Annotated in this window: 46 protein-coding genes and 7 pseudogenes (2 of these 53 running past the window's edge); 32 read left to right on the top strand and 21 right to left on the bottom strand. The window is 59.8% G+C overall.

Annotated features, from left to right (window positions below; all coding sequences use genetic code 11):
* The 5 genes from nikB to AV929_RS01810 form a co-directional block, all read left to right on the top strand.
* On the top strand, positions 1-932 hold the 3' portion of the coding sequence (gene nikB / locus AV929_RS01830; RefSeq protein WP_064287216.1) for a nickel ABC transporter permease. 19 nt of this gene lie to the left of the window's left edge; 932 of the gene's 951 nt are visible here — the last part of the coding sequence; its start codon lies off the left edge, out of view; its stop codon occupies positions 930-932.
* Positions 929-1,822: a nickel transporter permease gene (gene nikC / locus AV929_RS01825; protein WP_064287215.1), complete on the top strand. Its 894-nt coding sequence runs from the start codon at positions 929-931 to the stop codon at positions 1,820-1,822. The genes nikB and nikC overlap by 4 nt, the downstream gene beginning before the upstream one ends.
* A gap of 2 nt (positions 1,823-1,824) precedes the next feature.
* Positions 1,825-2,916, top strand: coding sequence for an ABC transporter ATP-binding protein (locus tag AV929_RS01820; protein ID WP_064287214.1), 1,092 nt, complete (start codon positions 1,825-1,827; stop codon positions 2,914-2,916).
* Positions 2,903-3,976: an ABC transporter ATP-binding protein gene (locus tag AV929_RS21170; protein WP_080510014.1), complete on the top strand. Its 1,074-nt coding sequence runs from the start codon at positions 2,903-2,905 to the stop codon at positions 3,974-3,976. The genes AV929_RS01820 and AV929_RS21170 overlap by 14 nt, the downstream gene beginning before the upstream one ends.
* 284 nt (positions 3,977-4,260) lie before the next feature.
* Positions 4,261-5,280: a hypothetical protein gene (locus tag AV929_RS01810; protein ID WP_064287212.1), complete on the top strand. Its 1,020-nt coding sequence runs from the start codon at positions 4,261-4,263 to the stop codon at positions 5,278-5,280.
* Here the strand turns inward: AV929_RS01810 and AV929_RS01805 are convergent, their stop codons facing one another.
* Positions 5,281-5,772 carry a DUF3368 domain-containing protein gene (locus AV929_RS01805; RefSeq protein WP_064287211.1) on the bottom strand — a complete coding sequence of 164 codons (492 nt, stop codon included), beginning with the start codon at positions 5,770-5,772 and terminating at the stop codon, positions 5,281-5,283. It abuts the gene before it with no gap.
* The gene (locus tag AV929_RS01800) at positions 5,762-6,007 is read right to left on the bottom strand and encodes a UPF0175 family protein (protein ID WP_014030987.1); all 246 of its coding nucleotides are present in this window, start codon (positions 6,005-6,007) and stop codon (positions 5,762-5,764) included. The genes AV929_RS01805 and AV929_RS01800 overlap by 11 nt, the downstream gene beginning before the upstream one ends.
* Before the next feature lie 201 nt (positions 6,008-6,208).
* Between AV929_RS01800 and AV929_RS01795 the strand changes: the two genes are divergently transcribed.
* Entirely contained in the window at positions 6,209-6,445 is a 237-nt protein-coding gene (locus AV929_RS01795) for a hypothetical protein (RefSeq protein WP_064287210.1), read from the top strand.
* Positions 6,446-6,510: 65 nt separating this feature from the next.
* Here AV929_RS01795 and AV929_RS22530 read toward each other — a convergent pair.
* Positions 6,511-6,992, bottom strand: a pseudogene (locus AV929_RS22530) (hypothetical protein).
* 55 nt (positions 6,993-7,047) lie between these two features.
* On the opposite strand from AV929_RS22530, the pseudogene AV929_RS01785 reads away from it, so the two are divergent.
* Positions 7,048-7,952 (top strand): annotated as a pseudogene (locus AV929_RS01785) (HAD-IC family P-type ATPase); the annotation flags it as partial.
* Between the two features lie 67 nt (positions 7,953-8,019).
* Here the strand turns inward: AV929_RS01785 and AV929_RS01780 are convergent.
* Entirely contained in the window at positions 8,020-8,256 is a 237-nt protein-coding gene (locus tag AV929_RS01780; RefSeq protein WP_023842948.1) for a helix-turn-helix transcriptional regulator, read from the bottom strand.
* A gap of 3 nt (positions 8,257-8,259) precedes the next feature.
* On the opposite strand from AV929_RS01780, the gene AV929_RS01775 reads away from it, so the two are divergent.
* The 5 genes from AV929_RS01775 (at position 8,260) to AV929_RS01750 (ending at position 14,402) form a co-directional block, all read left to right on the top strand.
* On the top strand, positions 8,260-8,781 hold the full coding sequence (locus AV929_RS01775) for an Lrp/AsnC family transcriptional regulator (RefSeq protein ID WP_023842947.1): 522 nt from the start codon (positions 8,260-8,262) through the stop codon (positions 8,779-8,781).
* Between the two features lie 262 nt (positions 8,782-9,043).
* Positions 9,044-9,862, top strand: coding sequence for a TrmB family transcriptional regulator (locus AV929_RS01770; protein ID WP_064287209.1), 819 nt, complete (start codon positions 9,044-9,046; stop codon positions 9,860-9,862).
* Between the two features lie 916 nt (positions 9,863-10,778).
* Positions 10,779-12,245: a HEAT repeat domain-containing protein gene (locus AV929_RS21615; RefSeq protein WP_050036506.1), complete on the top strand. Its 1,467-nt coding sequence runs from the start codon at positions 10,779-10,781 to the stop codon at positions 12,243-12,245.
* 583 nt (positions 12,246-12,828) lie between these two features.
* Positions 12,829-13,758 carry a CBS domain-containing protein gene (locus tag AV929_RS01755; RefSeq protein WP_014030980.1) on the top strand — a complete coding sequence of 310 codons (930 nt, stop codon included), beginning with the start codon at positions 12,829-12,831 and terminating at the stop codon, positions 13,756-13,758.
* Between the two features lie 176 nt (positions 13,759-13,934).
* A complete protein-coding gene (locus AV929_RS01750) occupies positions 13,935-14,402 on the top strand; it encodes a pyridoxamine 5'-phosphate oxidase family protein (RefSeq protein WP_014030979.1) in 468 nt (155 codons plus the stop codon).
* Between the two features lie 155 nt (positions 14,403-14,557).
* On the opposite strand, the gene AV929_RS01745 is transcribed toward AV929_RS01750, so the two are convergent.
* Positions 14,558-17,302 carry an HAD-IC family P-type ATPase gene (locus AV929_RS01745; protein ID WP_064287208.1) on the bottom strand — a complete coding sequence of 915 codons (2,745 nt, stop codon included), beginning with the start codon at positions 17,300-17,302 and terminating at the stop codon, positions 14,558-14,560.
* A 97-nt stretch (positions 17,303-17,399) separates the two neighbouring features.
* Between AV929_RS01745 and AV929_RS22895 the strand changes: the two genes are divergently transcribed.
* Positions 17,400-17,726: a CPBP family intramembrane glutamic endopeptidase gene (locus AV929_RS22895; RefSeq protein WP_080510013.1), complete on the top strand. Its 327-nt coding sequence runs from the start codon at positions 17,400-17,402 to the stop codon at positions 17,724-17,726.
* 307 nt (positions 17,727-18,033) lie between these two features.
* On the opposite strand, the pseudogene AV929_RS22525 reads toward AV929_RS22895, so the two are convergent.
* A pseudogene (locus tag AV929_RS22525) lies at positions 18,034-18,502 on the bottom strand (hypothetical protein); the annotation flags it as partial.
* Positions 18,503-18,612: 110 nt separating this feature from the next.
* Here AV929_RS22525 and AV929_RS22890 point away from each other — a divergent pair.
* Positions 18,613-19,144, top strand: a pseudogene (locus AV929_RS22890) (hypothetical protein).
* A gap of 156 nt (positions 19,145-19,300) precedes the next feature.
* A pseudogene (locus tag AV929_RS01740) lies at positions 19,301-19,979 on the top strand (IS6 family transposase).
* Positions 19,980-20,074: 95 nt separating this feature from the next.
* Here AV929_RS01740 and AV929_RS21145 read toward each other — a convergent pair.
* A pseudogene (locus AV929_RS21145) lies at positions 20,075-20,260 on the bottom strand (hypothetical protein); the annotation flags it as partial.
* Between the two features lie 171 nt (positions 20,261-20,431).
* On the opposite strand from AV929_RS21145, the gene AV929_RS01735 reads away from it, so the two are divergent.
* Positions 20,432-21,259 (top strand): sulfite exporter TauE/SafE family protein, encoded by an 828-nt coding sequence (locus tag AV929_RS01735; protein ID WP_044952693.1) that lies wholly within the window; start codon positions 20,432-20,434, stop codon positions 21,257-21,259.
* Position 21,260: 1 nt separating this feature from the next.
* Positions 21,261-23,696: a heavy metal translocating P-type ATPase gene (locus tag AV929_RS01730; RefSeq protein ID WP_064287207.1), complete on the top strand. Its 2,436-nt coding sequence runs from the start codon at positions 21,261-21,263 to the stop codon at positions 23,694-23,696.
* 129 nt (positions 23,697-23,825) lie between these two features.
* On the opposite strand, the gene AV929_RS01725 is transcribed toward AV929_RS01730, so the two are convergent.
* Both AV929_RS01725 and AV929_RS01720 read right to left on the bottom strand, forming a co-directional pair.
* Positions 23,826-24,824, bottom strand: a complete 999-nt coding sequence (locus tag AV929_RS01725) for a cytochrome d ubiquinol oxidase subunit II (protein ID WP_064287206.1) — start codon at positions 24,822-24,824, stop codon at positions 23,826-23,828.
* Positions 24,817-26,265, bottom strand: coding sequence for a cytochrome ubiquinol oxidase subunit I (locus AV929_RS01720; protein WP_064287205.1), 1,449 nt, complete (start codon positions 26,263-26,265; stop codon positions 24,817-24,819). The genes AV929_RS01725 and AV929_RS01720 overlap by 8 nt, the downstream gene beginning before the upstream one ends.
* 381 nt (positions 26,266-26,646) lie before the next feature.
* Here AV929_RS01720 and AV929_RS01715 point away from each other — a divergent pair.
* The 5 genes and pseudogenes from AV929_RS01715 to AV929_RS01695 all read left to right on the top strand — a co-directional run.
* Positions 26,647-26,841, top strand: a pseudogene (locus AV929_RS01715) (IS6 family transposase); the annotation flags it as partial.
* A gap of 103 nt (positions 26,842-26,944) precedes the next feature.
* Positions 26,945-27,787 carry a phosphoenolpyruvate hydrolase family protein gene (locus tag AV929_RS01710; RefSeq protein ID WP_064287204.1) on the top strand — a complete coding sequence of 281 codons (843 nt, stop codon included), beginning with the start codon at positions 26,945-26,947 and terminating at the stop codon, positions 27,785-27,787.
* Positions 27,780-28,205, top strand: coding sequence for a cupin domain-containing protein (locus AV929_RS01705; protein WP_014030968.1), 426 nt, complete (start codon positions 27,780-27,782; stop codon positions 28,203-28,205). The genes AV929_RS01710 and AV929_RS01705 overlap by 8 nt, the downstream gene beginning before the upstream one ends.
* A gap of 2 nt (positions 28,206-28,207) precedes the next feature.
* Entirely contained in the window at positions 28,208-29,434 is a 1,227-nt protein-coding gene (locus tag AV929_RS01700; protein WP_064287203.1) for a Tm-1-like ATP-binding domain-containing protein, read from the top strand.
* 201 nt (positions 29,435-29,635) lie between these two features.
* On the top strand, positions 29,636-29,890 hold the full coding sequence (locus AV929_RS01695; RefSeq protein WP_014030966.1) for a hypothetical protein: 255 nt from the start codon (positions 29,636-29,638) through the stop codon (positions 29,888-29,890).
* A 23-nt stretch (positions 29,891-29,913) separates the two neighbouring features.
* Here the strand turns inward: AV929_RS01695 and AV929_RS01690 are convergent, their stop codons facing one another.
* The 12 genes from AV929_RS01690 to AV929_RS01635 form a co-directional block, all read right to left on the bottom strand.
* Positions 29,914-30,231 carry a hypothetical protein gene (locus AV929_RS01690; protein WP_064287202.1) on the bottom strand — a complete coding sequence of 106 codons (318 nt, stop codon included), beginning with the start codon at positions 30,229-30,231 and terminating at the stop codon, positions 29,914-29,916.
* Between the two features lie 21 nt (positions 30,232-30,252).
* Positions 30,253-34,434, bottom strand: coding sequence for a hypothetical protein (locus AV929_RS01685; RefSeq protein ID WP_064287201.1), 4,182 nt, complete (start codon positions 34,432-34,434; stop codon positions 30,253-30,255).
* 686 nt (positions 34,435-35,120) lie between these two features.
* Complete coding sequence (locus AV929_RS01680) at positions 35,121-36,173, bottom strand: hypothetical protein (protein WP_080510012.1); 1,053 nt, start codon at positions 36,171-36,173, stop codon at positions 35,121-35,123.
* Between the two features lie 132 nt (positions 36,174-36,305).
* Positions 36,306-36,800, bottom strand: a complete 495-nt coding sequence (locus AV929_RS01675; protein ID WP_064287200.1) for a DUF3592 domain-containing protein — start codon at positions 36,798-36,800, stop codon at positions 36,306-36,308.
* 361 nt (positions 36,801-37,161) lie between these two features.
* The gene (locus AV929_RS01670; protein ID WP_064287199.1) at positions 37,162-37,950 is read right to left on the bottom strand and encodes a histidinol-phosphatase HisJ family protein; all 789 of its coding nucleotides are present in this window, start codon (positions 37,948-37,950) and stop codon (positions 37,162-37,164) included.
* The gene (locus tag AV929_RS01665) at positions 37,950-38,696 is read right to left on the bottom strand and encodes a 2-phosphosulfolactate phosphatase (RefSeq protein ID WP_044952617.1); all 747 of its coding nucleotides are present in this window, start codon (positions 38,694-38,696) and stop codon (positions 37,950-37,952) included. The genes AV929_RS01670 and AV929_RS01665 overlap by 1 nt, the downstream gene beginning before the upstream one ends.
* A 186-nt stretch (positions 38,697-38,882) precedes the next feature.
* Complete coding sequence (locus AV929_RS01660; RefSeq protein ID WP_008308251.1) at positions 38,883-39,692, bottom strand: energy-coupling factor transporter transmembrane protein EcfT; 810 nt, start codon at positions 39,690-39,692, stop codon at positions 38,883-38,885.
* Positions 39,692-41,437 carry an ABC transporter ATP-binding protein gene (locus AV929_RS01655; protein ID WP_064287198.1) on the bottom strand — a complete coding sequence of 582 codons (1,746 nt, stop codon included), beginning with the start codon at positions 41,435-41,437 and terminating at the stop codon, positions 39,692-39,694. The genes AV929_RS01660 and AV929_RS01655 overlap by 1 nt, the downstream gene beginning before the upstream one ends.
* Before the next feature lies 1 nt (position 41,438).
* Complete coding sequence (locus AV929_RS01650) at positions 41,439-42,179, bottom strand: hypothetical protein (RefSeq protein ID WP_225306815.1); 741 nt, start codon at positions 42,177-42,179, stop codon at positions 41,439-41,441.
* 450 nt (positions 42,180-42,629) lie between these two features.
* Positions 42,630-43,985 (bottom strand): bifunctional UDP-sugar hydrolase/5'-nucleotidase, encoded by a 1,356-nt coding sequence (locus AV929_RS01645; RefSeq protein ID WP_064287197.1) that lies wholly within the window; start codon positions 43,983-43,985, stop codon positions 42,630-42,632.
* A gap of 249 nt (positions 43,986-44,234) precedes the next feature.
* Entirely contained in the window at positions 44,235-45,146 is a 912-nt protein-coding gene (locus tag AV929_RS01640) for an acetamidase/formamidase family protein (RefSeq protein WP_064287196.1), read from the bottom strand.
* Positions 45,147-45,265: 119 nt separating this feature from the next.
* Positions 45,266-46,372 carry a tubulin/FtsZ family protein gene (locus tag AV929_RS01635; RefSeq protein ID WP_064287195.1) on the bottom strand — a complete coding sequence of 369 codons (1,107 nt, stop codon included), beginning with the start codon at positions 46,370-46,372 and terminating at the stop codon, positions 45,266-45,268.
* A 231-nt stretch (positions 46,373-46,603) separates the two neighbouring features.
* Here AV929_RS01635 and AV929_RS01630 point away from each other — a divergent pair, with 231 nt between their 5' ends.
* From AV929_RS01630 to AV929_RS01585, 10 genes are all read left to right on the top strand, one after another.
* On the top strand, positions 46,604-47,716 hold the full coding sequence (locus AV929_RS01630; protein WP_279294621.1) for an FAD binding domain-containing protein: 1,113 nt from the start codon (positions 46,604-46,606) through the stop codon (positions 47,714-47,716).
* 121 nt (positions 47,717-47,837) lie between these two features.
* Complete coding sequence (locus AV929_RS01625) at positions 47,838-48,347, top strand: universal stress protein (protein WP_064287194.1); 510 nt, start codon at positions 47,838-47,840, stop codon at positions 48,345-48,347.
* Positions 48,348-48,602: 255 nt separating this feature from the next.
* Complete coding sequence (locus AV929_RS01620) at positions 48,603-51,797, top strand: molybdopterin-dependent oxidoreductase (RefSeq protein ID WP_064287193.1); 3,195 nt, start codon at positions 48,603-48,605, stop codon at positions 51,795-51,797.
* Positions 51,797-52,978, top strand: coding sequence for a 4Fe-4S dicluster domain-containing protein (locus AV929_RS01615; protein WP_064287192.1), 1,182 nt, complete (start codon positions 51,797-51,799; stop codon positions 52,976-52,978). Before AV929_RS01620 ends, AV929_RS01615 begins: the two co-directional genes overlap by 1 nt.
* Before the next feature lie 10 nt (positions 52,979-52,988).
* Positions 52,989-53,708: a molecular chaperone gene (locus AV929_RS01610; RefSeq protein WP_064287191.1), complete on the top strand. Its 720-nt coding sequence runs from the start codon at positions 52,989-52,991 to the stop codon at positions 53,706-53,708.
* Positions 53,701-54,741 carry an ethylbenzene dehydrogenase-related protein gene (locus tag AV929_RS01605; RefSeq protein WP_064287190.1) on the top strand — a complete coding sequence of 347 codons (1,041 nt, stop codon included), beginning with the start codon at positions 53,701-53,703 and terminating at the stop codon, positions 54,739-54,741. Before AV929_RS01610 ends, AV929_RS01605 begins: the two co-directional genes overlap by 8 nt.
* On the top strand, positions 54,738-55,652 hold the full coding sequence (locus tag AV929_RS01600; protein ID WP_064287189.1) for a HEAT repeat domain-containing protein: 915 nt from the start codon (positions 54,738-54,740) through the stop codon (positions 55,650-55,652). Before AV929_RS01605 ends, AV929_RS01600 begins: the two co-directional genes overlap by 4 nt.
* A gap of 2 nt (positions 55,653-55,654) precedes the next feature.
* The gene (locus tag AV929_RS01595; protein ID WP_064287188.1) at positions 55,655-56,266 is read left to right on the top strand and encodes a hypothetical protein; all 612 of its coding nucleotides are present in this window, start codon (positions 55,655-55,657) and stop codon (positions 56,264-56,266) included.
* A gap of 1 nt (position 56,267) precedes the next feature.
* Positions 56,268-57,515 carry a P-loop NTPase gene (locus AV929_RS01590; RefSeq protein ID WP_064287187.1) on the top strand — a complete coding sequence of 416 codons (1,248 nt, stop codon included), beginning with the start codon at positions 56,268-56,270 and terminating at the stop codon, positions 57,513-57,515.
* A gap of 85 nt (positions 57,516-57,600) precedes the next feature.
* Positions 57,601-57,671 carry the start of a hypothetical protein gene (locus AV929_RS01585; protein WP_064287186.1) on the top strand. The gene runs 772 nt beyond the window's last position, so the window shows 71 of its 843 coding nt (coding positions 1-71); its start codon is at positions 57,601-57,603; the stop codon falls past the right edge of the window.

The following is a 57,671-nucleotide window of genomic DNA, read 5'->3' as shown; positions in this document are numbered from 1 at the left end:
GCAAACGACTGCTGACGATGGCAATCGTTCTGCTGGGCGTGTCGCTGCTTACGTACGGGCTGGTCTTCGTCACACCGGGGGATCCGGCGCGAACGATTCTGACCCAACAGATGGGTGGACAGGCCCCATCTCAGGATGCAGTCGATCAGTTTCGAGCTGAAAATGGGCTTGACGACCCATTCATAGTCCAGTATGCCCGCTGGATGGGGAACGCACTGCAAGGCGACCTCGGTCAATCGTACTACAGCGACCGGTCTGTCTCTGATATGATTGTCCAACGGTTGCCGAATACAATCGCACTCGCTGTTGCATCGATGCTCGTCGCGCTTGTAATAGCTCTCCCGGCCGGAATTGCCAGCGCGAGTAATCCGGGGAGCCGGACTGACTACGCCGCACAGATCGGCTCGCTAATAGGGGTCTCAATGCCGAACTTCTGGCTTGGCTACCTGCTTATTATCGTCTGTGCGCTCCGTCTCAACCTCCTTCCGGTGGCCGGCGCGGCTGGACCGAAACATCTGGTTCTCCCCTCACTGACGCTTGGCTCTGGAATGGCTGCGGTTATCGCGCGACTGGTTCGAACAGCGATGCTTGATGTTCTGGATGACGCGTACATCCAAGCCGCCAGATCGAAAGGGTTGCGCGAACGGATTCTCGTCTATAAACACGCGCTCCGGAACGCGCTTGTGCCCGTCGTGACGATTATAGGTTTGCAGTTGAGTTACGTCCTTAACGGCGCAGTTGTTATCGAAGTAGTGTTTCAACGGCCGGGCTTGGGGACGTTACTCGTTGATTCAATCTTTGCTCGTGACTACCCGGTCGTACAGGGCGTAACACTGCTAATCGGCGTCATCTTTGTCTTGGTGAACTTTGCAGTCGACCTGACGTATAGCCGACTTGACCCACGAATCGACCTCGGAGGTGAGCACACATGAGCGACCGAACCGCCGATAGAAGAAAGCAGCAGGAAGCCACCAAGCAACAGAGGGGAACTGACGGACTCGCAACGGACCGCCTCGGACAATTCGGAATCGGAGTTGTGCTCACGTTGCTCGTCCTTGCGGCACTTGGACCAGTTGTTTCGCCCTACGATCCAGTCGAACAGGACCTTTCGAACAGGCTTGAATCTCCGTCACTGTCTCATCCGTTCGGGACCGACCAGCTGGGTAGAGACGTACTGACAAGACTCCTTCATGGTGCGCGATTCTCGCTCGGTATCGCCGTCGCTGTAACCACTGTACGACTTATTATGGGGACGGCAGTCGGCCTCCTCGCCGGCTACGCCGGTGGCTGGATTGATGAGACGCTGATGCGACTTGTCGATACACTGCTTGCGTTCCCTGGAATCGTCCTCGCACTTGTCATCGCCGGGATTCTGGGGCCGAGTCTGGTGAACGTGATGCTTGCACTGGCGGTCGTTGGTTGGGCATCGTACGCACGGTTAGTTCGGAGTAGCGTACTCTCGCTTCGAGAGCGTGAGTTTGTAAGCGCCGCACGATTGCTCGGCCGGTCACGAACGCACATCGCAACTCGCCACCTACTCCCGCACGCCGTTGCACCAGTTGTCGTTCTGGCAACGCTTGACATCGGCAGCGTCATTCTCGGCACAGCGGGACTTTCATTCCTTGGGCTGGGCGCACAGCCACCCACACCTGAATGGGGGACAATGCTTGCATCCGGACGCAGCTATCTCAGACAGGCGTGGTGGCTTGTCAACGCTCCGGGCCTCTGTATCATGCTCACCGTGCTCGGCTTCAATCTTCTCGGAGACAGCCTTCGAGATATGCTTTCACCTACGCAGACAGCCCAGATGGAGGAACTGTAGCAATGAGTGAACCACTGCTTCGCGTCGAGAACTTACAGACTCGTTTCGACACTGATCACGGGACTGTCGACGCGGTCAACGGGGTGTCGTTCACCGTCGACCGGGGCGAAATTGTCGGTATACTCGGTGAAAGTGGGAGCGGCAAGTCTGTTACTGCCAGATCAATTTGCCGACTTGAAGACCCGGGAAACATCGTTGGCGGATCCATTACCTTTGCTGAAAGAGAGCTAACAACTGCCACTGAAGCGACACTGCGTCGACTACGTGGAAATAAGCTCTCGATGGTCTTTCAGGACCCGACGGAAAGCTTGAACCCTGTGTTTTCGGTCGGCGAGCAGATCGCAGAATCGGTTCGGATACACGAATCGAGCGGGACACAACGTCTGCTAGATTTCCTCGGTGTGCCACCGTTCCGAGATCGGTCAGCGTGGGAGAACGCACGGGAGCGCGCTATCGAGTTGCTGGACCAAGTAGGCATCCCGAACCCGGAAGCAAATGTGTCGTCATTTCCACACGAGTTTTCTGGTGGTCTCCGGCAACGAGCAGTCCTCGCCATTGCACTGGCAAGTGAACCCGCGTTGCTGGTTGCCGACGAGCCAACAACAGCACTTGACACGACCACACAGGCAGATATTCTCAGTCGATTGCGCTCGTTACGTGACGAGCAGAATATCGGCATACTGCTTATCTCCCATGATATCGGTGTGATTGCACAGACATGTGACCGTGTCGTGGTACTCCATGACGGACAGGTAATGGAGGCCGGTCCCGTTGAGCGAATACTGACCACACCGGAACATCCGTACACGAGAGCACTCCTTTCGTGTTCGGTCCGAAACAGCGACGCTGACAAGCAAGTCCAGTCCGCCATGGTACGTCCACGAGACCCCAGCAGCAGCCATGAGGGCTGTCCGTTTGCCGACCGCTGCCAGTATGTGACCGAAACGTGTCGCTCTGGGCCGATTCCGACGACTGAGGCCGCGTCGGACCACCGACTCGCCTGCGTCCAAGCACCGTTCTCTGAAGCCAAGTTCGTGTCCGAACAACAGGAGATTCCGGCAGCTAACGGAGGACAACAGAATGACACAGCGTAACCAAACTCCAGATGATGTGCAGTCTAGTACTCCTGTGGTCGAAGTACAAAACGTCTCGAAAGCGTTTTCATTGACACGATCCGTCCTCAGTCGGTTGCGTAGCAGCGACTCACCGGCGAAAGCGGTCTGTGATGTATCCTTAGCCGTCCAACGTGGCGAAACGCTGGGACTTGTTGGTGAGAGTGGCTGCGGGAAATCAACACTCGCGAAACTCATCACCGGACAGCTCACCCCGGACGATGGGCAAGTTCGTCTCGATGGAACGCGCGTCGGTGACCTCTCAGAGCGTTCGACCGCGCAACGGCGGCGAGTCGGCGTCGTGTTTCAACACGCCCGGGGAAGCTTTGACCCCCGGTGGCCCATCGGTCGGTCAATTGCTGAAGCCAGTAGCGACGCCACCTCGGCTTCCCTACATGACACCGGCCCAGACGAGGTCGCTGAGCTGTTGTGCAGTGTTGATCTTGCGCCAGAAATCGCTGATCGGTATCCCCGGGAACTCTCCGGCGGCCAAATACAGCGCGTCGCTCTCGCCCGAGCTATTGCACACGACCCCGATATAATCGTACTCGATGAACCAGTCTCCGGACTCGACATGGCCACACAGGCGAGAGTTCTTTCGCTTCTCGCAGACATACAACAGCAGTTCGGTGTCGGCTACGTGTTTATTTCCCATGACCTCAATGTCGTCAGGTTCCTCGCTGATAGGGTCGCAGTAATGTATGCTGGCGAGCTCGTCGAAGTCGGGCAAGCAAACGAACTGTTCCAGTCCCCGAACCATCCCTATACTGAAGCGTTAATCCGTGCGATTCCGAGTGATGACCCACGAGATCCCCCGCCAGTGCCGCTTCAGGGTGCTCCTCCTGACCCAGCAGATAGACCGGAAGGCTGCCCATTCCATCCACGTTGTCCGGCCGTGACACAATCCTGTCAGGAACACCATCCATCACTCGAAGAGGTTCGAGAGACACACGTTCGGTGTCTTCATGCTCCGGAAGCGACAGGCGAAACAGACATAAATGAGTCCCATACTGAAGATGGCTCTGAAATGAGTAGATTCTGAGCCCATGAAAACCGATTATTCTACTCAAAGTCAACGTTTTTGTGGGTGCTTTCACCAGTCATCACTGACTTCACTCTCGTCACAGAAGATGTCCTCATCAAGATAATCAACGAGTTACCGGGCAGGTCATGCTCACAACCTCTTCCGTGTCGTCTGTATAAATATTGCCGCCGATCAGCGTGATGACGCCACACAGTGACGGACAGCACAGGGACGGATAGCCAACTCGTCCAGTTTCGCTCTCTGTCGGTTTGTGCTTCCCTCGGGGCCGGGGTTTAAATGCGATGACGACCGCAACCAAGCGTGTGACTGACCGGAATCCTGAGTACGACCCCGCGGATATCCCCGGTGCCGCGAGTTCCGATCCTGAAACGAGGGGGAACGGACGGGAACGAGTCCTCGAATCCACCGGCTATCCCGACCGTACAGAGGATGAGACTCGTACCTGTACGACCTGTGGACAGGATATCCCACGGGATGAACGCCAGTGTCCGTTCTGCGCTCACACCGGCGTCTCAGAGACTTCGCTCGACGATCAGGATAGCAGCCCACTTGGGGAGTGGACGTTCGGGCGGGTAGTACTCGCACTCGTCGAAGCGAACACTGACTTCCATGCACGAGCGCTCGGCGCTGCGGCCTTCTCCGTGTCTGATAGCATCGCGAGCGGCGAGGACGTCTCCCATGGAACGGTGAAGTGCCGAGCAGCCTTCGGAACCGAGCCAGCCACCACTCTTACGAAGGGCTGGCCCGACCTGCCGACCGAAACCACGATCGACGAGGAATCCGGACAGGCGCTCTTGGAGACAGCCGACGAACAGACCAACTGGGACGGGGATGGGGGCGACGTCCAGCCACGAGTCTATCTCGAGGACGGGTCGCCGGTCACCGACCGCTCGGAGTTCCAGCAGTTCACGGATGAGTTCCGGGAGGACGACGGCACGTACTGGCTTGTGCCCGGCGTTGTGAAGCGCCATCAGGCAAGAGCCGAACCGGAGATAGTCGGAATCGGGTTCTACTGTCGCCAGTGTGGCGCCGTGACGGGACACGAATCGTACGGACTCGATGGCTTCGAGTGCCACCCACACCTTGACCGGCTGATCTGGACCTGCAGGGAGTGTGGGCAGCACCGACACGAACCCGACCAAGAGGATGACACGGAGGACGTCACGGACTACGAGCATCTTCCCGACGGCGTCTCACCCGAAGACATCCACGGCGACGAGCCAGACTTCCAGGAGCAAGAATTTCAGGACCAGATCAGTGCCTATCGCGAGCGGAATGGCTTTTTCCCGTGGGAACGGTAACTATTCCGTTGCTTCAGAAAGAATTTTTGAGGACAGCTCATCAGAGATCCAGAAGCCAGCGTCACGAAGGGCGTCAAGTTCGTGTTTTAATTCAATGTCTCCAGCATTGGCTCCGCGGAGTAGTATCCCGATGACTCCCGTTACCGTCAGGCTGTGTCTCCGAGCGACCTGTCGACCGTCTTTTTCATCCAAAAGGATGAGGTCAGCATCGTGCTCGATGGCATGACAAATAGCAGCTGTTTCCCCGAGATCCAGCTCGTGGAAGATTTCAGTGAAGAGGTGCGACTGTTCGACCTCGGTGATCGTCAGGAACTCATCGTCACGCAACGAGCGAAGCGCGTCTACACCTGCCTCTCCATCAGTGAGTTCGTCCCACACCTGACGCGGAATGGTGATGCTCGAAAACTGCGATTTGAGAAGGGTGAGTTGGTCGATAAGTGCAAGATTCAGCAGCGGTGACGTGTCCGAGACTACAAGCTCGTTATTCGGCATAGTCGAGGTCTTCGGCAAGTTCAGTGTCGGTGTAATGGCGTGGGATTTCGCGGTCTCCGAGTAACGCTTGGAACTCTCGGTGGGACAGTTCTGCCAATGCACGCGCTTTCCCGAACGAAAGGACATCACGCGCGTAAAGCGAGACAGCTAATTCTTGTTTCATTGCCTGCGGCCGCTCTCCCTCCGGAATCTGGAGCGCCTCATACACCTCTTCGTCAATTTCGATAGTAGCCATACTCGTCTGTTGGATAACCCGATTATTGAGTGTTTGGCTGCGCTATCCGAATGTGACGTCGTGTAGTCTCACCTGTGTGGTCGAAAACCTCTGTTTTCGTAGATGGGAGTGCAATTTGGTACGATACGATTCGTGTTCGACGTGCATGACCGACCGGTGAACGGCTGAGGTTTTGTGTCTCCCCCGAAGCCGGAGGAGATCATGAGTACCACAGCGCCTTCCTTCGAGGAGTATGACTTCGACCGCGGTGACCACGTCAGAACTGACTGGACCGACGGAAACGGCCCACTCGATGCAGTCGTCAGAACCGTTGCAGAAATTTCGTGTTCCGGCGGCAACGTGATCGTCGCTGTCGAGGCTGCCGACGACCAGTATCCCGAGCGCTCGATCTACGGCGGCACACACGATTGCGCTCCCGAGTGGATCGAATTGCTGTGAGTGACTCCCCCTCTCGTGAGAGCAATACCTCCGCTCGCTCGCTGAGAGTGGGGCCTCCACCTCGATTACGGTGGATTACTCGCAGCATTCAGCGGGTCGTAGGAGTCTGCATGATAGGCAACACGCCAGAGTTTGAGAACAGCACGAGTGACGAGTGCTTCGACAGACTGCTTGATGCAGGACTCTTCGATATCGTCTGGATCGGAATGGCGTCAGGGGGCGGATGATAGTATTCAAGACCTGGAACGGAGATGTAATCACCGCCATGTGGATGACTGTCCCAGCGGAAATTCACACCGTCAGTGTCCGTATAGTGAAATTTGTAGTCCGCTCGAGTCGTCCACTGAACATCAATTCGGGCGGAGTCAGCACTACGGCGGCCGTCACCGAGTGAGACTTCCAGAACCGTCGGGTTGAGATAGCCGTCTAGCGTTGGCGCTGCGAGCGGCTCTTCTCTCTCGATGATGTCACGAACCGTGAGGAGCGCTGATCGGTCGATCGATCCTCGTAAGGAGTGGAGTTTGTCTGTTCCGTTTCTCTCCACCATCTGCTAGGCGAGAATACTATCGTCAGTTGATCGTGAGTCCCCGTCGACAAACTGTTTGGCATTCGCAATCGAGAGTGATTCCGAACACATGATTGCACGAGCCATCCGCGAGGCAGCTGACGAGCGTGATCTTAGCGCACCTGACGCGACCGACTTCGAGGCGATCAAAGGCGAGGGGTTCGCGCGAGCGTCGAAGGAAACGAGGTGTACGTCGGCGGGCCGAACTTGTTGACTCAACTCGATAGCGATGTCTCCGATCACCTCCAGCGTTTCGCTGATGAGGCCGGCGAGAACGCACAGACAGTGGTGTATCTCGTTCTCGAAGGAGAGTTGATCGCTGCCTTCGCGATGGCCGACGTGATCCGCGAGGAAAGCTACGCTGTCGTCGACGCACTCCACGATCTGGGCATCGAGGTGGCGATGCTGACCGGCGACTCCCAGGACGTCGCCGGAGCGGTCGCCGATGAACTGGGCATCGATACGGTGTTCGCAGAAGTCCTCCCCGAGGACAAGGACGAGAAAGTCCAAGAACTCCAAGACCAGGGCAAGCTTGTGGGGATGGTCGTCGACGGCGTCAACGACGCGTCGGCGCTGACGCGAGCGGACGTCGGCATTGCGATCGGGAGCGGTACCGACGTTGCGGTCCAGTCGGCCGACGTCATCCTCGTCCAGAACAACCCGATGGACGTGGTGCGACTCGTGAAGCTAAGCAAGGCGAGCTACCGGAAGATGCAGGAGAGCATCGTCTGGGCGGCCGGCTACAACGTCTTCGCTATTCCGCTTGCAGCAGGCGTATTGGCACCGATCGGAACTCTGCTGTCCCCCGCTGTAGGTACGCTTCTGCTGTCTTTGAGTACAGTAATCGTCGCGATCAACGCACAGCTACTCCGCCGCGTGGACCTGTCCATTCCCGAGCTTCCAAGCGGGACACCAGCTACGGAGGCACAGCCCGCGGACTGAGGCCCTTTTGGCTACTACAGGAGGGATTCCTTCGGGATGACCATCGCTTCCGACAGACCGGTGGGTGCTACGCAGGAACCGATTCTTTGCTCTCCAAATACTGGCTTTCCCACTCCTGTCGTGCCTCTATTTCACGCTTACCACGCTGTGTGACTGTGTATACGCTCGTCCGCTTGTCGAGTTCACCCTTCTCGAGCAGTCCTTTGTTGACGAGATCGTCGTGATTCGGATAGAGACGGCCGTGGTTGCTCTCTTGCTCGTGATGGGCCCATGCGGACTTTTCAGTCGCCCCGTCCAAGGACATCGCATGGACGACTCCCCACTCGACGACGTGGACCGGAGCATCTTGCACCAACTTCAGCTCAATGCCCGCCAGACCGATACGGAGATCGGTGAGAGGGTGGATGTGACCTCCACGACGGTCCGAAATCGCCTCGACAAGCTCGAAGGGAAGGGCGTAATCCGGGGCTACCACCCCGAGATCAACTACGAGGAAGCGGGCTACCCCCTCCACGTCATGTTCGTCTGTACAGTCAATCCGAATAAGCTTGACTCGTTGGCCGATCAGATCCTCGATATTCGCGGTGTGGTAACCACCCGCGAGTTGCTTGGGGGCGAACGGAATGTCCACGTCGAGGTCGTCGCCGGCACGGTTAGGGAAATCGAAGAGATCCGCAACGAACTGGCGGACGTGGGCATGACAATCACCAGCTCCGAAATCATCTCCGAGACACAAGTCCAGTCATGGGACCACTTCTATCCACAGTCGGGGCCCGGCGCGCGGCAGGATGACGGCACCGACGACGGGTCGGTCACCGATCAAGGATAACCGGGAGACCGATTGAAATTTTCAAATATCTCCGCGTCTACCGGCACTGAAATCACATTCTAATTTCAAAATATCCACCGATAGCCAGTTTGAGTTGGAATTTCCAAATGTGACAACTGTGTGGGTAACCGACTTTATTCGTGTCGGCGTCCTTACTACGGTATGTCCGAATCGACCGAAACGGTGACCAATCCCGTCACTATATTGACAGGTTCTGTCGTTGGTACCTCTCTCAGTCAGTCAAACTTGACAGGACCACCTAATGACAGCTGAACAACTCAAAGCCGAGACGGTAACTCTGCTCCAGGATCTCGGGCTAAAGGAGTACGAGGCGCGGAGTTTCTTGACATTGACCCAACTCTCGACGGGGACGGCCAAGCAAATCAGTGAGGCTTCGGAGGTTCCGCGGACCCGGGTGTACGACGCTGTCCGAGTGCTGGAGTCAAAGGGGCTGGTCGAAGTGCAGCACTCCAGCCCTCAACAGTTTCGCTCGGTCAGCATCGCAGAGGCGACCGCGATCCTGCGTCAACAGTACGACACGCGGATCGACAGCCTCCAGTCACACCTCGAAGCGCTCGACCCCCAGCCGGAGGGCGAGAACAACGACCGAATGCAGGAGGTATGGGCGCTGTCCGGCCACGATGGCATCGAGTCCCGGACACACACGCTGCTTGAGGACGCCAACTCGGAGATCGTCCTGCTGGTCGTCGAGGAGGAACTTCTGACGGAGGCGCTGTACGACCGACTCCACGATGCAGTCGACCGCGGCGTCGACGTGATCATCGGTGGCCAGACGGACGCAATCATTGCCAAACTCGGTACCGAGCTGCCATCCGTGAAGGTGTTCGAAACCGAATTGGACTGGCTCCTGGGTCCCACGAGTAACGACGAGATTGCCATCAGCCGCCTGCTGTTGGTCGACCGCACGACGTTGCTGGTCAGTTCCTTCTACCCGGACGCCGACCCCGACGAATCACACGAACAGGCGGTCTTCGCCAACGGCCTGGAGAACGGTATCGTCGTCCTCCTTCGCCGGATAATCTCCTCGGGTCGGCTCCCCGTGGTGAACCCGGTGAGGTAGCCAGTCAGCGCTGCTCTGGCCAGACTGCGCGAACAGAGTGAGTATTACAGACACTGTACTGAGGGATTGCATTGTCAACGCCTTGGAAAAATCACATGCTGTACTCGCATCCTGTATTCAACACGGCCGGTGAAACCTATCACCGGCAGAGACTTTCAAAAGTCCGTTGCTGAGTAGAAATCATTCCTTCTGAATCCCCGTCGAGCAATTTCTGAAACTACAGCATTATCACGGGATTTCTCGGGATGCCTTCTACGCGCTCAAATCGGTACGACACGGCTCATCTGCTATTTGAGGGTGTCATTTCGGCTTGCAGATCGCGGTTTTCGTCCAAAGAGAGAGGCGATATGCTGTGTGCGAAGGCCGCCGGTTCTCTTCGGCTGAGGGGATGTCACAGGGTGAGTGGACTCGCGAACCGATCAGTTTTAGTGTATGAGATGGACGGGTGCGTTTCGGTGTGTCTGTTTCCCCCGCGAGATGGTGGCGGGGCGCATCACATGCCCCCGATTGACAATGGCTTCGGAACGACGCAGCGAAACACGAGCAGCGCATCAAGCGGACAGAACTCCTGACGGTGAGCCGACGATCTCGACCGATCGACCGGGATCACACGCCGGTCGTCACCCTCGTGGAGTGTACTCTCGGCGAGCTCACGCACGAGGCCGTGGGCGCCGTCAACTCGCACAAGACCGAGATAATCACCGAGTACAGACAGTCGCCTTCTTCTCGAATGTCCCGAACCGCTCGTCCTCGTAGGTTTCGGGGTTTTAGGCGTGTGCGGCTTCGACCGACTCGTCATCCATTTCGTTTTGGTACGGTAGCTGTGAATATAATCACACTGGTCGTAGGTGGTATCGGGTCGTCGTGTGGAATCCAGAGATCTATTACCGTGAGTGGCCTGTTTCAATCAAGAAGCATGGGGAACGATTTTCGCGAGACCACTGGAACGACGGAGAGAGTGACGGAATTGGTCGCCGCTTTCGAGGACGGGCGGGCGGGCGATGCCGAATTCGAGGCGTTGCGGGAGTTGCTCGCGACCGAAGACGCCAGGGACCGAGACGTCGCCATGTCTGGCATTCGTTCGGTCGGCATCGTCGACGAGGAACGAACCGAGGCGGCCGTCGACGTGTTGCTGGGGCACTGTTTCGACCAGCCCAGGCGAGTCCGCGAACCCGCCGCCGAGAACCTCTCGGACGTCGGTCGCGAGCAGAACCCGGCAGTGCTCCGCCCCGCCGTCGACACCCTTCGGGAGCGGCTCCACGACGCCCACGAGTCGACCCGGAGAGAGGCACTGTTCGCCCTCAGGGAACTGTGCAAGCACCACGCCGAACTGTTCGTGCCGCTCGTCGACGATCTCCGGGTCCGTCTCGACGACGGCGAGGCGTGGGTCCGGGAACACACACTGGCCGTTCTGGGGGAGATCGCCGCAGAGCGACCCGAAGCTATCACCCCGCCGTTCGACGATTTCGAGGCGTGCCTGGACGACGACGTCCCGAAAGTACGGTCCAAAGCGGTCCTGCGGCTCGGCTCTCTCGCGGAAACGCATCCGGATGCGGACCGTCCTTCCATCGATGACTTCCGGGCGTGTCTGGGCGACGACAGCTGGACGGTCCGTTCCAGCGCGGCCAGTGCGCTCGCTTCGCTCGCGGAGACGCGCCCGGATGCGGTTCGACCCGTCATCGACGGCATCCTCGCATTGCTGTCGCCACCCGCTGCGTTCGTCGGACCCGGTCCCAGGGGTGAACAGACATCCATCACACTGGCGCTCGGGCGGCTGGGTGTGACCTTCCCACGCGAGGCACCCCGTATCGCCTCGACACTCCAGAGCATCTTCGACGAAGAAGGTGCTGGAAACACCACGTTCGAACCCATATACGAATCGATCACCCGTGAGCTAGAGACGATTGCACAAGCCCACCCGGAGGCGGTCGTGCCCGCCATCGATGACCTTACCGCCAGCCTCGACGCGTCGAGGATCGAACGCCGTCGTTCTGCGGCCAGGGCACTCACGGCGGTCGGACGGACCCACCCCGACGAGGTTCGCCCCGCCGTCGAGAACTTAGAGGCCCGTCTCGAAGACGAGGATCCGTGGGTGCGTATGGAGGCGACCGAGGCACTGCTGGCGCTGGACGTGGTGGACTCCGAAACGGAATCGGCGGCTGAGGAGATCTGCGCGCTCTTTCTCGCCGCCGCGGACTCCCAGGAGGCGATCGACCGGTTCGTCGCCGCAGAGCCTACCGTGGGGGCGCTGGTGGTCACCGAACTACGATCCCGTGTCGGCGACATGGATTCGGTCGACGAGAAGCCCTCCGTGGCAGCGGCATTCCGGACGATCAGTACCATCGACGACGCCTATCGCTATCTGAGTCCTATCTCGATCTGAGCTTCGGTCTTCGTCACTGCACTGGCTCACTCGGATATCGTATTGCGGGCTGCCGTCTCGTGGATGTCGTCCACTTTCCAAGACTTAATCCTCTATTCAGTCAGATTGGTATCTTTATCTTGTATTTGCAACCCTTTAGTTCATAAAATTGAGGTTGTATTTCCAAACTCGGGTTTTTATTGTTAATATCTCTCGTTTTCACTCTAACTTATGCACTCTAGTTCCATTACCGATGATGTCGATAAGGCACATTATAACCTCCCAAAGGTCGTCACCACGGGCGACAGATTGGTGCCCTCGTTGGTTTCGAGAAGAACAAATTGAAGCTCTTGGATACCAGAATCCAGCACGAAGAATAACACTGATCAATTAAATCTTTAAACAAAGCACCAGTATTCAATCTGAAGGGCGTTATTTTGTATATAATATATGCGTAATTATAACTATTTGATCTCGGTTAGATACACCTTTTATTCCATTTCTTTACTTTTCTATTCCTTTTAGTAATAACATACGTACAGCTGTTATCGGTTGGTATCTCTTCGTCAGATAACCTCTTGTCACGTCGAACCGACGTGCAACCATGGCGTTCCCAATTCGCGTCAACGACGTGATGAGCAGTCCGGTCGAGACGGCGTCGCCTGAAACAACTGCCAGTACTGCCGCCGGCCGGTGTCACGCGGGCTCAATCGGGTCACTAGTCGTCGTCGAGGACGGAGAGGTCCTCGGCATCGTCACCAGCGACGACTTCGTGCGACTCCTCAGCGAGGAGTCGAGCCCGGAAGAGCGCTCGCTTTCGGAGTTTATGTCAACCCACGTTGTTTCGGTCGATGCGAGCGCCACCCTCGGCGCCGCGGTCGAAACAATGTTTGAGCATGATATCGCCCGGTTGGTCGTCTTCGATGGAGACGAGCTAGTTGGGCTGGTCAGCACTGACGATATCGTCCGTCACGTCCCGCAAATCCTCCAGCGGCGGGAAATCGAAGGCCACGAACAACAGACTGCCAACTACTACCGACATCAGGAGACTGCTTACGAAAAAAACGACTGGGACGTTGAGGGTACGGGACTCGACGACCACCACGTCAACGTCGGTGACAGAGTCGAGTTTTCGAAGACGATCAGCGAACAAGACGTGAGGACCTTCGCTGCCGCCAGTGGCGACACAAACCGGCTTCATCTCGACGAGGAGTACGCCAGCCAGACGCGGTTCGGCCGGCGAATCGTCCACGGGACGCTTGTCGGTGGATTGATCAGTGCTGCGTTGGCTCGTTTCCCCGGTGTAACTATATACATCTCACAGGACCTCTCGTTCCTAAAACCGGCCGACATCGATGTTCGCCTTACCGCAGTCTGTGAGGTTGTCGAGGACCTCGGCAGGAACAAATACCAGCTCACGACGGACGTGCTCAACGAGGACGGCGAACCGATAATTGAGGGCCAGGCCGCCGTCCTGATCGACGAGACGCCGGAGACAGGTCAGGTCACCGTCGAGGCCCTCGCCAGCGGGTGACCGAGCAGTTATAGTAACAGTTAAACGATTTACACACTGATCGCACTGCTGCCATGCGATCAAGTGTGCATTGATTTCCAATGGCTACTATAGCAGACGCCTCCATCTGTTGTCTATCGGGAAACTATGAGACAGCACACGGAATTATGTCACTCGATAGCATACTCTGATATGGAATGACTATCGACGAACTCACCGACTTCGGGTTGCACAAGATGACCGACGAGGAGGTAGAGGGGTTTCTCTCTAGCCAGAGTATGGGAACGCTGGGACTCCCAACAGACGTCGAACCCTACCTGATTCCGATGACCTACGGGTATAATGGAGGGGGGCGTCTCTACTTCTACTTCATCGGAGACAACGGAAGTCGGAAAATGGAGTTGGCCAACCAGGCAGAGTCGGCGGCATTCCTCGTGTACAGTGCGGAGACAGCGTTTAACTGGGAGAGCGTCGGACTCATCGGGACGATTCAGAAACTCCCGGAAGACAGACGTGGTGAACTCGACGAGACGACGACGCCAACGTGGCGCCCGGAACTGTTCGAGACCGCGAGTGACTCGCTTGAAACACAGATATACGAGTTCCAGATCGAGGAATGGACCGGCGTTCGACACACTGGTCTCCCGCCGGGATTTTATAACTGAATGCGTCCCCTCCTCGGAATGAATCGGGCTGCTCGGAGATAACGTCCTCCCCGGCGTGAACGCTGGGATGCTGTCGCTTAATTAAGCGAGAATTCACAGGAGAAAGCCCGCTTCGTGGCGGAGAGCGCGACTGAGGGTCTGCCAGATTTCCCGCTCTACGCCTCCTTCTCGCGAGTTTGCGAAGAGGTCTGTGACGCTCTCTCCGAGCGCTTAGGGTACCGCATCTTCCAGCTCAGTTTGTGCAGCTCGATAGCGACGGCGATGGTCAGGGCAATCCCACCGAGAACGAGCCACTGTTCCAGACTGACAGGTGCGGTTCCAAGGACTGCCTGAGCGGGCGGAAAGTACATCGCTCCGAGGTGGATCAAGAACGCAGTAATCGTCCCGGTAAGCAAGATGGGGCTCTGCAACGGTGATAGACGGAACAGAGAGGCCGTCTCGGAGCGGGCATTGCCGATATTGACCATTTGGAACAGGACGACCAGCAGGAGCAGGTGATTGCGGACAGCCGCCTCCGAAAGCCCCTGCTCCAGTAACCAAATGAACGTCCCGAACCCGATCACACCGATCACCATCGCGGCGACGAGTGTCCGTTCGATCATGATTTGATTGAAGATTCGCTCGTCAGGAGAGCGTGGTGGCCGATTCAACACGTCTCCTTCCTTGGGTTCGAATGCCAGGGCGACGTCCTGAATCCCGTTCGTGACGAGGTTCAACCAGAGAATCTGGACGGGCACCAGCGGGAGTGGTAGTCCGGCCGCTAAGCTCAACAGGACGAGTGTAACTTCTCCAGCGCCGGTGGAGATGAGCAGGAAAATGATCTTGCGGATGTTGTCGAACGCGATCCGGCCCTGTTCGATGCCCGCGACTATCGTCGCAAAGTTGTCGTCGCTGATCACGAGTTCGGCCGCATCCCGGGCCACGTCGGTCCCCATCTGTCCCATAGCGAGACCGATATTCGCCTGCCGAAGCGCCGGTGCGTCGTTGACACCGTCACCCGTGACGGCGACGTAGTGTCCCATACCCCGGGCAGCTTCGACGATTCTGAGTTTTTGATCGGGCGAGACGCGTGCAAACACCCGCGTCGTTTCTATGATTTCCACAAGCTGTTCTTGGGAGGCGTCCATGAGCTCGGTTCCGGTGGTGACCTCCTCCGGAGACTCGGCCAGTCCGAGGGCACGGGCGATAGCAAGGGCCGTCTCTCGATGATCTCCCGTAATCATTGTGACAGTGATGCCAGCCTGCTGTGCTGACGTAATCGCCTCCTCGACACCGGATCGGAGCGGGTCGATCATCCCGATAAACCCGAGAAACGTCAACCCGGTCGGTTCTGACGGGGGCTGGCCGAGATCCTCGGTAGTCTCCAGCGTTCCTTCGGCGACGGCAAGCACGCGATATCCCTCGTGAGCCATCTCGGTCGCCTGCTGTTGCAGTTCTTGCCGCGAAAAGTCGCCCTCGCTTGCATCCGAACACATCTCCAGAACGCGCTCGGGCGCACCCTTGACGAATACCTGTTCCTGGTCACGGGTTTCATGAAATGTCGCCGCATAGCGCTGTTCGGGTTCGAAAGGGATCTCGTCAATCTGTGGGTTCGCGTCGAGCGCCGCCTCGCGGGACCACCCCAGCTTGTGACCGAACGCGAGAAGCGCGATGTCGGTCGGGTCACCGCGCCACGTCCACTCGTCGTCGCGTCGGGACAGGTGCCCTTCGTTACAGAGCACAGATGCGCGGGCGAGACGAGACAACTCGTTTGCGAGATGAGGCTCCGGAGGGTGCCCGTCTCTGAGGACACTCCCTTCCGGGGCATACCCCTCGCCTGTCACCTCAAACGTCCTTCCATCGGGGAGTTGAGCCTGTTTGACCGTCAATTCGTTTGCAGTCAGCGTTCCCGTCTTATCCGACGCAATCATCGTACAACTTCCCAGTCCTTCCACAGCCACTAGACGACGGACGATGACGCCTACCTTTGCCATTCTCCGGCTGGCGACGCCTAGCGCGACAGTGATTCCCACGGGGAGCCCTTCAGGGATCGCCGACACGGCTAACGCAACGGCGAACAGGAACATTTCGACGGCGTCGTACTGCTGGACGAAGATTCCGAGGAGGGCGGTGATTGCCGCGGCGGCGAGTACGACGAGGCCGACAATGCGGGTAAATCGCTCCATACGCGTCACGAGGGGAGGCTGTCCGCCCTCAACGGCCGTGACGTCCTCGGCCAATCGGCCGACAACCGTATCGGCACCGGTTTCGACGACGACACCGCGCCCCCGCCCACGGTTGACCACCGTTCCCGCGTAGGCCATATTGCGCCGATCTCCGAGTGAGGCCCGGTCGTCGCCTGCCCACTCTTCGTCTTTCAGGACGGGGGCTGATTCGCCGGTGAGTGGCGACTCGTCGATCTCTAGACCATGTGTAGAAACGAGTCGAATGTCCGCAGGAACACGGTACCCAGATTCTAGAAGCACGATATCACCAGGGACGACCTCTTCTCCATCGATGTCGCGTGTCTCACCATCTCGAATGACCGTCGCCCGGGTCCTGATGAGTTGCTGCAGTGCCTGACTGCTGCGTTCTGCACGCCATTCTTGGATACCGCCGACGAGCGCGTTGATCAACAGCACCAGGGCGATGAATCCAGCGTCAGTCTCCTCACCGATGGCAAACGAGACAATTGCCGCGGTGGCGAGAATGTAGATAAGTGGGTTTTTGAACTGACGGAGGAAGATTTGCCACACGGTGACCGGCTTTGTCTTCGGCAGGCGATTTGAGCCGTGTTCAGAGCGCCGGCTTTCAGCGTCCTCGGTTGAGAGACCATCTGAATCGGCGTCAAGGGCGTCGTATATCTGACTTAGCCCCCGTGAATACCAGGATTCGGTGTTCGTCGAAGCGGAGACAACCATTAGTTACGGGGTGTACACCGGGGGACGACTTAGTGGTCAGTGTCGAGTACAGAAGCAGGGTGTCGTTTAACCAGAGGGGCGATTCAGGGCGGGATCCGTGTTGAGAACGATAGGCTGCTACATCTGGTACCACAGGCGATTCGTCACGTTCGTCGCCGTGGGCGTCTACGAGGAGCTCCTATTTCGGGGATATCTCATCACCAACATCACAGAGGAACGTACGTGGTTCGAGCGGGTTCGGGGTACGGCTGCGGTCGGACTTGCCACGCTGTTTACGTCGGTCGTCTTCGGGGTGGCACATGCCGGGAACCCGAACGCAACGCTGGCAAGAAGCGTTCCCCCTCGTGGAAAGGAAAGAGGACGACATTATCAAACCGCTCATCAACTTCAAATAGTCCGCTGCCTCGTTTCTGACGTACTCTGAGGAAATACTATCTTTTTCCATAACGAAATAGAGTGAGGGCACCGTCGGGCAAGTATAAGTCTTTCAGGAGTGATAACTCAATAACGATGCCCGATCCGCCGACTATAGTAACAATTGAAACGATGTACACACTGATCGCACTGCCGTCGTGCGATCAGGTGTGCATTGATTTTCAATGGCTACTATAGCATGTTGGTAGTGTTCGGGCTGATAACCGTCCTGTGGTGCTGTTCGTAACCGAGCCGATACCACCGACATCACCGCAATCGGGATCGTGGCTGCACCTGTCACGTTCAGTGGAGATATGAATCTGTTCGTATTCGCAGCGACCAGCGCGTTCGGTCGCGTACCACACGGACACACCTGAGGGTTACTAACCAGTGCAGTTGCTCAAAGCTATCAGCAATCTTCCGGAAAGAGCGGCGGTGATCGTTCCGATAAAGTGCTGCTTGGGAGAGTACGCTCACCGCGAACTACCACTCATTTGGGGCAGTCAGGGTGTGTCGCAACGGTTTCTGTCCCACAAGAGTTGCACTGGTAGCAGTGGCGGTTGTCCTGGGTGACTTCTGGGGGCTCCAGATCAGGGATCACCTTGACGAATCGGTGAGCATCAGCCCCCGACTGTTGCTTACTGGACGATGTATTCGGGTTCTCGTATTTCCAAAGGCGTGTTTCTATTTCTTCTATCCGCTCGTATTTCTGGTTAAATTGGTCTTGTAATTGCCGATATTCTTGTACTTTTGCTTGCTTTCCTTCTCAAATCTTTCGATTTGCAGCTCAAACTGAAGCAACCGAGAGTACAAGCCGATTCGTGAGCGATACAATGGCGCTTTCTCTGTCCTGTGGACACTGCTCGCGAGCAGTCAACACTTGCACGGAGGTCTCAGTGACCGAAATCCAGCCCAAGGCAACGGCTGAGTACTGTCGGTTCTGTGGAGACAGGACAGCCGATATCTCCGGCGAGGCGTACACGTATGTCCGGTTGCCCGACGAAGTGGGGCGAGAAGACGGCGTGTTCTGGTTCACGATTTGCCGGGAGTGTACGCTTCAGGACCGCGACAACGTCGAGCAGGCCGCCTTCGCTCTTCCACGAGGCAGATCGAGACCATCTCGTCACCTGCGATGTCTGCGGGGCTGTTGGCTGCCAGTCTGCCAGTACTCGCCAGCCAGCAGCGGAGACGTATCGGCTCGCGAGCGTTATTTCTTAGTCGGTCACAATCAACGGCTTCGACGGGGCAACGCACTCTTGTAGTGAGTGCAGTCCTATCATCACGCTCGACTGTGTGAAACGCCCTGACCGGACATACGACGATGAAGTGCCGCGTCTCGTCGAGCCCCCTTTTGATGCAGTTGCGAAGACAGCAGGCGCTGCTCCGGCAGACAGTACACAGGTCGAGATCGGCGGGTGGATTGGGTAGCCGGCGGTAGTTCCACGAAACTGGTGGGTCTGCTCCGCTACTGAGCAGTACAGGGGAGCTACGAATCGTTTGATAGAGAAATCCAAATAACACCCCCAAAGGCACTGTCTAGTTGAGCGAGTTTGAGAAGCGAGGAGGTCGTAGCGAGAAGTGTCCATGCAACTCGCAGACCTCCTCAGAGGAACGTTAGATGAGGACAGCCAAGACGTTTGGGAGAATGAGCGCACCCCGCACCCGTCCGCCGGTTTGGGGTGCGTCTCCATACTGCGGGGCTGTCGATCAGGAAGACGGTCGCTATCTGGGACTTGCTGGGTGTCGATCGCTCTCACGGGGCGGTCTGGAATTGGGTGCATACACTGGCTGAAGCACAGAGCGACCCCCGACGGCGGAGCCGTCGCGGGTCGCGGTCGATGAGAAACAAATCGAGATCGATGGGGAGAAAAAGTGGTTGTACGCCGCTGTCGACACTGAACCAAAGTTACTTCTCGAAGTTGACGTGTTCAGCCGCTGCGGGACTGACCCCGCGGCGGCGTTCCTGCACCGGCTCACTCAGAAACACGATGTTGCCGAGACAGTGTTTCTCGTTGATGCTGGCGGCTATCTGACTGCCCTCTCGCGTCACGATTTGAGCGGTCGGCTCGACTATCGAATCCGGAACCACTTCGAAAAGTGGTTCCAGACTGTGACCGTGCGAATCGACCGCTTTCACTCCTTCTGGAGGGACAGTCAATCCAGCGCGAAACAGTGGCTACGACGCTTCAGACACCACTACAACCACGAACGACCCAACCAAGAACTCGACGGACGAACGCCAGCTGAGGTCGTCCAGAACTAGACAGTGCCCTTCTGGGTAGTTCGCATCCAGATTGAACAGTTATTCCAGCCAAGATTCCCTTGAATCTCATTTCGTATGCATTGAGACTGCAAGTCTCAACTACTGACAAACTTCCGTGGTTGAGACGGTCCGTTGCGTGACGACTCACCTGCTTGGGCGTCGATATACTCCTCGATGAACTCGCTGGACACGTCGCCCGCAATTGAGGCGAGGTGCGAGCGCGTCTACAGCGACGGCAATCCGAAGTCGAACTCATCACGGAGGTGGCGGGAGGAGTGGCCAAGTTGTCGGCTTCATCCCACGACTGAAGTCGTGGGTTTTCGCCTCACAATCACTGTAATTCCACGTTCTTGGATGTAGTTCTTAACGATCGAAGCCACGGCCTGAACCGAAACCCACTACACACGACGATTGGTACACCCTAATCTATGCTGGCCTTGCCAGCCTTGGATATGATATCAGCAGTTCTAGTACAGCTGAGTGAGATCAGCATCACAAGTGGCTACGGACTGGTCGTGTTTTTCATGATTGGCCTTTTCGGAGGTGCACACTGTCTTGGAATGTGCGGCCCGCTCGTTGCAACCTATGCCGAGCGTATGGAAACCCAGGACCGGTGGGCGAGCGCACTCACACTCTATGAGGTGCGTCAGCACACACTGTTCAACCTCGGCCGGACGGTGAGCTACGCCATCATCGGATGCGTCTTCGGAGCTGCCGGCGCGCTACTGTACGGAACCATCGGGCTCGCTGGATTTCTCCGGCCAGCTCAGGGTGTCGTCGGAATCTGCATTGGCGTAGCAATTATGGTTATGGGACTCACCCGGTTAGCCGGCTACCAACAAGGAGCCGTTGAAGGAGTTGTTGCCGGTACTGGGTTCGGCTCACTATTCGCGCGAACCTACACAGTCATTTCAAGACGGGTCGACCGCTGGGTCAACGGTATCGGCATTATCGGCCTCGGCGCGCTTCATGGGTTGTTGCCGTGTATGCTTCTCTATCCGGCATTCCTGTACGCGTTTGCCCAGGGCTCACCCGTATATGGCCTCCTCTCGCTCGGTGCGCTCGGGGTCGGGACGATCCCCAGTGTGTTTCTCTACGGAACGGTTATCCAATCAGTGAGCACCCGCCAGCGGCAGGTAGTCCATTACGGACTCGGTGTATTGTTCGTTGGGCTCGGATACATACTGGTAGCGATGGGACTTATGCGGTTTGGCGTCATGCTTCCGTTACCAGATATCCCGTACTATCAACCGATCGCCGAATCGGAGGCGGTTGCGTAATATGTCCACCTGTACACTCTGTGACCTCCCCGTCAAAGACCCGATTACCAACGATGACATTGACGGCGAGTTCTGCTGTCGAGGCTGTTTAGAGGTCGCACAGTTAGTTGACGACGGTGAGGATGTCGACCTTTCGATTGCGGCCGTCCGTGACCGTGTCGAGGCCGAGGAGACCAGGCCCGATGGCCCCGAGGGTGCCGAAACAGCCTACCTCTCGATTGACGGGATGCACTGTCAGACTTGCGAGGGATTCATTGAACTCCTTGCCGAAGAGGAGGAAGGCGTTCACGAGGCGCGTGCGAGTTACGCGACTGAAATGGCACAGGTGGTGTACGATCCTGACTGCATCGATCGAAACGCGATCGCTGCGGCACTCAGTCGACTGGGCTACCAAGCTCACGGTCCTGACGAAGAGAACGACTCACTACGTTCACGCGTCGAGTTCGGCAAATACCGTGCGGTGCTCGCGGCAGTTCTGATGATGCCTGTGTTGGTTCTCTACGTCCTGTTCATATACCCAGTGTATCTCGGCATCTATCCCGAGAGTTTCCTCTATGGGAGCACTGTCGAGGCGATGGTGTTCTGGCCACTAATTGTCTGGAGCACACTCATACTCGTCGGACTTGGATACCCGGTCTTCCGTGGGGCCTACGTGAGCCTGAGAGTCGGTCGCCCGAACATGGACGTGTTGATAGCTATCGCGGTACTTGCAGCGTATCTCTACTCGCTGGCAACCTACCTCACGGGCGGGCGTGACCCGTACTTCGACGTCGCAGTGATGGTGCTCGCGATCGTCACTATCGGCAATCATCTGGAGTCACAGGTCAAACACGCTGCACTCGGTAACCGTGCCGACCTCACGGATTCACGCGTCGATGAGGCCCGCCGACTCGACGACGACAGTGAGACCAGTGAAACCATCGAAATTGCGAAGTGTGAGCCTGGCGACCGGCTGTTAGTCAAACCCGGCGAGCGGATCCCGGTCGACGGCCAGATCGTCGACGGGACTGCCGCGATTGATGAGGCACTTATCACGGGTGAATCTCTCCCGCAACGAAAATCGGTCGGGGACAGTGTCCTCGGCGGGTCGATCCTTACTGACAATGCGATTATCGTTGAAGTTGGTCCCGAAAAAACTAGCACGATGGAGCGCCTCGTCGAACTCCTCTGGAACGTCAAGAGTTCTGCCACGGGTGTGCAACATATTGTCAACCGCTTTGCGGTACTGTTCGTTCCATTCGTACTCGGACTTGCCGCGCTGACCGCCACCGGCTGGTTCGTCCTTGGTAACGACCCGAACACAGCTATAATGGCCGGGGTCGCCGTGCTAGTAGTCTCGTGCCCATGCTCGCTCGGCATCGCTACTCCGCTCGCTCTCGCAGCGGCCACCCGCGATGCCACCGACAATCGCATGCTCATTCTCAACGAGACAGTGCTTGAACGGATCGACGACTCTTCGGTCGTCGTATTCGACAAGACTGGGACGCTCACCACTGGGGAGATGGAGCTTGTGGACGTCGTTGGCGACGATCCCGACGAAGTGCTCGCGATGGCGGCCGCCGTCGAACGTCGGTCAAGCCACCCAATCGCCGCTGCCATTGACGAGGCTGCCCCGCCGACCACGCGATCGGTGTCGAGTTTCGAGAGCGCCGACCGTACCGTGTCAGCACTTGTCGACGATACTCGCGTCGTTTTGGGCCACCCGGGCTCATTCGATACTGACGAGTGGACAATCCCCACGGAAATCGAGGCAGCTGTCACGGACGCTTACGAGTCGGGTACTCATCCAACGGCGGTTGCTTGGGAGGGGGCCGTCAAAGGAGTCGTTACAGTCCAAGATACGCCCCGTGAGAGTTGGGAACGCGTGGTTTCCGAGACCGCGGCCGCGGATCGGGATATCGTCGTGCTGACTGGCGACGACGAGCGGATGACTGAGACGTTTGCAAACCATCCCGCAGTTGATCACGTCTTCGCAGGCGTGCGCCCCGAGTCGAAGGAAGTGATCGTCCAGGGACTCCGCGAGCGCGGGACGACGACAATGATCGGCGACGGAACGAACGACGCGCCCGCACTCGCTAGCGCCGACCTCGGGATCGCAGTCTCGAGCGGCACCGATCTGGCGATCGAGGCGGCCGATGCGGTAGTGCTTGACGACCGTCTCGACGCCGTTCCAGAGGTCTTCGAGTTGGCGAGTGAAACTCGAGGCCGGATCAAACAGAACCTCGTCTGGGCGGCCGGCTACAACGCGATTGCACTCCCATTGGCGATAACCGGTGTGATCACACCGTTGATCGCCGCCGTTATGATGGCGATCAGTAGCCTCATTGTCGTCTTTAACTCGAAACGTCGACTCCTTCCGGCGGACGGAGATTATTTGGCTGAGCCCGACTCTGGCGAACGCACCGAACAACTCGACGCTCCAGTCCAGTCGGACTGAGCGCTCGAACGCCAGGTATTGCCCCTGACACTCCGGCTGAAACTATTGCCGAATCTAGAAGCGGCGTGAGGTCAGAAGCAAGCCCAGAGGAGACTCACCTTGCTTACTGTAGCGGCGGTCTCGGCTTGGTCAAGGACCATAGGATTCGTCGACAACGGGTCCGCTGAAGACGCCATAGAGGAACTTGAAATACCAGAGCACGAGCAGTAGCACCGGCAGCCCCATCACGGTGACAAGGTTGAGCGCGAGTGGTGAGACGACGGCCTCTCGGACGGTCAGTCCGGTCGCAGGGTAGATAACTGGGTACAGCAGAAGCGCAACGAGGAGGCTCAACAGCGCGGGAAGAGTTAGCGCACTCACGAGCCATCGCCGATACTGCTCGCGGCGAGCGAAGCCTATCCCAGCCAGGCCTGAGAGGGCAGAGAGAGCGACTACCACAGCAATCGGGACAGAGAGAACGGCGTCAGCTGTGCCGCCGGCGTCTGTCACGACGACAGTCGTCAGAAGGATGGCGACACCACCGAGATATGATACCGTTCCGGCGATACCGTACCTGCGCAGGTCGGCGGCAAGGGAGGAGCCAGTCTTGGCCGAGATGAAAGCCGCGCCCGTGACGACTGATACCGTGGTCAGTCCGACACCTGTCAAGAGCGCCGGCACCGACAGCGTCGGAACATCGAAGATCCAGCGCCCGGCGAGGACGCCAAACAGCAGTGGTGCGAGCGTGCTGCCCCCGACGAAAGAAGCGTCACACATCCGTTGCCACCGATCGTCCTCGCATTGCTCGCGCAGTTCCGGTGCTATGCCCCGGAACAACAGCGCGAGAACAAACCCGATAACGAGCAGATAGTTGTCAGCGAGCAACCGAGAGTACACGCTCGGGAACGCGGCTAACAACATTGTTCCGAAGGCGACCAGCCACACCTCGTTGGCGTCCCAGACCGGCCCAAACACCGACAGGAGTGTCTCCCTGTCGTCTTCGTCGCTCCGAGTGGCGTACAGCATACCGATGCCGAAGTCGAATCCGTCGAGAACCACGTATATTGCCAGCGCGAACATGACGACGCCAAACCACACCTCTGGGAGCGCGTCAAGGAGGTAGCGATCCACGGAGAGCAACTCAGTCATCGCCACCCACCCACGGAATGCGTCCGTGTCCGGTTTCCTGCGACGGGGCAAGAACGCCGAGGTCCTGCAGTTCCTCTCTCACGAGCCACCGTAAGACGAGGAGAGCCGCGGCAATTAGCCCAACATACACGATGAGAAACACTGCCAGCGTCGCCATCGCTTCCCCGGCGGTCAGCGACTGCGAGACTGCATCACTGGTCTTCAATTCGCCCTGAATGACCCACGGCTGCCGACCGATCTCTGTGACGTACCAACCGGTGAGCAAGGCGGCGTACCCCAGTGGCGTCGCGGCCATCATCGCCTTCAGGAATCGGTCGCTGTCGGCGAGTTTGTCTCTGTATGTGAGGGACCCTCCCCACATTGCGAGACCGATGAAAAGGAAGCCGAGTCCGACCATAAACCGGAACGACCAGAACACCAGCGCCACCGGGGGGTTGTGTTCGTACTCGTTCAACCCGAGTACCTCAGCGTCAGGGTCACCGCCGGTGGCGAGGTAGGAACCGAGGCCAGGTAGACTGACGGTGTAGAGGTTTTCCGCGTGTGGGTCGGTCAGCGCACTGAGATCTTTCGGAAACGCGAGTAGGTGAAGGTCGGCCTGTCCAGTCTCGTAGTGGGCCTCCATAGCGGCGAACTTCTGGGGCTGGGTGTCCGCGACGTGGCGACCGTAGGCATCACCGTGAACGGCCTGCAGTGGTGCTGTAACCAGCAATAACAGGACCGCGATCTTTAGAGAGGCTTGCCAGGCCGTCGAGTCGTGGGTCTTCCAGACCAAGTACGCCGAGACACCACCGACCAGCAATGCGACAGAGATGACGGAGGCGTTGACCATGTGGACGTACATCCACGGGAGTCGCGGCGTGAGAAAGGCAACTACCGGGTCGGTCAGCCTGGCGACCCGCATTCCGTTCTGGGTTATCATATCATAGCCTTGAGGTGTCTGCATCCAGGCGTTGACCACTAGAATCCAGAACGCCGACAGCCATGCACCGATCCCGACCAGCACCGACGAGAGGACATACGTTCGGTCGCTCACCCGCTCACGTCCGAAAAGCAAGATGCCGAGGAAGACGGCTTCGAGGAAAAACGCCATCTTCGCCTCAAAGGCCAGCGGACCACCGATCAATTCGCCAGCGATTGTCGCAAACCGCGGGAAGTTTGTCCCAAACTGGAAGCTCATGGGGATGCCTGTTACCGTACCCATCACGAAGCCGACTGCGAAGACCGTCACCCAGAAAGAGCGCAACCGACTGAACCGTTCATCGTCGGTCCAGACGTCTTTCCAGGTGAAATAGATGATGAACGGTGCCAGCCCGACCGAGAGCGCGGCAAAGAGGATGTGAACAGTAATCGTCCAGCCAAATTGTGCACGACTCGCGAGTTCTGGGGAGAGGAAAATCAGCCATTCCGCGTTGACAGCACTGTACGTTTCGAGTGGGAGCACACCATGATCTATCCTCTCGACAGTAATACCGGACTAGCATGGTTTTCACTTTCGAGTACCGTACTACAGTGTTTGATGTTATCGGAGTCGTAGTTCTTTAGCAGTCGGAACCGCGGGTTAGTGGCACACATCGAAATATCGCCGGTAACAGGATTGAAACTATAGTAGCCATTGAAAATCAATACACACCTGATCGCACTGCCGTCGTGCGATCAGGTGTGTAACTCGTTTCAATCGTTACTATAGCTGTACTGATCGATCAACTACTGTCGCGCCTCCACTTCCGTAGCGAAATAGCTGTCTGTGATATTTTTATGGACAGCGGAGTCCGTCGTGTTTAGTTGAGCGTGAAAAGTGATGCAGACTGATTTCTTGGTACCTATGCCAGAAATCAGCCGCCTCAGTGGGCATAGAGACTGGATTGAGTTGGGTTTTGAGGAACGCGAGCGGACACCCGAGTCGGCGATGGCGTTGGGCATTCAATCGCACGTTGTGGCATTGTCACTGTCGAATACCATCGAAGTACTCGAAGATCTGGGTGTCCAACGCAGTCGCAGAGCCATCCACGATTGGGTTTGACGATGGTTTCTATGCCCAGAAGTAATATTATGTGTCGTGGTAACTCCTCGTAATCATCAAAAAATTAATTACTATATTATGAAATGGTTCTATCTGACGTATGGAATTCACACGGCAGGAGTCCCTTGATCGACTTCAGGAAACAGTATCGGGCGGCGATCCGATCATCGGCGCAGGTGCAGGGACCGGTATCTCGGCGAAGTTCGCCGAGCGCGGTGGCGTCGATCTACTGATCATCTACAATTCCGGTCGCTATCGGATGAACGGTCGGGGGTCGCTGGCTGGCCTCCTTCCTTACGGTGACGCCAACGAGATCGTCGTCGAGATGGGCCACGAAGTGCTTCCAGTCGTCGAGGACACGCCAGTTCTCGCCGGCGTCAACGGGACCGACCCGTTCCGACAGATGGATGTGTTCATCGAGAGCCTGAAACGACGTGGGTTCTCGGGCGTCCAGAACTTCCCGACGGTGGGTCTCATCGACGAGGACAGCGGGTTCAGACAGAATCTCGAGGAAACGGGGATGGGCTACGACAAGGAAGTCGACATGATCCAAGAAGCGGCCGAGCAAGGAATGCTCACCTGCCCATACGTCTTCAGCGAGGAGCAGGCTCGCGAGATGGCCGAGGCCGGAGCGGACGTGGTTGTCTCACATATGGGACTGACTACATCTGGGGATATTGGTGCCGAGACGGCACTAGATCTCGATGCCGCAGCCGAGCGCGTTCAAGCTCATCACGACGCCGCAAAAGAGGTAAACGAGGACGTACTGGTGATCTGTCACGGCGGCCCGATCGCATGGCCCGACGATGCCCAGTACGTACTGGAACACACCGAGGGTGTCGTCGGATTCTTCGGTGCGTCGAGCATCGAACGCCTCCCAACTGAGGAGGCAATCGAAGCACAGGCCCGCGAATTCAAGGAGATTAGTCTCGAAGATGACTGATAGCGAATACTTCATCACTCCTGATGACGTCGAAAGTCAGCTCTTCGATTGGGGCGTCCTGAAGTGGCTGAGCACGCCTGACGTGACGGGTGGCGAGCGCTTCAGCGCTGGCGTCGTCAAACTCGAACCCGGAAAGGGCCATGAGCGCCACTCGCACCCTGACAGCGACGAGATCCTCTTCGTCATCCAGGGCGAGGGTGAACAAGAGGTCGCCGATCAGACACGCGATATCTCGGCCGGCGAGATGGTGTTCGTTCCTGAAGGCGTCGAACACGGAACCGTCAACACCAGCTGGGAACCGTTGTTACTGCTCGCGGTCTACGCACCACCGGGTCCTGAAGAGGTACTCCGGGATCTTCCTGAGTGTGAGATCGTCCCGCCGGGCGAACTGCCGACACCCGAGAACGTGGAGGAGTGAGTATGGTCGTCACAATCGTTGGGACCCTCGATACGAAAGGCGAAGAGATAGGTTTCGCTCGAGATGTCCTTCGCGCGCAAGGCGTTGACGTACACATCATCGACACGGGCGTGGTGGACGACCCGGAAATCGATCCGGACACTGCTGCGAGTGCAGTCGCCGAAGCGGGCGGCACCACGCTGGGGCACCTCCGGGACGATGCCGACCGCGGTGAGGCGATCGAAGCGATGGGCAAGGGCGCAGCGGCGATCGTCCAGCAGCTACACGATGCTGGCGACCTCGACGGTGTGCTCGGACTCGGCGGCTCGGGCAACACCTCGATCGCGACCACGGCGATGCGGGCGCTGCCGGTTGGTGTCCCGAAAGTGATGGTCTCGACGATGGCCTCCGGCGACATTGAACCGTATGTCGGTGCCACTGACGTGATGATGTTGTATTCGGTGGCTGATATTGAGGGACTCAACCAACTCTCCCGGAGGGTGATTGCTAATGCTGCCCTCGCGATGGTCGGGATGGTCACGCACCAGCCAGACATCGAAGTTGAAGACCGCCCCACTATCGGGATCTCGATGTTCGGTGTCACCACACAGTGCGTCCAGACGGCTCGGGAGTATCTCGAAGAACGAGGCTACGAGACGATCATCTTCCATGCGACTGGGACCGGTGGGAAGGCGATGGAGGACCTCGCGAGACAAGGCGTCATCGACGGTGTGTTGGACGTGACGACGACGGAGTGGGCCGACGAGCTTGTAGGGGGTGTGCTGGCTGCTGGCCCCGACAGGCTGGACGCCGCCGCGGAGACGGGCACGCCACAGGTCGTCTCGACGGGCGCGCTGGACATGGTCAACTTCGGGCCACGAGACTCCGTCCCAGAGGAGTTCGAGGGGCGGGACTTCCACATCCACAACCCACAGGTAACGCTGATGCGGACAACGGCCGAGGAGAACGCTGAACTGGGCGAGGTCATCGCGAAGAAGCTCTCGGCAGCGAACGGACCAACTGCCCTATACATTCCACTTGGAGGTGTTTCGATGCTCGACGTCGAGGGAGAGGATTTCCATGATCCCGACGCCGACACAGCCCTGTTCGAGGCACTCAAAACAAATCTGGCTGAATCGGTCGAATTGGTCGAGATGGAGACCGACATCAATGACGAAACGTTCGCCCGGGCACTGGCCGAACAGCTTGACGCGTATATGCGGGCGGTAGATCTCGCTCCGGAGGGGTGATTACTGCTTCGTAGGAATCTCCGACACCGGACTGGTACGCCTGCTCCCAGCGTTGGTCACCGTCGGACCGTCAGTCATCGCGCACCGCTGCGAGCAGTCACGTCGGATTCGAGGAGAGACATACCGATACGGGGGACGAACGGCCGCAAAAGGCTTCGCCCTGTCGGAACTGTTTAGCCCGCGTTGCTCCTCGACCGACCAATGCGAGTCCTCGATCGGCAGCCTTACTCCTACGTCCTACTGGCCCGCGACGGCGAGTGGATTCTCACCTTCCTCCTCGGCGGACCGGTAGAGCGCGATGTCTCCGTGCGCTTGACGCCCGCGGAGGTCACTGCAATCGAAGACGGCGAGTCCTCGGCCACGGACTTGGTCGAGACCGTCCGCACCGACCTCTCAGCGTACGATGACAGACGGATCAGGCCGACAGTCTGGCCAGGGAAAACGGACGACGAATGAGCATAGCGGTCCCGCCAGTTTCGTCAATGCTCTTCCGTTGCGAACGTGGCGTGTCGGTTCAGCGTCCGGACGAAGTCCGCCTCGTCGATAGCAATCAGCGACTCGTGTCTGGATAGTTCCTCGCGGAGCCAGTCACCGGCGCAGGCGTCGACGAACTCGGCCCACTCGTCGAGGCGGAAGTCCTCGAAGTCGTAGACGGCACCGCCGAGACCGTGCCCTTTTCCCTGAAAGAGTCGGATCTCACGGTCGTCGAAGGACAGTCCGAGTTCCTTGGGCCACTCGGAACTGTGGTTGCTGTCGGGAGTGTGCTCCGGACTCGAGAGGACGTAGTAGGTTGCCATACGGTGGATTCTGCCAGTGGGTCACTCCGAGTAGTCCCCGGTTGGACGGTCGCCGCCGAAGACGGCCGCTTCGAGGGTCTCGCCCCCGGTCGCCCGGAGTGCCCGACCGAGCAAGTGGGTACAGTCTGCCTGTGCTCGGGGATTACCCGTCGGGAGCCTGTCGACGGCCCGCGAGAAGGTTCGTACCACGGCATCGTCGGCCCGGAATACGTTCTCCTCACTCGCACGCTCGACGGACTGAGACACGGCCTCGACACACGCCTCGACCTCGGCGGCTAGTTGGCTCTGCGTCGTTCCCGCGACTACGACGTCGGCGTAGACTCCTTCGAGAAACGTCGCCGGGTCCTCGACGTGGCTCTCCAAGGCGAACGCCCGGAGGGCGGCATCGAGACGCCGACGCCATGCTGGCGTCTCGGCTTCGACTGCGTCGACGTACGCCCGGGTGTAGACTCCCGCAACGAAACCGGCGGGATCGTCGGGGAGTTCCCGCGTCGCAGTTGCTTCCATCCGCTCCGAGCAGACGGCCAGCCACGCCTCGGTGTTGTCGTGGTCGGCATTCGTCTGCCCGACTTCGGCGAGAGCCGCCGCATACACCCGTTCGAGGACACTCGCCCGCGCCATCCCGACCCACGCGAAGTCAGTTCGCTGTTCGGCGGCGACGACTTCGGTCACGCCGAAGCGAACTTCCGCAGGGTCGGCCTCGACTGCCAGCGCCAGTGCGGTCCCGAAGACCGAAGCGACGTAGTGTACGGGCTGCAGTGGGTACTCCGTCGCCGTTGCGGTGGTTTCGATCTGGGAGAGTACCGACTCCACCAGGCGATCGTGCGTTCGCCCGCCGGCGTCAGTCCGAGTCAGCACTGCCAGGAGAACGGCCGCGTCCGCTTCCGCGAACGCGTCGAACCACTCCGTCTTGCTCGGTCCCTCGATCCCTTCTCGCGCTCCGCGGAACGCCCGGACGAGCGACCCAAGCCACTCTCCGGCCAGGTTCGCCCCACCCTCTGCGGCCCACCCTGTAGCTGCGTCGCCGCAGACCGAACGCAGGAACGCGACCGGCTCCGAGACTAGGTCACCCGTGGCTGCCAGGTCCTCAATGCGCTCTGTCATGCTGTCGAACCACATACTCTCGCTGTGTGGCGAAATCCCGTCGGCAGGCTCGGTGTCGTATCCCCGGACCTGCGTCGAGAGCGCCCCACGGTAGACCGCCCGAAGGTACGGCTCGACCACTGCTGTTGGTGCATCGCCCACTACTCCGCGGGTCACGGTCGCGTCGTAGCGGTCGATCCAGTCCGCGAACCCTGGCGAATCCGGGAGTCTGAGGGTTCCTTTGCCGTAGGGGCCCGACTTGGCCACGTCTCCCTGTTCCACGATGGCTAGGGTCGCGAGCGCGCCGGCGTGGAGTGACGCACGGCACTCCCACTCGTCGTCGGGGACCTCCGAGTCAGCGATCGTATCGACCAGCCGGTGACACTTCTCGAACAGTCGCTCGGCACGGTCGAGGTCGCGGTAGTGAACGACGTGCCAGATTACCCAGCTGTACGTGTCGACCACGAAGGATTCGGGGTGATCGACGAACGACGACTCGGCCGTGCTCCGACAGAGTTGCTCGCCGGTCGCCACCAGCCACGGCCCGAATCGGTCCGCCGGACAGTTGTGGTCGAACACCCAGAAGCCGATTGCGCTCACGGACGCGACGTGTAACAGCTCGGCCCGGTTCTCGTCGTGCTGGAGCGATGTGGCCACGTCTCTCGCAGCAGCGTCGACCGCGTCAATCCAGACGGGGAGGTCGTCGGTCGGCATCTCCACACTCCCGAGGGCCCCGAGCATCGATCCGAACACGTTGCCGAGGAGGACGGACGCGTGACCGTCCTCGTACTCGGACGCTGTCTGGTCGACGAGCGCGACCACCGGTGCGAGCACCGCCTCGGCACTCGCCGACTCCTCGGCTCGTTCTACGAGCCGTCCGACAGTCTTCCCGTAGATCCGACAGAGCGGATACAGGCCGGGTTCGGGATCGATGGCGTTCCCGTCCACCATCTCATGGAGCAGATGGTCGACCGTCGCGAGTGCCCCCTGATTCGGCTCTCCTCCGGCTTCTGGTCGGGCAAGCGTCGACAGGGCCGTCGTGACGGCGGTCACGATAGGTTCGACGTCGCCACCGACCGAGTCCCGACCGTGGGGAGTCGCGGTCTCGTTGGTCAGTGCCAGCGCACGAACTGCAATGGCCTCGACCCACGCGTCGGCTGTCGGGTGCTCGCTCGCCACAGTCGCCATAGCAGTGCCCGCGACCGTTCCCCGGTACCTGATCGCCGCGTCCGTGTCACAGCGGTTCCCTGCGACGTCTCCGACGAGGTTGTCGACCAAGAGCAGCCACTCCCGTGCGGCGCTCGGCTGGGCGGTCCGTGCGACGACAGCGACGGCCTCGGCAACGACCTGCCCGACGAAGGCCGCATCGAGAGCACTGTCGGGCATGCCAGCGATCGCTGCCAGCGTACTCTGGCCCGCGACCGAATCGACCGCGAGTGACCGACGGGAAGGAGTTCGATTTTCGGGCCACTCCAGCGCGGACAGCAGATCCTCGGCGACCGCCTCTGGCGTCCGATCGGCCGTCAGGTCAGCGTCTCCAAGGTCGAACTCGATACGGTCGCACCAGGCCTCGACGTCGTCACAGCCAGTCCGGTCGGCGAGGGCGTCCAGATGCTCCCGTCGGTCGTTATCACAGAGCAGCACTGCACCGGAACAGACCCCTGCCTCGACCCAGTCAGCGAGCGCCCGAACGCCAGCGTCGCTCACGATCCGTGCTGGCTCGGCCCCGTACGTCGCGACTACGACTGCGTTGGGCGTGGCGTCGATTCCCACCCTGCTGTGGTTTGGCTGACGGAGGTCAGAGAGTCTGACCGTCGCTCCCCGCATCGTAAGTGCCGTCGCAACGCTCGCTGTGAGCCGTCGCTTCCCGCTGGCTTTCGGTCCCGAGAGGAGCACGAGCCCGCCATCGAGTGCGTCGACGACCTCGTCGACGCCGACCCCAGCAACGTCCCCGTCGGCTGCAGAGTTCTTGTCCGAGTTCGGGAACTCTCGGTCCGCCGCAGCCGCGTCTAACGCTGTTAGTCCGTTCCAGTGCCAGGAACCGACGAGGGGATCGGTTCCGTACTCGTCGGGCTCCATCGCGGCGGCGTCCAGCGACGACCCGATTGCTCGCATGGCTGTCAGAGCTGCATCGATTGGGGCACTCGCGTCGGCGATGGCTGTCTCCGTTTCGGACTGAGCCGTCAGGCGCTGACTGATCCTCGCTCGCATCGGTTCGGACCCGAACACCCGAAGCCGCTCGACCGTCCCCGGCGGGAGATCGACGGCGATTTCGAGGGATTCGGCAGCCCCGGCCAGCGGCCGATGTCGAACGAACGGTTCGAGCCACTCCGTGTCGTCATCAGCCAGCGACCTCGCGACGAGAGCGAGTGCGGTGGCGACCGCAGGTGACATTTCGACCGAGCTACAACTGCCATCCACGGCACAGGAATAAAGGGACGCGATGAGGTCGAGGGCGCCCTCGTCAAACGGTTCGACCGTGATGTCGCGGTCGGTAACCACCGCCCTGACATCGGGACCGGCCAGAACCGTTTCGGACCCATACTGCGAGAGCGAGAGGAAGGCTGCGGGCGTGACTGTCTCCTCGACGGTCCCGATCTGTTGCTGAAGCCGCTCGTCCTCGAAGTCATAGCCTGGATAGGTGACGCGTTCGACGAGGGACGTGCGCTCCCCGTCACCCAGTTCTGGTGGACGTCGCTGGCTGGTGAGTTCGCGGATTTCGGTGATTGCATCGTGGCTCTCTGCGGGGGGCGTCCGAACCACGAGCACGGAATCGACTCGGTCATGGAACGCAACGGGCGCGAGGTGACCGTGTCGGCAGAGCCAGTCGAGGCTCCGTGGCCGCGTCACGATTACTGCACCCCCGGAACGATCGAACAGGACATTCAGCCTGTCCCGGTCGTCACCGAGGTGCAAAACCGCCGAGACAAAATCGTCGACGACCACGAGTTCGTCGTCGTCGATAGCTGTTGTTTCTGCGAGCCGCTCGACGGATGGACCGACCCGCCGCAGGTGATGTGACTTTCCGACACTGGGTGCCCCGAGGACGAGTGTAACCTCACACGGGTCGACCGCGTCGCACAATTCGCTAGGCGTGACTTCTCGAACCGTTCCTTCCATGTAATTCCCCACGACCGACCCCGCCGACGACCGCGTCTGGATGGCAGACCCTGCCGAGTATATCTGTTCAGTACGCTTGCTGGAGAATATAACTGTTTGCTGTTGGGACAGATATCCCCGAAGCCGATCCAGCCACCACTCCCCCGACATCACCCGACGATTAGCCCCCGGTGTCTTCGTCGTTGGCAGACCGTCCCTGTCGGCTCTGCTTCGGGTCGCTTGTCTGCGCCGTTATCAGGGCTGCGCATTCTCAATCACCCCACGCTCAACTCTAATCTTGCCTGTGGGAGGACTCGGTCGCCCGACGAAACGAGAGCGATTCGCTCTTCCAGTGGGAGGAACACTCGCTGTAGTGGTTCTATAGTAACAATTGAAACGAGTTACACACTGATCGCATTGCCGCCATGCGACCAGCTGTGCATTGATTTCCAATGGCTACTATACTGAAAGTTCAACTCTATGTTTGTGAGCGTCGCGTGTTCAGTCACGGAATCCCATCGACGGTTGCCGAGGGGACGTGTTGCATACAGAATAGTTATTTAACGAATTATCAGATAGTGATAATATAACGGTGCGCCTCGTGGCCACCGTATTTCCGTATTCCGTCGAACTGAGTAGCGCAATGAGCCGCATTGCGTGGAGAATTCAATTTGAGCGAGTGCGCTCAACTAAGACGATCCTGCTGCTCAGTCAGATACCTGTTTGAAACTCTGAATAGCGACTACGGTCTTGTTTTGCGACGGGATATCCCGGACACTGTACTCGTGTGGGTGCTGCTGGTCGTGTGGATATTCGGCCGGTTGTGGGACATCATACGTTTTGCTGTCTCGGAAATCGCTCAGGAACTCTCGGGTGAGCATCGGTTCAACGAACGCCAGCTGTGACCCCTCTGTGTCACCGATAAACCCTTGAATGAGTGTGTTGCTGAAGCTAGTAGGATCACCTCGGTCGTCGGGGCCACTTGGGAGTTCAGGCGCATCGTTGGGAGCTACGTGTTCACCCATGTCTGTGATATACCGCTCGTCAGCGACGGGCGGAGGTGATCGCGCATACCCTTCTGGAAGTTGAGCGAAGTCGAAGTTTGTCTCGATTCCGTCCGCTGTTTTGATATCGTACGGCGGAAGCTGAGGCCCCTCGACGTTATCCACTGTTGCAGGGTCACGCATGTGAAAGTGGATATCGAAGTGTGGCTTCTCCCACGCTCCTTTGCCACCGAAATGGCCGTCCGGATTCCAGTTGAGTCCTAAGAAGGTAAACGGCGTGCCAGCCGCATCTGGGAACGGCACAAAGAACTGGAGTGACTGTTTGAAATGGATCGTTGCCGCTTGTCCACTAAATCGATACTTATCAGTCTCTACAGGATCGTTTACCTCACTTATCTCTGTCTCGCTTGGAAGCCCTTCGAGTGCCGTGTGGTCGAACTCGACCCCGTGATACCTCGGCTCTCCTGACGGTGTTTCACTCGTAAATGTTCGCACCTCCCCGTTTCCGAGGGTGACTTTCCGTCCATACTCAGTGATGCCACTCGGCGGAAAGCCCGCTGAGCGATTGTTGCTATCTCCAGAACCCTTCTCGTCGGACTGCACCTGTCTGGCAACTGGTGTGGCCAGACCGACTCCCCCCAATATCGCACTTCCAACAAGGGTCGACTGAAGTAGCGTCCGCCGATTTAGCGTGAACGTCGACTGTGCTGCCGACTGACCCTCCTCTTTTCCTTTCGGGCCGGACTCTTCCACCATACTGGTTAAATATAGTCCTATTTACACTTTAAGCTGTGCGCGAATAGAACCGTCGTGTTTAGTTAAACGTATTCGGGCAAATCACACATGATGTCCAGTAACGACACGGACAGCCGAACAACGGAAGGGGACTCAGAGCTTCTTCACGGCAGAGAAGGCTGCAAAGAGGGTGAATAATCCGCCAAGTCCAATAGCGATGATCGGTGCGTTCGACGTTTTGTTTTTCAAAAACGCATCTCCTGGCTCGTCTGGAGACACGTATGCAGTTGTCTGTGTCCCCTGTTCGTAGGATTCGATCGCTGATTCGGCTGCTGACCGTCTCTCATAGTTCCGCTCAATATTCGCTGGGTATAGTTTTGTCCCGGTGTATGTCGTTCCATTATAGATGTATTCAAATTCGACGTTCGGTTCGTACTTTACGCCCGGATTTGACGCTGTTCCGCTATCCGTTTCGATACCGAGTTCCGTAATGTTCGCGTCCACTTCAACCGAGTTTCGAACTGCTTCAGTCTGCTGAACGTAATCGAATCCCCCGTAGCTAGCGATAGCGATACCGACAACGAGATACAGTACTGCGCCACCCAGAGTATCTGGACCAGTAACACGAAGCCCTGAATCGTTGGCCATGCTACCAGTCTCCTCCGGAAAATTTGATGGCTAACGACAGCCAAGTGTCTTTGAGAAGCTCAAGTAATTGAGGACTGAACTGTTTATTCAGATGAATGTGACGGGGCAAGCAGGTCATAGCCACAGTTCGGGCGCTATGTCGTGGGAGTGTACGATGGTACTCCTGGAGGGCGGAATACACAAGATATCATCATAAGGGCTGGCCACTAAAACCTATATAGCCACTACCGCAGTGAGATATTCGCTGTGTTCACAGCATTCGAACAGTCGCTATAGTAACAATTGAAACGAATTACACACTGACCGCACTGCCGTCGTGCGATCAGGTGTGCATTGATTTTCAATGGCTACTATAGGTTGCTCAAAAATCACGGTACTGTTGATTGTCGCGTAGTACAGCAGCAACAGGTGACCGGTCTAGTGTTTCAGTCAGTGTTCGTAGTTCGGGGACTCGCTGCGAGAGTTCTGCAGGCGTGTGGCTGTCCGATCCGAGGACGAACTGGATTCCATACTCGGTAAACAGATCTAGCATCGCTGGGTCGGGATGTACCCGGCCGAGCGAGCGATGGACGCGGCCGGCGTTTACCTCAGGCACTGTCTCGGAGTCAGCAAGCGCTCGTGCGACCCGGTCGTAATCCGCTCGAGTTGTGTGCCGTCGCAACGTTGGAATGCGTTCTGGGAGGTCGAGGTGCCCGACTACGTCGAAGAGTTCAGATTCGATGAGCGCAACGACCGCATCGTAGTACCGCTCGACGGCCCGCCGGCGTTGCGTTGCGGACGCAGTAACGTATTGTGTCCTACTGGTGTAGTCGTACTGGTCGGCGAAGTGGACGCTCCCGATAGTGTATGCGAAGTCGGCGGTGTCGAGAAACGACGCAATACGCGACTCGGTGCCTTCGACGTAGCTTACTTCGGCGGCATCGTACAGTTGGAGGGCAGTCGTGTCTCTGGCAGCACGAATGTCCTCCCGGCGCTGTTGATACGTTTCGACGAGGTCGTATCTCGCACGTCGCCCGAAGTCGTCTTCAGTGACGATACAGTGATCAGTCAGCCCGAGTGCAGACAAGCCAGCCTGTTCGGCCGCGGTAATCATTGCGTCGAGATCCGACCCATCCGAGTACGTGGTGTGCGTGTGGATATCGGTCCGCATCAGATCTCGGTCTCGCCACTCACGTCATAGAGTCGTTGCCCGTCCAGTTTCGGAACGACGTCACGGCTGTCGAACGCGAGTGTGTACTCGTAGAGGTCCGTACGCTTGATCTGTGGTTTCTCCTCGTACTTCGGCCCCTTCCCGAACTGAACGACTTCCCGATAGATATCGCGTTGCTCCGGTGTCAGTGGCTTCCCGTGCAGTTGCCGAGCAATATACAGCGCGCCAACGAGGTCCTCAGGCGAGGGTTTCCCTCTCGAGCCGGCAGCAACGAAATACGTCTTGCGGTCGCTGTCTGCGAGATAGTCGGCGACCGCTTTCCCGTTAGTCAACCCACCAACGTAGATATCGACGTCGTCACCGCCTGCTAAGCGGATATCCGTGACCGCGTTCCCACCGTTGGTCGAGGTCATCGCAGTCGGCCGACCGGCGACGTCAATATCCTGAACGAAGCTCGGTGAATTAAAGAAGTCGTATCCCTCCTCGCCCCGATAGTCCGGGCCGGAACTCCCGCCGATTTTCGCGTCTGGATGTTCAGCCTTGAATGCTGGTTCGTTCCCCCGTTCCTCGGTAATGTAGATGTACTCCGCGCCATTCGCAAACAGTTCTGGGACCGTCGTCGAGAACTGCGCCACGTCGACGACGACATAGTTCCCTGGATCGGGATCGTCCGGAATCTTTGCTCGGCCGAGAATAATCGTCTCCAGCAGTTTCGATTCGAGCGAGTTCCCCGTAATCAGGCTCATATCACTCACTCAGTCCGTCATGTCAAAAAGACCGCTAAGAGCCCTATGGACCAGTTACACTCGATATGTATCCCTCAATATACGGTAGACAGTGCCAGACTGTCAAAGGGTACACTGGAGTTCCTTTTGATAGGCTAGTAAAAGAATGAGAACGTGGTAAGGAAACAGTCAACGGCGCGGAGGACATCACAGAAGAAGCGCGAGTCCGGTAACGACGAGCAGAGAACCGGCGAAGAACCCGACATCGACGGGTCGAATCTGCATGTCCGCCAGCCGAAGTTCCGTACTCGCCTCGTCGGCTAGTGAGTGCGAGAATCCCCGGGCCTCCATGGCCTCAACGGTGACGCGACTTCGCTTTGCCACGTTAAAGATCATCGGATAGAACGCACGCACCGATAACTTCAGCAGGTAGACGTAGTGCCGCCAGCGGAATCGCCCGGGTGAGTCGGGAGCCGTACTCCGTAACCGGAACGAGTTCACCAGATCGTGGTACTCCTCAAACAACACTGGGAGCATCCGGTAGCCGTACGTGATGAGGAACGTGAACTGTCGTGGAATCCCGAGACTTCTGAGACCCTGAGAGAGGGTCTTCGGACCCATGCTCGAGAACACCGCCAAACTCGACACGGAGATAATCGTTAACTTCAGCGTGTACGGAACTAACGCTCGAATCGCCGCAACGGGATCACCCGTAAAGACAGTCACGACAGCGTACGATCCTAACGTCGTTGCCACGGTAAACGCCATCAGTCCGACGAGGAACAGGCTGACCCGTGAAAGTACTGCGAGCACCGACACGAACGCTAGCAGTCCGAGAAGGATGGTCGTGTCGTAGAACAGCCACGGGACGAACAGGAAGACGACGTACCAGAGTAACAGGACTCTGGGATCCAAGCGGTGGAGGAACGAACCCTCGTTCTCGTAGGCCGTCCGAAGCAAGTCAGCCTTGATCGCCTCGACGGACGTGGCATCACGAAGCGCATCGAGTGTCGTCATCACTGCTCCTCCACGGTCGGTTTCGATGTCTCGTCCGGCGGACTTGCCGTGTTCAGTCGGTCCGTGAACGCCTCGACCGTGAGCGGTGCGGGACTGAGACCGAGTTCTGTCCCCAGGCGGACCACTTGCGGTGGGTGAAGGTTCGCTCGTTCGAGAGCGGCAAGGTCAGCAAACACGTCACTCGGCGGGCCGTCAGCGATGATGTCACCGTCGTCGAGCACGACGACACGAGTCGCCCACGATGCCGCGAGCTCGAGGTCGTGTGTCGCAATCACGACCGTCTCGACACGGTCGCCCGCCCGGTCGATGGTTCGACCGACCTCCTCGCGACTCGCAAGGTCGAGACTGCCGGTTGGTTCGTCGAGCAGGATAATCGACGGGTTCGTCGCAAGCCCGATAGCCAGTGACGCCCGGCGCTGTTGGCCGACGCTGAGCAGGCGGCCGTCCCGGGACTGCAGATCTTCCAAGTCGAGGAATTCGATCACCTCGTCGACTCGCTGCTCGACGTTCGGGTAGCCCCTATCATCGAGGTAGTGAGCGACATCAGCCCGGACAGTATCGTCGATAAACATCTCTTCGGGGTTCTGCTTGACGTAGACGACCTCCTCGGCCAGTTGCTCCGGGAGCACATCTCCAGTGTCTGTTCCGCCGACGGTGACCGTCCCTTCGTCGGGCGTCTCCAAGCCAGTCACCAGTTGCATGAGCGTGGATTTCCCAGCGCCGTTGCTGCCGACGAGGACGACCCGCTCGTCTGGGTAGACCTCCAGTGAGAGGGTATCGAGAACGTCTTTTGTCCCGCTTCGGAGTGTATCGTACGACTGCGAGACGTTATTGAAGGAGATGACAGGCTTCCCTTTCCGGTTCACCTCCGGTGGTCCGTCAGTTCGAGCCACAGTGGTGTCGCCGTAATCGGTGAATAGATCGAGGCCGTCCGCGAGCGTCACCGGGAGCGGGCGAGCATCATCGAGGACGCGCTCGGCGATCCGCGTGACCTGTGGGGGATGGACATCCTGTCCTCTGAGGTCTTCCAGCTGATTGAGGGCCGTCTCGACCGGTAATTTCCAACGGACAATACCGTCCTCGACGAGGACGACGCTATCGCAGTATTCGGCGATGAACTCTGTCTGATGTTCGATAGTGACCACGGTTTTCCCGTGGGTTTCGTTGAGCGTGGCGAGACGGTCGTAGGTCTCCCGAGCGTTGACTGGGTCCAGTTGTGCCGCCGGTTCGTCGACGACGAGGATGTCTGGGTCTAGCGATAACGCTGCCGCCAGCGCAACCAAGTGTTTTTGCCCGCCGGAGAGTTCCCAGACGAAGCGGTCTTCCAGCCCGCTCAAATCGAGCAGATCTAGTGTCCGGTGGACTCGTTCGCGGTAGTCCTCGTGTCCATAGTTCATCGGGGCGAAAGCGACTTCCTCGAATACAGTCGGACTGACGAGCTGGTTATCGAACTCCTGGAACACGTAGCCGACGTGCTGTGAGAGCTCTGCAACAGAGCTCTCGGAGACATCGTGTCCAGCGACGGTAACTTGGCCTCGCATATCACCCTCGTAAAAATGCGGGATGATTCCGTTAAACGACTTACACAGCGTCGTCTTGCCGGAACCGTTCCCACCGATGATGGCGACGAACTCGCCGGGCTCTATCGTCAGCTCCGCGCCGGTCAACACAGCTTCGTCAGCACCGGGATACCGGAACTGCAGTTCGTCAACGGCAATTTGAGAGTCGTGTGTCGCTGTCATCATCTTACGCCGTTTGCGTTGCGCGGTACCAGACGATGGTGGCGACGATAGCGGAGACGACGATCGGAACTGCGATGTAACTCTGACCGAACGTCGCGAGGAATTCCGGCTCCCAGACTACGTTGACCGCCCCGCCGACTTCGCTGGCAGCCTCGGCCACGAAGGCGAGCGGGAACGCGATAAGCACCGCCAACAGCGCCTTCGGGGAAAAGCCACGCCACATCGACCCGCCGCGTTCACCCTCAAACGGTTCCATACCGAGCAGCGGTTCGACTTTACCGTGGAGTTTGGGGTAGAGATACAGTGCGGGGATGACGCCGAAAAGAATCCCCGTGATTAGCATCTGTGTGAGGAAGTCGACCCCTTCGAGCACGATAATGCTCTCGGGGAGGCCGGGTACGGCTTCCAATTCTTCAACCCCGATATACACCTTCCCAATGTCGATGAACGTAGCGAAGAACTCTTCGAGTGCCTCAGCCAGAAACACGACAATTGCCAACTGTGTGGTGTTTTCCGGGTCCTGAAGCAGTTTCGCGGCGAAATAATAGCAAACCGGAATGAGAAGCAATCCCTCCATGGCACCCAGACCATCGAACTCACCGAGCAGTATCTCTCCGAATACGATTTCGCCAACAGGAACGGCTACTGCAGCCCAGTAGGTCCTGAAAAGTAGCACCAGCACGATCGGGATAAAGATGAAGCCACCAACGCCCAGTTCTAGCGGTCCGACCGTGAACTCGGGCATGATTTCTGTGAACGCATTCTGCAACCCGGTAAGGGACATAACGAGTATGAACACCATCATGTCCTGTTTACCAAACGATAACCAACTCTCCGTATCAGCCGAGAGTGTGCTCATGCTACACTGGAACGCATACTGAGGACGTGTTTGAACATTTATAATATATATACTGATTACTATGAACCGTCCACCGTGACTCGTAATACTATATACGGCCCTGTTTAGAGGTCTCCAATAACGTGGGGTGGTGTCTGTGTCGGCTGAACAGGACCGGTCTGTGGGGGTCTCTGGTCGAGTTCGTTTTTCCGATAGCTACCGACTCGGCCGACCTGCACCGCGTCGAAACAAGGCCCGTCGATAGCAAGTACTGTTGGTTACTACGACAGAGTAGTTCTGGAACGGTCAGTTCCTGAAGGAGACAGTTGCAGAAGGGCCATCCGTGGCGGGACCCGGTCAGCAGTTCTGGAGTCGGCCACCAACCTGAACAGTGATGCCCTCTTCGCGAGCGTAGTCTGCGACGGCCTCGAACGGGAGACCGAACGAGTCAATGGTTGCCTCGTGTGGAATCGGCCAGTCATCGCTGTAGACGACGTAGGAGTTGGTGGCAAGTCTGTACTCTCGGTCGGCTTCGAGACTCTGGCCGTTGACAGCCACACCGATTAGCCGTCCAGCCTCGGAATCGTACTCGACGGTCATCCCGCTGACGTCGCCGTGCCAGAGCCGTCCGTCCTCGCGGTGTGGACAGAAGGCCGCCTGCAAGAGGGTTCGTAGTTGTTCACCGGAGACGCCGAGGACTTCTACCGTACCGCCGAAGGGGTGTACGCTGGCCACCTCGCCAGCAGTGACCTCGCCGGACAGGGGTCGCCCCGTTCGAAGGCCACCATTGTGGACGAAGCTGACGTCAGTATCAGCCGCCCAGCGATAGGCGTCAGCCACGAGGTTGCCAACGCGGCTCTCGCCGCGGGTTCGCCGGTCGAGGCCTCGATGGATCGGATCGTCGACAGTGGCAACAGTCTCCAGCAGACCGACATCGGCCAGCCGTTCGCGGGTCATGTCGGCCACGGACTCGTCGATAGGTCCCTCGGCTGTCGAATGACGGGTGGCAATCGGCGAGCGGTCCCCGTCGAAGAGTTCGACTTCCCAGACCACCTGCCCGTTCGCTCCGGGGCGGACAACCAGTGTTCCGTCGACAGCCTCGTGGCGCTCCCTGTGGACGTGGCCGCCGAGGACCGCGTCGACACCCTCGACGGCCGCAACGTCGGTCTCTAAGTCGTCTCGCAAGTGTGCGAGGACGACGAAATGATCGACACTGTTGCCGAGTTCGCTGACCGCTTTCCGCACGCTCTCGACAGGATTGGTCACGTTCAGCTCTGACGCGCCGGCAGCAATCCGGGGAGTCGCGGGATCGACTACGCCGACGAATCCGACTCGCCGGCCATCTCGATGCAAGACTGTCGTCCCGTCTAATCCGGCGAAGGGAGCGCCACGATCACTCCCGCTTTCGTAAACGTTCGCAACGACCCACTCCTGTGGACTCTTCGAGACCACGTCCAGAATGGGAGCAGTCCCGAAGTCGAAATCGTGGTTCCCTACCGTCTCAACGTCGGTACTCACTGCCTGGAAAAACGGCAGTGCTTGATACCCCTCGTAGTAATGGGCGAGGACACCCGGTGCAGTGTTGTCGCCGGTGCCAGCGACTACAGTATCCTCCCCGCGGATTGACTGGATCGTTCCGGCAAGCCGACCCATCCGCACGGGGTCGTCGCAAGCGTTCTCAATGTCAGAGTAGTGGAGCAACCGGATCGACATCTTTCGGAGCCGATTCCAGCGGGGCATAGAAGTGGATACCGTTTGTGGCTTCTTGACAGGGGGCCGATAGCAGAAGCTCTCGATTCTGGAAGGGCGTACGTTCGTTCAACGGTGTACACCGGATTCAGAGCCACCAGTTTGCGGAATGCCGGTAGCAGGACGAGCAGAAATCCATCATCCAGATGAGTGTCCCCATTGAAACTGTCGTCCCGCTAAGTACCAACAGGACTGAAAGATTCGCCGCGATAATTAGAATGGATCTGGGAGGTATTCGCGCGGAATTGAGTTCCGCACAGTAACGAGTGGGTCGACGACTTGGCTGATTTCGAGGCCGCCAACGAGGCTCGAAAAGAGGTAGGCGTCGGTCAGCGTGTACTCGTGTTCGGCAGCGAGCAATCCGATGAGGTCCTCGTTTGCCGTCTTGACCGCATCTTCCATCGTTTCGGCACTTGCAATCGTCTTCCACGCGTCACCGGTGTCGACGAGTGGGCGCTCAAGATCGACAGCGGCATCCGAGATTACTGAGACGGTGACGTCGATCTCGGTTCCGATTTCGGCACCAGTTCCACACATTTCACCGTCTGCCATCGCGGCCTTCGAGTCACCCATCGCTAACATTGCACCGTCCTGGAACACCGGAAAGTAGGCCGTCGTCCCGGTGGTCATATCCGTGGTATCGAGATTTCCGCCGTGGTCGTGTGGCGTCAGAGTCGACATCGATTCCTCGGACGTTGCCACGCCAATGGTCCCGATGACGGGATCGACTGGTACCTCTATATCCTTGAACGAGAGTGCCTCCCCGTCGTCGGTTATCTCCGTCACGCGCGTCGCTGGGTGTTCGATGTCCCTGTGATCCTGGAGGAGTCCAAACCCCGGTGCCGTAATTACGCGACCCAGATCCTCGGTGACTCGGACGTCTTCGATCTCAACCTTGAGGACGTCGCCGGGTGTAGCTCCCTCGACAGCAACCGGCCCTGTAGCCGCATTCACTTCTTCAGGGATCGCATCCAGCAGATCAGCGTCTGATTGAACGGCTTTGTTCAGGCTATCGATGGTTTCGAATGTGAGCGATTCCCCGTCTGCAGCCGTATACAGCGGTTCCATATTCGGGGCGAACTCGTAGACGTGGCCGTCTTCGTATGATATGACAGTCCGTGTCATCGTATGGTTTCGTTGAAAACTGTCACTTATAAATCTATTTGAGTGCAATCCGCTTTGTCTCGTTTTTTCCGCACTTCAGACGGTCTGGCTCCAGTCCCACGAGAATCTAACGGGCCGTCTCATTTTGATTCGTCGACCAGCGTTTTGAGTTCCACCAGCCGCGGCAGTTCTGTGACGCCGCTGAGTACGACCAGAACCGACAACGTGTCCCGGTCCGGCGTCGGCATATCGCCGCTCCGTACCTCCGGTGACTGCAGTTCCTCCGTGAGCCATCGCCGCCCGTCGGTAACGGCATCCCGGATCAACCACGCGGGCGGCCCGGCAAACACGGCCAGGGCTCTGTCGACCGAATCCAGCTCGCACTGGGCCGTCAGTTTGCCGCGTACAGCGCGGCGAAGTGTCGTCTCGACGGCGTTGTATGCCTCGATTTCGTCGACGTCGTCCGAGTTGTCGCCGAGAAAACGGTTCTTGAGCTGGTCTATGACTGTCTCGTCACTGCCGCCATCGTCCGCTTGCAGGTCCTGACTGGCGTAGCCAAGCGTAGTGAAACCCGAATCCGAGAGGGTGTTGATTATTTCGCTGGCGTCGACGACGCTCTGGCCGACTGCGTCGGATGCCGTCGCCTCACCCGCTGCGAATAGTGCACCCAGCCGTGTCACGACAGTCTCGTTCAGCGTCTCGGCGGCCGTCTCGACCGTCTGTCCGCTTCCGAGCCACGCTTCGTTGTCGAACAGTATCTGCCCGTCGACGGTCGGTTCCAGCGCTCGAAGTGCTTGGATGGTGTTGGCGGCTGCTTCGTCGTCCCTGCCGGCGGGTAACACCGACAGGCAGTAGACCGGGATCGTGTAAATCTCTCTGAGTGCGTCGGCAATGTGGGCCGTAGCGCCACTGCCCGTCCCGCCCGCAAGTCCGGCCACGAGGACGAGAGCGTCGATATCGCTCGTTACCAGTTGGTCTATCGGCCGGCGCACTTCGAGCCGTTCGTCTTCGATGGCGGCAGTACCGTTCGTCCGGTCCCCGTTCGTTCCGGCCCCGTTTGTTTCGGAGAGCCCGAAGGCATGCCGCCGGTCGTCCGGAAGTGCGTCGAGTTCGTCGAGCGCTTCGGTGTCCGTATCGACGGCGCAGGCCGCGCCGAGATACGTCGTCTCGCGGCGTTCGTTGTCCTGCCACAGCCGCTCGACGATCCGTCCCCCGGCACCACCGATTCCGACTGCCGCGACTCGCATACGTCGTGTTTAGTGTCGGCTGACATTAATAGTCCGACTCGGTGCGAGGCAACCATTGGGACTTCGTAGTATGATGATTTACAGCGGAAGCGACAGGGGAACTTCAGGAGCGCCTCTCGGGGCTGGTGTTCGGGAGCGATACTGTCATCGGCTGGTGACCAGAGGCCTTTCGTACGGCAAGCGCTGAGAGGGGCCGTGTCACAGGACCTCGCCAACGAACCATCCGATTCCCTGTCCGTCACCATCTCCGGCGGGTCGATGGGCGGCCTGTTTACCGGCATCGCTCTCGACAGTGCAGGCCACGACGTGACGGTCGCCGAGCAATCGGCCGGCGACCTCCGAAGTCGCGGCGGCGGCATCGTCGCCCAGCAGTCGATCCGACAGTTCCTCTCACGACACGACATCGTCGACCCGGCGACCATCACCACCCGAGCCAGTGAGCGGCGGTTTCTGACTGCTGACGGCGATGTACGGACGTCGACACCGGATTCGATGGTGTTCACCTCCTGGGACGCCGTCTACCGTCAATTGCGGGCGGCGTTCCCGGACGACCGGTACCACGCCGGTCGGACTGTCACCGGTCTCAGGGCCACAGACGGCACGGTTCGATTCGCCGATGGGGACCGGACCGCGGCCGATCTGGTCGTCGCTGCCGACGGCGGGCAGTCGACGGCCCGTGCGCAACTGTTTCCCGAGACCGAACCGGAGTTTGCCGACTACGTCGCGTGGCGTGGTGTCGTCCCGGAGGCGGACGTTTCGGATGCAGTCATCGACGCGTTCGACGGCCGCTTCACGTTTTATCAGGGAGAGCGAACGCTCATCCTCGCGTACTTCATCCCAGGCGGCGATGGCAGCACAGCACCCGGTGACCGCCGTCTCAACTGGGTCTGGTACGACACACTCCGCGGGCGCGAGCGTGATACTATCTTTACCGACACGACAGGAGCAAGCCAGCAGTTCAGCGTGTCGCCGGGGCAACTCCAAAACCCGGTCGAAACGCGCCAGCGCGAGCGGGCGACCGAGATACTGCCGCCCGTGTTTGCCGACCTCGTTGCAACAACAGCAGCGCCTTTCGTGCAGGCGATTTACGACCTCCGGATCCCCCGGATGACAGTCGATAGGGTCTGTCTGCTCGGTGATGCGGCGTTCGTCGCCCGCCCACACACTGCCGCTGGCACTGCGAAGGCGGCCAGCGACGCCGTCGAACTAAAAGCCGCTCTCGACCGCCACAGTTCGCTCGGAGACGCGCTGGCGTCATGGGACGACGCCCGGACCGACTACGGAGAGCGTCTCGTTGCGCAAGGCAAGCGAATGGGCGACGAACGATTGTCCCTCGGGAGTTGATGGACTACCGTTCTGCGTGTCTCGGGTCTGGGTGCAGTACTGGCTCTTCGATTGCGGGCTGTCTTCTCGCCGTGTAAGAACGAACGGTATGTTACTTGTCTACGGCTCCGGTAATCAGCGTATGACACTCGTTGTGCCGTTCGACGGCTCCGAACTGGCCGAGGCAGCACTCGTTCGGGCGACGGAGTTCGGCACCGTCTTCGAAGAGGACGTGTTGGCCATCAGCGTTATTCGGAACGAGAATGCCAAGTACGCCCGAGAACGCGACTGGATCGGGCCGAACGAAGAATTCGATCTGGAGACAGTCGTCACCTCACTGCACGAGCAGGTGATGGACCTGTGTCCGAGTTCGGATTTCCGACATACAGTCGTGGATCGGTACGCGCCGGCCGGATCGGTGGCGAAAGCCATCCGTAAGATGGCCAAGAGAGAAGGCGCGTCAATGGTATTCATCGGAAGCGAAAACGCCGGCCACCTAGTCACGAGCATCAGCAGTGTTGGCGGGTCGATTGCATCGGACGACGCCTACGACGTCGTCATCGTTCGCCATCGGAACCCGTCCAAGATCGCCCAACTCAGGAACACGTCCCCGCACAGACAATCGAAATCCGATTTTTATCTCCCGGAGTAGGTACCGATAGTCTTCGGCAAGTCAATACTGTTGGCTGTAACTATTTTAAGATATTCGCCACCCCGGGTGGCGAAATTCTTTACAGACTTACAGCCGACAGTAAAGTATTGAAAACAGAAGCCCGTCCTTAGACCCTTTTTCGCCGAATATCTTCGTGCCCCGTCTCACCAATTGGGAACCTGTAGTATCGTTCATTTAGCAAAGGCCGTGGGTCCCACGTATGCAGATACGCGCTGTCCAACGGAGTGATGTCCGGTGAAACTGTCACGGCGGGACTTCCTGACCGCGGCTGGCGCAGGGACGGTCGGCGCGCTCGCCGAAGGTGCTTGGGGCGCGACACAGTCCACGGAACCGATAACGAGCGTGGACAACCCGCTCAAATCCTATCCGAACCGGGACTGGGAGCAGGTGTACCACGACATCTACGCCTATGACGAGGTGGACTGGACGGTGTGTCACCCCAACTGCACCCAGTCGTGTGCGCTGAACTTCTACATGAAAAACGGCGTCCCGATACGGGCCGAGCAGGTGTATCACAACGAGGAACCCTCGGTCGGCCCGTCGGGCTACGAGGACGCCGGCGTCAGCCAGCACTGGAACCCCCGTGGCTGTATGAAGGGGCTTTCCCTGCACCGCCGGACGTTCGAGCCGTCGCGCATCAAGTACCCGATGGTCCGCAAGGGGTGGGACCCCGAGGACCCCAACCCCGAGGGCCGCGGCGAGGACGAGTTCGAGCGCGTCTCCTGGGACGAGGCCATCGACCTCATCGCCGAGAAGATGGCGAACTTAGAGGACAACAAGCGGTTCCACATCTTCAACGCCATCAAGGCAGATGGACTGTTCACCCGGCACGGCTCGGGCCGCCGACTGGCGTCCATCTTCGGCGGCTGTGAGTGGACCGAGTACGACTGGTACGCCGACCTGCCGCCGGGCCACGTCATCACGACGGGGTACCAGACATCCGATTCTGACGCCGTCGCCTGGCGCAAGGCCGACTACACCATCATTCAGGGGAAGAACCTCATCCACAACAAACTCGCGGACAACCACTTCCTGCAGGAGACCCGCGAGCGCGGCGGCAAGATGGTCGGCGTCTACCCGGACTACTCGCCGACGGTCCAGAAGTGTGACCGGTGGCTGCCGATCCGCCCCGGGAGCGACCCGGCGTTCGCCCTCGGCATGGCCCACGTCATCATGGCCGAGGAACTGTACGACGCCGAGTTCATGCGGAAGTTCACGAGTCTTCCCCTACTCATCCGGGAGGACACGGGCAAATACCTTCGCGCACACGAGGTGTTCGAGGACGTCGAACCGCCCGCGGAGGACATCGACGAGCAGCACGAGCACAACGACTGGGGCGACTTCGTGGTGCTGGGTGAGGACGGCCAGCCCGTAGCGATGACCCGCGAGGAGGTCGGCGAGGAGATGCCGACCACGCCGCAGCTAGACGTCGACAGCGAGGTGGCACTGACCGATGGCTCGACCGTCGCCGTCCGGAGCGACTTCGCCCGCCAGCGGGACAACATCATCGAGAACTACGACCCGGAGACGGTCGAGGACATCACCACGATTCCGGCGGACAAGCTCGCCCAGACGGCGCGGGAGTTCGCCGACGCCGAGAAGGGCCAGTGGTTCACCGGCGAGGGGATCAACCACTGGTTCCACTCCAACGACGCGCTCCAGCGGGCGGTGTTCCTCGTCCAGGCGATGCTCGGGAACATCGGCGACGCCGGCCAGGGGTACTACAACTACTCCGGCCAGTACAAGATCGAACTGCTGGACGGGTACCCCCACTACGTCAACCCGGACGGCAACGCCGCCCACGGGATGTATCCGGGCTACGCCTTCGCCTTCTTCGGCGGCGAGAAACTCGACCCCCACGAGATTCGCGGCGACTTCGACCGCGAGATGGACCTCGTCCCTCAGGGCGACGCCGAGGAGCCGGTGATGCCGGAGAACGCGGGATCGTACACGATGTCTAAGCCGTCGATCCTGTGGACGATGAACTGCAACCTCCTGAACCAGACCAAACATCAGGAACACGTCATCGAGAACTTCGTCAAACACCCAGACACCGAGAACGACCTGTTCATCGTCTCGGACATGCACATGACCTACTCCGCCAGACACGCCGACATCGTGCTCCCGGTGCCGTCCTGGCTGGAGTGTGAGTACCCCGACATCACCATCGGGCCGGAGAACCCGTTCGTCCAGATGGACCACGGCGTGATGGACCCCATCTACGACACCAAACAGGACGGGGAAGCCGTCGCGATGGTCGCCGAGAAACTGGACGAGAAGATTCCGCCCGAGGAGCGAAACGTCGACTCCTACCGGGCGTACTTCGAGGAGTTCCTGGAGGAAGACGGCGACGTCAAGAACTACATCCAAGAGACCTTCGACCGCGGGATGACGACCCAGAGCATCGACGTCGAGGACTTGGAGGACGGCCCGGAACGGCTAGACCTCAAGACCTATCCGCGGATTCCGTTCTACTCGCAGGTCCACGAAGACCGACCGTTCTACACGAAGACCGGCCGGATGGAGTTCCACAAGGAGGAGGACCGGTTCATCGAACTCGGTCGGGACGACATCGACCACGTCGAGAGCGTCGAGGGGACTCCCTACGGCGTGAACAAGAAGTGGGACGAAGCCAAGGACGAGGAGAACCCGCTGTATCACGACGAGGGCAACCAGTTCTACTACAACACCCCCCACCCCAAGTACCGGACCCACTCCTCGTGGGGGATGACGGACTGGAACCTCATCTGGGCCTCGCGGGACTTCGGCAGCGTCAGCGGCGACCCGGAGGGGACCGACCGGTTGGTCGATGACTTCTCGTTCCCCACCGGGGACGGCGAGTCCGAAGACGTCGCGCCGCTCGGTGAAGCGTTCGTCGAGATGCATCCAAGCGACGCAGCAGACATCGATGTAGAGAACGGTGACTACGTCCGCATCACCGGCAAGCGCGGCGACCTCGTCGTCAGGGCGATGGTCAGCGAGCGTCAGCGCCCGCGGTCGGCCGGCGACATGGGACAGCTGACGCTGTGGCACGGCTGGTGGCCCCAGCACTTCCCCGACGACGAGGCCGACGAGGACGGCGTCAAGGGGTACAACACGATCACCAACATCTGGCTCGATCCGCTGCAGGAGACCGACGACCTCGTCCACAAGGCGGTGTTCGGCGACCCCAACGTCTCCGACATCGTCGACGAGGACATCGCCTGGCACGGCGCAGAACTGGAACACGGCTACGAGGAGACGGTGTGGGCTCCGACAGGGACCAACCGGGACGACCTCGTGGACGTGGAGAAGTACGAGGAAGCGGACTGGTGGCCCGGCGACGCCCGCCGGGACGACCTCGTCGAGGACTACATCGGCGGGTCCTTGCAACCCAGCGGTAGCGGCTCTGGCAGTACCAGCAGGAAGACCCCAGGAGGCGATGACTGATGGCACAAACGTACAACCCACAACTCGGCCGCGAGCACAGCTATCCCTACGAACACCGCGAGGAAGAGCGGGACTACCACTGGGGGATGGTCATCAACACGAACCGGTGTATCAACTGCAACACCTGCTCCTTTGCCTGTAAGTCGACCTGGACCAGCGGCGAGGGCGAGGAGTACATGTGGTGGATGAACGTCGAAACCGAGCCCTACGGCGGCTACCCGATGGGCTGGGACATGCGGCTGCTCGACGATTTAGAGGCCGACCAGACCATCTTCGACGCCGCCGACAACGGCGAAAAGGTCCACGGCTACATCGCCGAGAAGCAGGCCTGGGAGTACCCCGCGCTGGGCGACGATCAGGTCCACGGCGAGTACCCCGAGGGCGAGGTCGTCGAGTCCGACCTGGAGAACGACGAGTACCACGACATCTGGCAGTTCTACCTCCCGCGGCTCTGTAACCACTGCAAGAACCCGGCCTGTCTGGCGGCCTGCCCGCGGAAGGCAATCTACAAGCGCGAGGAAGACGGTATTGTCCTGCTGGATCAGGAGCGGTGTCGCGGCTACCGCCGCTGTGTGAAGGCCTGTCCGTACCACAAGCCGATGTACAACCCCGAAACCGGCATCACCGAGAAGCCGGTCGGCTGCTACCCCCGCATCGAGGAGGGGAACGTCCCGCGGTGTGTCTCCTCCTGCATTGGGAAGACGCGGCTCCACGGCAACATCAACCGCGGGCCGGACGCCGGGCCGGCAGGGGGCAAATCCTCCGCCGCGTCGGGGCGCTCGCCGATCAACTACCTCGTCCACTCCGACGAGAAGGTGGCCCTGCCGCTGTACCCGCAGTTCGGGACCCAGCCGCAGGTGTTCTACATGCCGCCGTACCACGTCCCGCCGGAGTTCCTGACCCAGATGTTCACGCCGAACACCGAGGTCAAAGAAAACGAGTGGCCGGGCGACACCTACGAGGAGTCGGTCCGCATCGTCCAAGAGCGGGCTCGCAACCCCAGCCACGAAGTGCTTGGCATTCTCCAGTTGTTCGGCGCGACGACGCGGCTCATCGAGACCTACAACGTCAAGGAGAACCGCGTGAAGGGCTGGGACCGCAACGGCGAGAAGGTCGTCGACGTGCCCATCGAGGAGCCCATGGAGGTCCGCGAGGGCGAACAGTGGACGAACCAGCCTTGAGGTGCGTACAATGAAGAACACGCCACAACACCACACGCGACGCGCCGCACTGTACGGGTTCGCCGCGGCGGTCTTCCAGTACCCCGATGAGGCCGTCGTCGCCGATTTACAGGACGAGGAAGTCCATGACGCCATCCTTCAGGCCGGCGACGCGCTCGGTCTCGACAGCGAGGTCGAGGCGCTGCTGGACGCGCTGGACGGCGTCGACCGCGACTCGCTTGAACCGGCGTACAACCGGCTATTCGGCCTCCCGAGCGACGAGGGGACCTATCCAGTCGTCCCCTACGAAGCACATTACACTACCGGCGACGAGGTCAACGAGAGCCAGCGCCGCATCGCCACGGTCGTCGGCCTGTTAGAGGAGTTCGGCCTCGAAATCAGCGACGAGTTCGACGAGCGCCACGACCACGTCACCGTCGAACTGGAGCTGCTGCAGGTGCTGGCCGCACAGCGGGCGGTCGCCCTCGACGGCGGCGACGACGAGACGGCTGTCTGCCTCGCACGAGCGGGCGCGACGGTGCTGGACGAGCACCTCGGTGACTTCGTCCCCGCGTTCGCTCATCGGGTCCGGGAAACCGTCGACGGTGGCGGCAGTTCCGACCGGGACCTGCCCGAGACGAGCGCCGTCTACGCCGCCGCCGCGGAGCTTGCGGCGGCCCTGGTCGAGTTCGACGAGGCGAGCCATCCCGATCCGGTCTCGCCCGGCACGGGGGTGAGAGCCGATGGTTGAACTCGACTACGAGGCGGCCCGCCGGGCGACGACAGCAACGGCAGTCGTCATGGCGCTTCTGGTGGCCGGACAGATGGCCGTCGCAGCGGCCGTCACCGGCGGCCAGCAACCGCTGGTCGCGACCGACGAGGTGCCCCAGACCGCCGAGAGCGACCGCTGGTCGGAGGCTCCGTCCCGGACCGTCTCGCTGTCGAAACAGCAGATGGCCGTCCCCTACGGCGGCGGGAGCGTCGACGAGATGGAGGTGCAGGCGCTGACCAACGAGACCCACGTCGCCTTCCGGCTGACCTGGACGGACCCGACGAAAGACACGAACATCCGGTCGCCGAAGAACTACAGCGACGCGGCGGCCGTTATGCTCCACAGCGGCGAGAAACCGCCGATCACGATGGGCGCGGGCGGCGACCCGGTCAACATCTGGTACTGGCGGTCCCAGTGGCAGTACGGGAACGACAAGAACGCGGAGTGGAGCAACGATATGTACGCCTACCCGCACCCGGACGAGGAGACCAAACCGGGCATGGCCGCTGGCAACCCCCTCTCGCAGAGCCAGTACGAAAACTACGGCCAAAACTACTACGCGGCCGGCTACGGGTCGCTGAGCAACGCGCCACAGCAGAACGTGAACGCACGGGGGACTCGCAACGGCGACGAGTGGTCCGTCGTCTTCGTCCGGGAACACACCGGCGAGGGCCAGCATGACGCCGCGTTCCGCCAGAACGAGACGATGTACCTCGCCTTTGCCGTCTGGAACGGGAGTAGCGACGAGGTCAACGGCAAGAAGTCACTGACGATGCAGTACAGCACGCTCGACACTGAATCGGGCGAACTCACGGCACCCGAGAGCGGCGGCAGCGGGGACAGTTCGAGTTCAGGTAGCGGCGCCAGCGGCGGCGGTTCCAGCGGCGGCGACTCCAGTAGCGGCGACGGCGGTTCGGGCGGCAGTAGCAACCCGCTGTACACGTCGCTCGGGACACTCATCGCGGCAACGGTCGCCGGCTGGACTGTCCTCTACTGGAGGCTGGCGCGATGAGCTACGAGAACTGGAGCGCACGCGGTCGGACGCCGGGCGAGACCGAGACAGAGGTCCGAAGCGCACTCGACGCTCCACAGGTCCGGACTCGGCAGGACGCCGCCATCGCACTTGTGGATGCGGCCGAGTCCGGCCTCGACCGGGAAACGATTGACGCGCTGGGAGAGCGCGCACTGGAAGACGACGACCCCGAAGTGCGGCAGTTCGCTGTCGAGGCGCTGGGTGTCGCCGGGGCCGCGCCGGCCGTCGTCCGGCAGGCGCTCGACGACGCCGAACCGTGGGTCCGGGCCGAAGCCGTCGTCGCCCTCTCGCGGGCCGGCGGCGACGCCGACCAGCTAAGAGGGGCGCTGGACGACGACAGCGGGTGGGTCCGACGGAACGCCGTCATCGCGATGGGCAAGCGCGGCGACGCCGACCAGCCGCTGCTGGTCGAGTGTATCAAGACCGACCCCCATCCGGCGGTCCGGGAGTACGCCGCGCAGTTCCTCGGCGGCGTCGCGGAGGACGTGCCGGAGGCCGAACGCATTCTGGCCGCGATGCTGGCCCGGGAGCCGAACGCCTTTGCCCGGGCGAAAGCCGCCGAGAGCCTCGGCGAACTCGCGACCGACCGCGCGGAGCAGGCGCTCGAAGCCCACGGCGTGACCGACCAGAGCGAGGACGTCGCCCGCGCGGCCAAACAGGCGCTCGCGAGCGCTCGCGGGACCGACCCCGAGGAGCTAGATGTCGAAATCGGGCCGCCGTCGGCCCCCGGTAGCGGGCCGGACACGCCCGCGGAGCAGTCCGTCGATGGCTACGACCCCGCCGGCTCCTTTGGCTCGGCCCGATCCGGGAGCGGGTCACCGGCCCCCGGCGGCGCGCCCGGGTTCGAGCCCCGGCGCGACCTGAACACCGACCCGGAGGACAGGACCTGACGATGCCATACGAACTCGACTCGACCGGCACGGCAGCGGAACAGGACGGGAACGAGACAGAAACCGACGAGGGCGGCGGTCTTGAGTCGTCGCTGGGCATGACCATCCCGGAGGACCACGTCGGTGCGTTCGTCGCCGAGGCGCTGGAGGACCCCGAGCGAGCGACGACCTGGGACGACGTCGTCGACACGCTGGTCGCGCCCGTCGCCCGGGATGCCTGGGCGGAGTTGTCCCCCATCGAACAGGCGACCGAGGTGCTCTCGAAGGCAGCCGAGTTCGACCGGCGGGCTATCGAGCACTTCGAGGCTGTCCCGCTGGACGGGGACCGGAGCGAAGCGGAGACGGACATCGACGAGGGGCTGCGGTGTCGGCGCAACGCCGACACGTTCCGGGACGGCGTCGCCGCCGCCTACGGCGACGGGCGGCTCGACGACGACGGCCTCGTCGACGCCCTGGAAGCCGCGGAGTTCGATACTGAGATCATCGCCAGGCGCGAGGACCTAATAGAGCGTATCGACAGCGTGTTCGAAATCGACTACCGCCCCTACGGCGGCACGTTGATGGACGACGACGATGGTCCCGAACCGGAAACCGAACACGGGGAGACGTGGTAATATGTCCGGAGAGCAGCCCGAACCAACGGAAGACGCGGTCAGGGACGCGCTTCGGACTGTGGCCACGCCCGAGAGTGACGAGGACGTGGTTGCCGCGGGGCTGGTAGCGTCCGTGGCTACCACTGACGGGACCGTCAGCGTGGAGACGGCGCTGTCCGGCATGGACCCTGCCACGGCGGACGCGCTCGCCGACCGGATGCGGGCGGCAGTGCTAGAGTGTGGCGGTGTCGAGGCGGTCCACATAGAGACGGACATCACAGAGCCGGACCACGGGACTGTCGTGCCCGGCGTGGACCAAATCATCGCCGTCGCCAGCGCGAAAGGCGGCGTCGGCAAGACCACCGTGGCGACCCAGTTGGCGCGCGGACTGGCCGCGTCCGGCGAGCGGGTCGGCCTGTTCGACGCCGACGTGTACGGTCCGAACACGCCGGAGTTACTCGACATCGAGGGGCCACTCGGCTCGACCGAGGACGGCCGGGCGGAGCCGGTCGAGGTCGACGGCCTGCAGGTCGTCAGCGTCGGCCTGATCGCCAACGACGAACCGATGGCCTGGCGCGGCGCGATGGCCCACGAGGCTGTCGAGGAACTGCTGACCGACGCCGCCTGGGACGTCGACACGCTGGTGCTCGACCTGCCGCCGGGGACCGGCGACATCGTGTTGACGACGCTGCAGTCGTTCCCCGTCGACGGCGCGGTGTTCGTGACGACGCCGTTTCCGACCGCGGCCAGCGATACGGAGCGCTCGACGGCGCTGTTCCGCGAGGAGGGCGTCCCGGTACTCGGAGCCGTTGTCAACATGGCCGGGTTCACCTGTCCCACCTGTGGCGACGACCACGCGCCGTTCGGCAGCGACCCCGACCTCAGTGCGGACGTACTCGCGGAGCTCCCCATCGACGACTCGCTTCGCTCGACCGAGGGAGACGTCCCAGCAGCCTTTCGGGACCTGGGCGAGGACGTACGCGAAGCCCTTGCGGACCGGACGACGGTGACGGTTCCCGAGACTGCGCTCGACCTCCGCGGCGTCCCCGACCGGGCGCGTATCGAACAGGTTCGCGCGGAGTTCGGCGCGCTCGCTCCCGGCGAGTCGCTCCATCTCGTGACGGACACCCGTCCGGGCGACGTCAGCGGAGCCCTCGAAGATCTCACCTCGGCACCGCCACGGGTGGCCGTAGAACAGAAGCGGTCCGGCGTGTGGGCGCTACAGATATCCAAGACTGCCCCTGACCCAGCCGAAGACGTGCCCTGCTAACCGACGGTCGAACACCCGGGTTACCGGACGCCTCCGATTCGGTTTTCCCTATCAACTAAGTGGTGTGGCCGGTTCGAGATGATATATGACTCTCCGCACCGACGGGAGGGGTGTTTCTCTACCGTCGCTCGACTCGACGTTTTCTGACGACGAAGT

The sequence above is a fragment of the Haloarcula sp. K1 genome, from assembly GCF_001647155.1.
Taxonomy (GTDB): Archaea; Halobacteriota; Halobacteria; order Halobacteriales; family Haloarculaceae; genus Haloarcula; species Haloarcula hispanica.
The sequence above is the reverse complement of the archived record's forward strand: the minus strand, read 5'-3'. Positions and strand labels throughout refer to the sequence as shown.

What these genes read in the sequence shown, in the direction of transcription:
- AV929_RS01625 (WP_064287194.1), top strand. Translation starts at nt 47,838, where the DNA reads ATGACACTCGTTGTGCCGTTCGACGGCTCCGAACTGGCCGAGGCAGCA.
- AV929_RS01805 (WP_064287211.1), bottom strand. Translation starts at nt 5,772, where the DNA reads ATGCCGAATAACGAGCTTGTAGTCTCGGACACGTCACCGCTGCTGAAT.
- AV929_RS01770 (WP_064287209.1), top strand. Translation starts at nt 9,044, where the DNA reads ATGACAGCTGAACAACTCAAAGCCGAGACGGTAACTCTGCTCCAGGAT.
- AV929_RS01650 (WP_225306815.1), bottom strand. Translation starts at nt 42,179, where the DNA reads ATGCCCGAGTTCACGGTCGGACCGCTAGAACTGGGCGTTGGTGGCTTC.
- AV929_RS01675 (WP_064287200.1), bottom strand. Translation starts at nt 36,800, where the DNA reads ATGGCCAACGATTCAGGGCTTCGTGTTACTGGTCCAGATACTCTGGGT.
- AV929_RS01735 (WP_044952693.1), top strand. Translation starts at nt 20,432, where the DNA reads ATGATATCAGCAGTTCTAGTACAGCTGAGTGAGATCAGCATCACAAGT.
- AV929_RS01745 (WP_064287208.1), bottom strand. Translation starts at nt 17,302, where the DNA reads ATGGTTGTCTCCGCTTCGACGAACACCGAATCCTGGTATTCACGGGGG.
- AV929_RS01590 (WP_064287187.1), top strand. Translation starts at nt 56,268, where the DNA reads ATGTCCGGAGAGCAGCCCGAACCAACGGAAGACGCGGTCAGGGACGCG.
- AV929_RS01780 (WP_023842948.1), bottom strand. Translation starts at nt 8,256, where the DNA reads ATGTCCTTGGACGGGGCGACTGAAAAGTCCGCATGGGCCCATCACGAG.
- AV929_RS01700 (WP_064287203.1), top strand. Translation starts at nt 28,208, where the DNA reads ATGGTCGTCACAATCGTTGGGACCCTCGATACGAAAGGCGAAGAGATA.
- AV929_RS01690 (WP_064287202.1), bottom strand. Translation starts at nt 30,231, where the DNA reads ATGGCAACCTACTACGTCCTCTCGAGTCCGGAGCACACTCCCGACAGC.
- AV929_RS01655 (WP_064287198.1), bottom strand. Translation starts at nt 41,437, where the DNA reads ATGATGACAGCGACACACGACTCTCAAATTGCCGTTGACGAACTGCAG.
- AV929_RS01695 (WP_014030966.1), top strand. Translation starts at nt 29,636, where the DNA reads ATGCGAGTCCTCGATCGGCAGCCTTACTCCTACGTCCTACTGGCCCGC.
- AV929_RS01820 (WP_064287214.1), top strand. Translation starts at nt 1,825, where the DNA reads ATGAGTGAACCACTGCTTCGCGTCGAGAACTTACAGACTCGTTTCGAC.
- AV929_RS01615 (WP_064287192.1), top strand. Translation starts at nt 51,797, where the DNA reads ATGGCACAAACGTACAACCCACAACTCGGCCGCGAGCACAGCTATCCC.
- AV929_RS01595 (WP_064287188.1), top strand. Translation starts at nt 55,655, where the DNA reads ATGCCATACGAACTCGACTCGACCGGCACGGCAGCGGAACAGGACGGG.
- AV929_RS21170 (WP_080510014.1), top strand. Translation starts at nt 2,903, where the DNA reads ATGACACAGCGTAACCAAACTCCAGATGATGTGCAGTCTAGTACTCCT.
- nikC (WP_064287215.1), top strand. Translation starts at nt 929, where the DNA reads ATGAGCGACCGAACCGCCGATAGAAGAAAGCAGCAGGAAGCCACCAAG.
- AV929_RS01705 (WP_014030968.1), top strand. Translation starts at nt 27,780, where the DNA reads ATGACTGATAGCGAATACTTCATCACTCCTGATGACGTCGAAAGTCAG.
- AV929_RS01685 (WP_064287201.1), bottom strand. Translation starts at nt 34,434, where the DNA reads ATGGAAGGAACGGTTCGAGAAGTCACGCCTAGCGAATTGTGCGACGCG.
- AV929_RS01635 (WP_064287195.1), bottom strand. Translation starts at nt 46,372, where the DNA reads ATGCGAGTCGCGGCAGTCGGAATCGGTGGTGCCGGGGGACGGATCGTC.
- AV929_RS01670 (WP_064287199.1), bottom strand. Translation starts at nt 37,950, where the DNA reads ATGCGGACCGATATCCACACGCACACCACGTACTCGGATGGGTCGGAT.
- AV929_RS01710 (WP_064287204.1), top strand. Translation starts at nt 26,945, where the DNA reads ATGGAATTCACACGGCAGGAGTCCCTTGATCGACTTCAGGAAACAGTA.
- AV929_RS01755 (WP_014030980.1), top strand. Translation starts at nt 12,829, where the DNA reads ATGGCGTTCCCAATTCGCGTCAACGACGTGATGAGCAGTCCGGTCGAG.
- AV929_RS01610 (WP_064287191.1), top strand. Translation starts at nt 52,989, where the DNA reads ATGAAGAACACGCCACAACACCACACGCGACGCGCCGCACTGTACGGG.
- AV929_RS01640 (WP_064287196.1), bottom strand. Translation starts at nt 45,146, where the DNA reads ATGACACGGACTGTCATATCATACGAAGACGGCCACGTCTACGAGTTC.
- AV929_RS01605 (WP_064287190.1), top strand. Translation starts at nt 53,701, where the DNA reads ATGGTTGAACTCGACTACGAGGCGGCCCGCCGGGCGACGACAGCAACG.
- AV929_RS01750 (WP_014030979.1), top strand. Translation starts at nt 13,935, where the DNA reads ATGACTATCGACGAACTCACCGACTTCGGGTTGCACAAGATGACCGAC.
- AV929_RS01600 (WP_064287189.1), top strand. Translation starts at nt 54,738, where the DNA reads ATGAGCTACGAGAACTGGAGCGCACGCGGTCGGACGCCGGGCGAGACC.
- AV929_RS01800 (WP_014030987.1), bottom strand. Translation starts at nt 6,007, where the DNA reads ATGGCTACTATCGAAATTGACGAAGAGGTGTATGAGGCGCTCCAGATT.
- AV929_RS01665 (WP_044952617.1), bottom strand. Translation starts at nt 38,696, where the DNA reads ATGAGCCTGATTACGGGGAACTCGCTCGAATCGAAACTGCTGGAGACG.
- AV929_RS01795 (WP_064287210.1), top strand. Translation starts at nt 6,209, where the DNA reads ATGAGTACCACAGCGCCTTCCTTCGAGGAGTATGACTTCGACCGCGGT.
- AV929_RS01775 (WP_023842947.1), top strand. Translation starts at nt 8,260, where the DNA reads ATGGACGACTCCCCACTCGACGACGTGGACCGGAGCATCTTGCACCAA.
- AV929_RS21615 (WP_050036506.1), top strand. Translation starts at nt 10,779, where the DNA reads ATGGGGAACGATTTTCGCGAGACCACTGGAACGACGGAGAGAGTGACG.
- AV929_RS01730 (WP_064287207.1), top strand. Translation starts at nt 21,261, where the DNA reads ATGTCCACCTGTACACTCTGTGACCTCCCCGTCAAAGACCCGATTACC.
- AV929_RS01660 (WP_008308251.1), bottom strand. Translation starts at nt 39,692, where the DNA reads ATGACGACACTCGATGCGCTTCGTGATGCCACGTCCGTCGAGGCGATC.
- AV929_RS01680 (WP_080510012.1), bottom strand. Translation starts at nt 36,173, where the DNA reads ATGGTGGAAGAGTCCGGCCCGAAAGGAAAAGAGGAGGGTCAGTCGGCA.
- AV929_RS01725 (WP_064287206.1), bottom strand. Translation starts at nt 24,824, where the DNA reads ATGACTGAGTTGCTCTCCGTGGATCGCTACCTCCTTGACGCGCTCCCA.
- AV929_RS01810 (WP_064287212.1), top strand. Translation starts at nt 4,261, where the DNA reads ATGACGACCGCAACCAAGCGTGTGACTGACCGGAATCCTGAGTACGAC.
- AV929_RS01645 (WP_064287197.1), bottom strand. Translation starts at nt 43,985, where the DNA reads ATGTCGATCCGGTTGCTCCACTACTCTGACATTGAGAACGCTTGCGAC.